The 57,671-nt window shown below is 72.0% G+C and carries 43 protein-coding genes and 1 pseudogene (1 of these 44 running past the window's edge); 16 read left to right on the plus strand and 28 right to left on the minus strand.

The genetic code is table 11. The features are described 5' to 3' along the window. The 7 genes from ACIQMU_RS27465 to ACIQMU_RS27495 all read right to left on the minus strand — a co-directional run. Positions 1-669 (minus strand): adenosylhomocysteinase (locus ACIQMU_RS27465; protein ID WP_352239831.1); only part of this gene is annotated, 669 nt, incomplete at its 3' end. A 380-nt stretch (positions 670-1,049) separates the two neighbouring features. Then, positions 1,050-2,093: a cation diffusion facilitator family transporter gene (locus ACIQMU_RS27470; RefSeq protein WP_402689921.1), complete on the minus strand. Its 1,044-nt coding sequence runs from the start codon at positions 2,091-2,093 to the stop codon at positions 1,050-1,052. 87 nt (positions 2,094-2,180) lie between these two features. Continuing rightward, a complete protein-coding gene (gene manA / locus ACIQMU_RS27475) occupies positions 2,181-3,356 on the minus strand; it encodes a mannose-6-phosphate isomerase, class I (protein ID WP_402689952.1) in 1,176 nt (391 codons plus the stop codon). Between the two features lie 438 nt (positions 3,357-3,794). Further along, positions 3,795-4,931 carry an SIS domain-containing protein gene (locus tag ACIQMU_RS27480; protein ID WP_352239833.1) on the minus strand — a complete coding sequence of 379 codons (1,137 nt, stop codon included), beginning with the start codon at positions 4,929-4,931 and terminating at the stop codon, positions 3,795-3,797. A 180-nt stretch (positions 4,932-5,111) separates the two neighbouring features. Further along, positions 5,112-5,294 (minus strand): Trm112 family protein, encoded by a 183-nt coding sequence (locus ACIQMU_RS27485; protein ID WP_352239834.1) that lies wholly within the window; start codon positions 5,292-5,294, stop codon positions 5,112-5,114. A 345-nt stretch (positions 5,295-5,639) separates the two neighbouring features. Next, positions 5,640-7,010: a phosphomannomutase/phosphoglucomutase gene (locus tag ACIQMU_RS27490; protein WP_402689922.1), complete on the minus strand. Its 1,371-nt coding sequence runs from the start codon at positions 7,008-7,010 to the stop codon at positions 5,640-5,642. Between the two features lie 311 nt (positions 7,011-7,321). Next, positions 7,322-7,699 carry a DUF3499 domain-containing protein gene (locus ACIQMU_RS27495; protein WP_352239836.1) on the minus strand — a complete coding sequence of 126 codons (378 nt, stop codon included), beginning with the start codon at positions 7,697-7,699 and terminating at the stop codon, positions 7,322-7,324. A 437-nt stretch (positions 7,700-8,136) separates the two neighbouring features. Between ACIQMU_RS27495 and ACIQMU_RS27500 the strand changes: the two genes are divergently transcribed. Next, positions 8,137-8,565 (plus strand): metallopeptidase family protein, encoded by a 429-nt coding sequence (locus tag ACIQMU_RS27500; RefSeq protein ID WP_352239837.1) that lies wholly within the window; start codon positions 8,137-8,139, stop codon positions 8,563-8,565. A 232-nt stretch (positions 8,566-8,797) separates the two neighbouring features. On the opposite strand, the gene ACIQMU_RS27505 is transcribed toward ACIQMU_RS27500, so the two are convergent. From ACIQMU_RS27505 to ACIQMU_RS27515, 3 genes are all read right to left on the minus strand, one after another. Continuing rightward, complete coding sequence (locus ACIQMU_RS27505) at positions 8,798-10,327, minus strand: DUF5719 family protein (protein WP_402689923.1); 1,530 nt, start codon at positions 10,325-10,327, stop codon at positions 8,798-8,800. Further along, on the minus strand, positions 10,324-14,295 hold the full coding sequence (locus ACIQMU_RS27510) for a glycosyltransferase (RefSeq protein ID WP_402689924.1): 3,972 nt from the start codon (positions 14,293-14,295) through the stop codon (positions 10,324-10,326). The genes ACIQMU_RS27505 and ACIQMU_RS27510 overlap by 4 nt, the downstream gene beginning before the upstream one ends. Before the next feature lie 740 nt (positions 14,296-15,035). Continuing rightward, complete coding sequence (locus ACIQMU_RS27515) at positions 15,036-15,299, minus strand: WhiB family transcriptional regulator (RefSeq protein ID WP_003968728.1); 264 nt, start codon at positions 15,297-15,299, stop codon at positions 15,036-15,038. 710 nt (positions 15,300-16,009) lie between these two features. Here ACIQMU_RS27515 and ACIQMU_RS27520 point away from each other — a divergent pair. The 3 genes from ACIQMU_RS27520 to ACIQMU_RS27530 all read left to right on the plus strand — a co-directional run bounded on the left by ACIQMU_RS27520 (position 16,010) and on the right by ACIQMU_RS27530 (position 18,976). Then, entirely contained in the window at positions 16,010-16,510 is a 501-nt protein-coding gene (locus tag ACIQMU_RS27520; protein ID WP_352239840.1) for a cysteine dioxygenase family protein, read from the plus strand. A gap of 13 nt (positions 16,511-16,523) precedes the next feature. Further along, complete coding sequence (gene cofD / locus ACIQMU_RS27525; protein ID WP_352239841.1) at positions 16,524-17,480, plus strand: 2-phospho-L-lactate transferase; 957 nt, start codon at positions 16,524-16,526, stop codon at positions 17,478-17,480. A 182-nt stretch (positions 17,481-17,662) separates the two neighbouring features. Then, on the plus strand, positions 17,663-18,976 hold the full coding sequence (locus tag ACIQMU_RS27530; RefSeq protein ID WP_402689953.1) for a coenzyme F420-0:L-glutamate ligase: 1,314 nt from the start codon (positions 17,663-17,665) through the stop codon (positions 18,974-18,976). A 317-nt stretch (positions 18,977-19,293) separates the two neighbouring features. On the opposite strand, the gene ACIQMU_RS27535 is transcribed toward ACIQMU_RS27530, so the two are convergent. The 3 genes from ACIQMU_RS27535 to ACIQMU_RS27545 form a co-directional block, all read right to left on the minus strand. Further along, on the minus strand, positions 19,294-20,298 hold the full coding sequence (locus ACIQMU_RS27535; protein WP_352239842.1) for a DNA-3-methyladenine glycosylase 2 family protein: 1,005 nt from the start codon (positions 20,296-20,298) through the stop codon (positions 19,294-19,296). Positions 20,299-20,569: 271 nt separating this feature from the next. Continuing rightward, entirely contained in the window at positions 20,570-21,661 is a 1,092-nt protein-coding gene (locus tag ACIQMU_RS27540; RefSeq protein WP_352239843.1) for an NDP-sugar synthase, read from the minus strand. A gap of 79 nt (positions 21,662-21,740) precedes the next feature. Beyond that, positions 21,741-23,216, minus strand: coding sequence for an N-acetylmuramoyl-L-alanine amidase (locus tag ACIQMU_RS27545; RefSeq protein WP_352239844.1), 1,476 nt, complete (start codon positions 23,214-23,216; stop codon positions 21,741-21,743). 138 nt (positions 23,217-23,354) lie between these two features. On the opposite strand from ACIQMU_RS27545, the gene ACIQMU_RS27550 reads away from it, so the two are divergent. The 4 genes from ACIQMU_RS27550 to ACIQMU_RS27565 all read left to right on the plus strand — a co-directional run bounded on the left by ACIQMU_RS27550 (position 23,355) and on the right by ACIQMU_RS27565 (position 29,751). Next, the gene (locus ACIQMU_RS27550; protein WP_402689925.1) at positions 23,355-24,107 is read left to right on the plus strand and encodes a TIGR03089 family protein; all 753 of its coding nucleotides are present in this window, start codon (positions 23,355-23,357) and stop codon (positions 24,105-24,107) included. 178 nt (positions 24,108-24,285) lie between these two features. Further along, positions 24,286-25,950: an LCP family protein gene (locus ACIQMU_RS27555; RefSeq protein ID WP_402689926.1), complete on the plus strand. Its 1,665-nt coding sequence runs from the start codon at positions 24,286-24,288 to the stop codon at positions 25,948-25,950. A 224-nt stretch (positions 25,951-26,174) separates the two neighbouring features. Beyond that, positions 26,175-27,953 carry an LCP family protein gene (locus tag ACIQMU_RS27560; RefSeq protein ID WP_352239848.1) on the plus strand — a complete coding sequence of 593 codons (1,779 nt, stop codon included), beginning with the start codon at positions 26,175-26,177 and terminating at the stop codon, positions 27,951-27,953. 49 nt (positions 27,954-28,002) lie between these two features. Continuing rightward, positions 28,003-29,751 carry an LCP family protein gene (locus tag ACIQMU_RS27565; protein WP_352239849.1) on the plus strand — a complete coding sequence of 583 codons (1,749 nt, stop codon included), beginning with the start codon at positions 28,003-28,005 and terminating at the stop codon, positions 29,749-29,751. Between the two features lie 122 nt (positions 29,752-29,873). Here ACIQMU_RS27565 and ACIQMU_RS27570 read toward each other — a convergent pair whose 3' ends face one another. Continuing rightward, positions 29,874-30,902, minus strand: a complete 1,029-nt coding sequence (locus ACIQMU_RS27570) for a glycosyltransferase family 2 protein (protein ID WP_352239850.1) — start codon at positions 30,900-30,902, stop codon at positions 29,874-29,876. A gap of 317 nt (positions 30,903-31,219) precedes the next feature. Here ACIQMU_RS27570 and ACIQMU_RS27575 point away from each other — a divergent pair, with 317 nt between their 5' ends. Continuing rightward, on the plus strand, positions 31,220-32,602 hold the full coding sequence (locus tag ACIQMU_RS27575) for an LCP family protein (RefSeq protein ID WP_402689954.1): 1,383 nt from the start codon (positions 31,220-31,222) through the stop codon (positions 32,600-32,602). A gap of 132 nt (positions 32,603-32,734) precedes the next feature. On the opposite strand, the gene ACIQMU_RS27580 is transcribed toward ACIQMU_RS27575, so the two are convergent. Beyond that, positions 32,735-33,283: an acyl-CoA thioesterase gene (locus ACIQMU_RS27580; protein ID WP_352239851.1), complete on the minus strand. Its 549-nt coding sequence runs from the start codon at positions 33,281-33,283 to the stop codon at positions 32,735-32,737. Positions 33,284-33,400: 117 nt separating this feature from the next. Here ACIQMU_RS27580 and ACIQMU_RS27585 point away from each other — a divergent pair, with 117 nt between their 5' ends. Together ACIQMU_RS27585 and ACIQMU_RS27590 are read left to right on the plus strand one after the other, a co-directional pair. Next, positions 33,401-34,711 carry an LCP family protein gene (locus ACIQMU_RS27585; protein ID WP_402689927.1) on the plus strand — a complete coding sequence of 437 codons (1,311 nt, stop codon included), beginning with the start codon at positions 33,401-33,403 and terminating at the stop codon, positions 34,709-34,711. Positions 34,712-35,208: 497 nt separating this feature from the next. After that, on the plus strand, positions 35,209-36,267 hold the full coding sequence (locus ACIQMU_RS27590) for a hypothetical protein (protein ID WP_352239854.1): 1,059 nt from the start codon (positions 35,209-35,211) through the stop codon (positions 36,265-36,267). A 108-nt stretch (positions 36,268-36,375) separates the two neighbouring features. Here ACIQMU_RS27590 and ACIQMU_RS27595 read toward each other — a convergent pair whose 3' ends face one another. Both ACIQMU_RS27595 and ACIQMU_RS27600 read right to left on the minus strand, forming a co-directional pair. Then, positions 36,376-36,738, minus strand: coding sequence for a hypothetical protein (locus ACIQMU_RS27595; RefSeq protein ID WP_402689928.1), 363 nt, complete (start codon positions 36,736-36,738; stop codon positions 36,376-36,378). 668 nt (positions 36,739-37,406) lie between these two features. Continuing rightward, the gene (locus ACIQMU_RS27600; protein WP_352239856.1) at positions 37,407-37,874 is read right to left on the minus strand and encodes a hypothetical protein; all 468 of its coding nucleotides are present in this window, start codon (positions 37,872-37,874) and stop codon (positions 37,407-37,409) included. 157 nt (positions 37,875-38,031) lie between these two features. Here ACIQMU_RS27600 and ACIQMU_RS27605 point away from each other — a divergent pair, with 157 nt between their 5' ends. Then, positions 38,032-38,604 (plus strand): dihydrofolate reductase family protein, encoded by a 573-nt coding sequence (locus ACIQMU_RS27605; RefSeq protein WP_402689929.1) that lies wholly within the window; start codon positions 38,032-38,034, stop codon positions 38,602-38,604. 505 nt (positions 38,605-39,109) lie between these two features. Here ACIQMU_RS27605 and ACIQMU_RS27610 read toward each other — a convergent pair. Next, positions 39,110-40,780 (minus strand): glycoside hydrolase family 6 protein, encoded by a 1,671-nt coding sequence (locus ACIQMU_RS27610; RefSeq protein ID WP_352240181.1) that lies wholly within the window; start codon positions 40,778-40,780, stop codon positions 39,110-39,112. A 1,139-nt stretch (positions 40,781-41,919) separates the two neighbouring features. Beyond that, positions 41,920-43,077: an acyl-CoA dehydrogenase gene (locus tag ACIQMU_RS27615; protein ID WP_352240183.1), complete on the minus strand. Its 1,158-nt coding sequence runs from the start codon at positions 43,075-43,077 to the stop codon at positions 41,920-41,922. Between the two features lie 208 nt (positions 43,078-43,285). Here ACIQMU_RS27615 and ACIQMU_RS27620 point away from each other — a divergent pair, with 208 nt between their 5' ends. After that, positions 43,286-44,629 (plus strand): UDP-glucose/GDP-mannose dehydrogenase family protein, encoded by a 1,344-nt coding sequence (locus tag ACIQMU_RS27620; RefSeq protein WP_352239858.1) that lies wholly within the window; start codon positions 43,286-43,288, stop codon positions 44,627-44,629. Positions 44,630-44,874: 245 nt separating this feature from the next. Next, complete coding sequence (locus ACIQMU_RS27625) at positions 44,875-46,053, plus strand: GDSL-type esterase/lipase family protein (protein ID WP_352239859.1); 1,179 nt, start codon at positions 44,875-44,877, stop codon at positions 46,051-46,053. A gap of 18 nt (positions 46,054-46,071) precedes the next feature. Here ACIQMU_RS27625 and ACIQMU_RS27630 read toward each other — a convergent pair whose 3' ends face one another. Genes ACIQMU_RS27630 through ACIQMU_RS27640 form a run of 3 tightly spaced genes read right to left on the minus strand, consistent with a single transcriptional unit; the run spans position 46,072 to position 48,974 of the window. Continuing rightward, positions 46,072-47,265 carry a dipeptidase gene (locus ACIQMU_RS27630; RefSeq protein WP_356731460.1) on the minus strand — a complete coding sequence of 398 codons (1,194 nt, stop codon included), beginning with the start codon at positions 47,263-47,265 and terminating at the stop codon, positions 46,072-46,074. Positions 47,266-47,280: 15 nt separating this feature from the next. After that, a complete protein-coding gene (gene purE / locus ACIQMU_RS27635) occupies positions 47,281-47,826 on the minus strand; it encodes a 5-(carboxyamino)imidazole ribonucleotide mutase (protein WP_352239861.1) in 546 nt (181 codons plus the stop codon). Beyond that, a complete protein-coding gene (locus tag ACIQMU_RS27640; protein WP_352239862.1) occupies positions 47,823-48,974 on the minus strand; it encodes a 5-(carboxyamino)imidazole ribonucleotide synthase in 1,152 nt (383 codons plus the stop codon). Before ACIQMU_RS27640 ends, purE begins: the two co-directional genes overlap by 4 nt. A 162-nt stretch (positions 48,975-49,136) precedes the next feature. Here ACIQMU_RS27640 and ACIQMU_RS27645 point away from each other — a divergent pair, with 162 nt between their 5' ends. Further along, positions 49,137-49,658 (plus strand): GtrA family protein, encoded by a 522-nt coding sequence (locus ACIQMU_RS27645; protein WP_352239863.1) that lies wholly within the window; start codon positions 49,137-49,139, stop codon positions 49,656-49,658. 89 nt (positions 49,659-49,747) lie between these two features. Here the strand turns inward: ACIQMU_RS27645 and ACIQMU_RS27650 are convergent, their stop codons facing one another. Together ACIQMU_RS27650 and ACIQMU_RS27655 are read right to left on the minus strand one after the other, a co-directional pair. Continuing rightward, positions 49,748-51,013, minus strand: a complete 1,266-nt coding sequence (locus tag ACIQMU_RS27650; RefSeq protein WP_402689930.1) for an ATP-binding protein — start codon at positions 51,011-51,013, stop codon at positions 49,748-49,750. A gap of 166 nt (positions 51,014-51,179) precedes the next feature. Continuing rightward, entirely contained in the window at positions 51,180-51,857 is a 678-nt protein-coding gene (locus ACIQMU_RS27655; RefSeq protein ID WP_352239865.1) for a response regulator transcription factor, read from the minus strand. Positions 51,858-52,347: 490 nt separating this feature from the next. On the opposite strand from ACIQMU_RS27655, the gene ACIQMU_RS27660 reads away from it, so the two are divergent. Then, positions 52,348-53,832: an oligopeptide:H+ symporter gene (locus tag ACIQMU_RS27660; protein ID WP_352239866.1), complete on the plus strand. Its 1,485-nt coding sequence runs from the start codon at positions 52,348-52,350 to the stop codon at positions 53,830-53,832. 242 nt (positions 53,833-54,074) lie between these two features. Here the strand turns inward: ACIQMU_RS27660 and ACIQMU_RS27665 are convergent. From ACIQMU_RS27665 to ACIQMU_RS27680, 4 genes and pseudogenes are all read right to left on the minus strand, one after another. Continuing rightward, positions 54,075-55,332: pseudogene (locus tag ACIQMU_RS27665) on the minus strand (hypothetical protein). 14 nt (positions 55,333-55,346) lie between these two features. Continuing rightward, a complete protein-coding gene (locus ACIQMU_RS27670) occupies positions 55,347-56,384 on the minus strand; it encodes a hypothetical protein (protein ID WP_402689931.1) in 1,038 nt (345 codons plus the stop codon). Between the two features lie 147 nt (positions 56,385-56,531). After that, on the minus strand, positions 56,532-57,266 hold the full coding sequence (locus tag ACIQMU_RS27675) for a peptidase (RefSeq protein ID WP_402689932.1): 735 nt from the start codon (positions 57,264-57,266) through the stop codon (positions 56,532-56,534). A 318-nt stretch (positions 57,267-57,584) separates the two neighbouring features. Beyond that, positions 57,585-57,671 carry the end of an ATP-binding protein gene (locus tag ACIQMU_RS27680; RefSeq protein ID WP_352239868.1) on the minus strand. It continues 405 nt past the right edge of the window, so only the last 87 of its 492 coding nucleotides appear in the window; the start codon falls outside the window, past its right edge; it ends in the stop codon at positions 57,585-57,587.

Here is a 57,671-nt window from a genome sequence, read left to right on the forward strand (position 1 = left end):
ACCGTCACGGTGCATCTCGTACAACCGGTGCACACCCGTCGTCGTCTCCTCCGTGACACCACGGATCTCCGACGCCAGCTGGGTCCACTTCTGCGGAGCCTCACCGAGGGTGCGGTTCAGCAGCCTGAGGATGTGGGCGTACTCCTCACTGTCCGCGGTCGACGGGTCCGGGGCGGCACCGGCCTTCTCGAACTCGACGCCCTTGTGGACCAGGAGGGTGGCGTCGCCACCGTCGTCCAGGATCATGTTCGGACCGCCGGTCGGAGTGTTCGGCCAGGTCAGCGCCTGCTCCGTGCACCACCAGTACTCCTCCAGCGTCTCGCCCTTCCAGGCGAAGACCGGGACGCCCGCAGGGGCCTCCGGAGTGCCCTGCGGGCCGACCGCGATGGCCGCCGCCGCGTGGTCCTGGGTCGAGTAGATGTTGCACGAGGCCCAGCGGACCTCGGCGCCCAGGGCGACCAGGGTCTCGATGAGCACCGCGGTCTGCACCGTCATGTGCAGCGAACCGGTGATACGCGCACCGGCCAGCGGCCGAGCGGCGGCGAACTCCCGGCGGATCGACATCAGACCGGGCATCTCGTGCTCGGCCAGCGTGATCTCCTTACGCCCGAAAGCGGCGAGGGAGAGGTCGGCGACCTTGAAGTCCTGGCTGTTGGTGACCGTCGTCATAACGGGCTGCTCCTCGTGATGGGTCGAGGGTGGGCTGGCTGGGCTGACTCTGCGGCGCGGCGGGCACACGAATGCCCGGGCGTTCGCAGGGCAGTCCGTCGGAGGCCCTCTGTCCCTCGCCCGGCTCGCTCCCGCCAGCCGGTCGACCGCCATCAGCAGCGACGTCTGTTATCCGTATCCGAATCTACACCGAACGGCCCAGTGAGCCCCAGCCCGTCCCGGAAGAGGGATGTGTGTGAGGGGTCACCCGGGCGATCGGGGCTGAGGAAGGGTGGGTCAGTGGCCGGATCTTTTCGAGGCCGGGCCCCGGCCCGTTTCCGGACTGGGCGTGGGCTCGGACCCGTGACGAGCCCGAGCCCACGCCCGTGTCCGGAGTCGCGTCAGTGGCCGGGGCCGGTTCCGGGGGCGGGGTCGGTTCCGGGGGCGGGGTCGGTTCCGGGGGCTTTGGAGGTGGTGGTGTCGGCGGCCGGGGGCCCGGACGCCCTGCCGGGGTTGACGCCGGTCGCCGCGGAGTCCGCGTTGTAGATGTCGGGCTCCAGATAGATGACCCGGGCGATCGGGACCGCTTCGCGGATGCGGTTCTCGGCGGCGTTGATGGCATCGGCGACCTCGGCCGCTGTTTCGTCGTGTCGGACCGCGATCTTGGCGGCGACCAGCAGCTCCTCGGGGCCGAGGTGAAGGGTGCGCATGTGGATGATGCGGGTGACGGTGTCGCCGTCCACCACGGCCGCCCCGATCTTCTCGACGTCCTCGATGCCGGCGGACTCTCCGAGCAGGAGGGACTTGGTCTCGACGGCCAGGATGATCGCGATGAGGATCAGCAGGATGCCGATGCAGAGGGTGCCGATGCCGTCCCAGACGCCGTTTCCGGTGCCGAGGGCGAGGCCGACGCCCGCGAGCGCCAGAATCAGGCCGACGAGCGCGCCGAGGTCCTCCAGGAGAACGACCGGGAGCTCGGGTGCCTTGGAGTGGCGGACGAACTCGGTCCAGGAGCGGTCGCCACGGGTCTGGTTGGACTCACGGATCGCCGTACGGAAGGAGAAGATCTCGGCGATGATCGCGAAGACCAGGACCCCGACGGGCCAGTACCACGCCTCGATCTCGTGCGGGTGCTTGATCTTCTCGTAGCCCTCGTACACCGCGAACATGCCACCGACCGAGAAGAGGACGATGGAGACGAGGAACGCGTAGATGTAACGCTCGCGCCCGTAGCCGAAGGGGTGCTGGGGGGTGGCCTCGCGCCGCGCCTTCTTGCCGCCGAGCAACAGCAGCCCCTGGTTGCCCGAGTCGGCGAGCGAGTGGACGCTCTCCGCGAGCATCGACGAGGAACCACTGAAGAGGAACGCTACGAATTTGGCCACGGCGATCGACAGGTTGGCGACGAGTGCCGCCACGATCGCCTTGGTTCCGCCGGACGCGCTCATGAGTGCGTGGTGTCCCTTCGTCGGTGCGCGGCAGATGCCGTCGCGGTGAGGCGGCACATTGTTGCAGCCGACGGGGCGGCTCGTGGGTCAGGCCGCCACGGTGGCCCGGAAGAGTGCTCCCGCGCCCGCGGCCTCCACCGTCTCGCCGGCCGGAACGTAGGCGGACTCCCCCGGCGCGAGCGCGAGTTCGCCGACCGTGACCGCGCCCGCCGTGCAGAGCAGGATCTGCGGGGCCGGGGCGGTCAGTTCGGTGGGGGACGCCCCCGACACGAGGGTGTAGCGGGACAGGGCGAACTCGTCGACCGGGGTCTCGTACAGTTCCTCGCCCGACGGGGCGGCCTCCGGGCGCAGGACGCCGGGCTCGGTGGCCTCGAACCGGACGATCCGCAGGAGTTCGGGGACGTCGATGTGCTTGGGGGTCAGTCCACAGCGCAGCACGTTGTCCGAGTTGGCCATGATCTCGACGCCGAGGCCGTCGAGATAGGCGTGCGGAACGCCGGCGCCGAGGAACAGGGCTTCCCCCGGCTGGAGTTCTACGTGGTTCAGCAGCATCGCGGCCAGCACTCCGGGGTCGCCGGGGAAGTGGTGGGCGATGCGGGCGTACGGGGCGTGGGCGCCGCCGAGGCGGGTCGCGGCGTCCGCCGCCTCCGCCACGGTCTCGGCCATCTCCGCCCGGTCCGCGCCGAGGATCGCCGTGAGCACCTCGCGGAGGGCGGCCTCTTCGGGGTGGGCGCGGAGGAGGTCCACGTACGGCTTGAGGGAGTCGACTCCCAGCGCCTCCATCGCGTCCGCCGCCTCGGTGGGCCGGCGGAACCCGCACAGCCCCTCGAACGGAGTAAGGGCGCAGATCAGTTCGGGCTTGTGGTTCGCGTCCTTGTACGTGCGGTGCGGTGCGTCGATCGGGACGCCACGGGCCTCCTCGTCGGCGTATCCCTCGCGGGCCTGGTCCAGATTCGGGTGGACCTGGACGGAGAGGGGCGCGCCGGCGGCGAGGAGCTTCAGCAGGAAGGGGAGGCGGGGACCGAACCGGGCGACCACGGGCGCACCGAGCTCCCCCTCCGGGTCGGCGTCGATGGCCTGGGTGAGGGGCAGTTCCCTCTCACCGGCCTCGGTGGCGCGGGTGATGCGCGAGGGCGCTCCGGGGTGGGCGCCCATCCACATCTCGGCCTGCGGTTCGCCGGTGGGCGCGACGCCGAGCAGGGCGGGAATGGCCGTGGTGGAACCCCAGGCGTAGGGGCGCACGGTGTTGGACAGCCGGTCCATGAAGTCGTCCTCGGGTGGGGCGGGGTGGATGGGTGGGTGAGCCACCAGGGATATCAGGGTTACGTGAGGTCCTGGCGTCGCGGGGGTGGCTGGGGGGTGTGGGGATGGGGACGGAGATGGGAGTGGAGGCGGAGGCGGGAGAGGAGTGGGGGTGGAGGCGGAGGCGGGAGATGTCTGTGGGGTTGGGGCGGCCGGTGGTCGGGCGTCGGGTCGAGGGGCGGTGGCCCGGAAGGGCTTCTCCGGAGGGGGGTCCCTGCGGGGTCGCTTCCCGGGGCTCCCCTGCGGGGTCGCTTCCGGTGCTGGGCGCTCGCGGCGGAGTTCGCTTCCCCGGCGGAGGTGCTCCGGTCGGCTTCCTCGGGGCGCCCGCGCGGGGTGCGCTCTCGGCGGGCGTTCACCGAGAGGTTCGTCTGCCGCGCACGGCGTCCGCGCGGGCCGGGGTCAGGGCTGGGGGGCCGAGGCCAGCGACAGGTAGACCGCCGCGAAGTCGGTGATCGCGAGCAGTTCGGCCACGGCCTCCAGTTCGCTGCCCTCGTCCGGTTCCAGTTCGCTGACAGGCGTGTCGTGGCCGAGCGCCAGTTCGCGGGCCGCCGGGTAGGCGCTGAGGCCGCCCGTCGGTCGGTCCCGGAGCAGGACGACCCGGGCCCTCAGCGTCTCTCCCTCGTCCACCCGGTCCCGGAAGAAGTCGTCGGGGTCCGCGCCGGCCGCGAAGTCTCCGGCGAGGAGCGTGCCGTGCGAGGGCAGGGCCTCGGGCAGTTCCGCGGCAAGGGCGGGGCGGCCGGCGAGCTCGGCCAGCACGGCGGCGAAGCGACGCCCCACCGGGCCTGCGGCCTCCCCCTCCGTCCACAGCAGGGGCAGGCTGTCGGCCAGTTCGGCGGCGAGCGTCTTGGCGGGGTTGCTGTACATGGCGATGGCCGGGCCGCAGCGTTCCGCTGTGCGGTCCAGGCGGTCCGCCACCTTCTGCAGCTCTTCGGGGGGCGCGGTCACCAGGCCGACCCGGTCCAGCAGCGCAAGAAGGGGGGTGAGCAGGGCCCACAGCGTGCCGGGGCCCGCTGCCGAGGTCTCCGCGTCGTACTCGCCGTGCGGGGCGGCCGCCATCGGGACGACCAGCCCGTGCACCCCGTCGACCGCCTCACGCAGCGGCGAGCGGGTGGGGGCGACGGCGACGACGGTGCAGCCGCGGCGGTACGCCTGTTCGGCGAGCAGGGCGAGGCCCGGTTCGGAACCGTCGGCGGTCGCGATGAGGAGAAGGTCCACGGATCCGGCCCAGCCGGGCAGGGCCCAGCGGAGGGCGCCGGGGGCGGCGGCGACGCCCCCGGGCTGGATGCGTGCGACCGGGGCGGCCGCGCCCGCCAGCGCGCCGATCAGGTCGGCGACCCCGGAGGCGGCGGTGCCGGGGCCCGCGACCAGGACGGCCCGGGGCCTGCCCTCCGGGGTCAGGCCGCCGATGCCGGCGTCGGCGGCGTGCCGGGCGGCGGTGCGGACTCGCGCGCCTGCCTCGGCGGCGCCGCGCAGCAGTTCGCGGCGGTCAGCTCGGGCCAGGGCTTCCGGGGCGTCGAGCAAGGACTCGTCGAGCATGGCGGTGGGCCTCCGATCACCGGGTGGGTGCGGGCTGCGGGTACAGGTGCGGTGGCGTGGCCGCCGGGCGGGCGGGCCGGGTGCCGGACGGTGTGCCCGTCTGCGGTCGTGCCCGGCTGCCTGCGCTGCCGTGGGCCGTGCTGTCCTGTGCCGTCTGTGCCGTACGTATGTCGCTCGCGGTCAGGCGGGGCGGCGGGCCTCGTCGACGAGAAGGACCGGGATGTCGTCCCGGACCGGGTAGGCCAGGCCGCAGTCGTCGCCCGTGCAGACCAGTTCGGGGTTGTCGGCCGTCGTACGGTCGTCGAGCGGGGAGTGGCAGGCCGGGCAGGCCAGGATCTCCAGGAGGCCGGCTTCGAGCGCCATGGGGTGAGTCCCTTCGAGCATGCGAATTGCGATCCGCGTGGATCAGCCGCCGTCAGCCTACCGCCGGGGTGGAGGGGACGCGGCCTGGCCTGGGGGATGAAACGCACGATGGGTCGGGACCCGGGTGGGCGGCCCCGGCGGGCTTCTCCCCTCTCCCGGCCGGGATCGGCCGCGCCGAGCCGCGACGCGCCGAGCCGGGCCGAGCCGCCGGTGAGGTCAGCCGGGCCGAGCCGCGCCGCCGGCGAGGTCAGGCGGGCCGGGCAGGCGTCAGCAGGTCAGACCGGTCCGGCCTTCACCGGCCAGGCAGGCCAGGCCGGTCAGGGCGTGCGGATCAGGGCAAGCGGGTCAGGGCGTGCGGATCAGGGCGAGGACCTCGTCGCGCACCGCTGTCATCGTCTCTTCGTCCCTCGCCTCGACGTTCAGGCGCAGCAGAGGCTCCGTGTTCGAGGCGCGGAGATTGAACCACCAGTCGGCGGCCGTGACCGTGAGGCCGTCCAGGTCGTCGAAGGTGATGCCGTCGCGGGTGCCGTAGACCGTCCTGACCGTGGTCAGACTGGCGGTCTGGTCGGCGACGGTGAAGTTGATCTCGCCGGAGCCGGTGTACCGGTCGTACTCCGCGACCAGCTCGGAGAGCGGCTTCTGCTGGCCACCGAGCGCGGCGAGTACGTGGAGGGCGGCGAGCATGCCCGTATCGGCGTTCCAGAAGTCGCGGAAGTAGTAGTGCGCCGAGTGTTCGCCTCCGAAGATCGCACCGTGCTCCGCCATCTCCGTCTTGATGAAGGAGTGGCCGACGCGGGTACGGACGGGGGTGCCGCCATGCTCGCGGACCACCTCGGGGACGGACCAGGAGGTGATCAGGTTGTGAATGACGATGCCCTCGCCGCCGTTGCGGGCCAGCTCACGGGCGGCGACCAGGGCCGTGATCGCGGAGGGGGAGACGCCCTCGCCCCGCTCGTCGACCACGAAGCAGCGGTCGGCGTCACCGTCGAAGGCGAGGCCGAGGTCGGCGCCCTCGGCGAGGACGCGGGCCTGGAGGTCGACGATGTTCTTCGGGTCGAGGGGGTTGGCCTCGTGGTTGGGGAAGGTGCCGTCCAGCTCGAAGTACAGGGGCACCAGGTCGAGCGGGAGGCCCCCGAAGACCGTGGGGACCGTGTGGCCGCCCATGCCGTTGCCCGCGTCGACGACGACCTTGAGGGGGCGGATCGCCTTGAGGTCGACGAGGCCCAGGAGGTGGGCCGCGTAGTCGGTGAGGGTGTCGCGTTCGACGATCGTGCCGGGGGTGGCGGAGGCCGCGGGCCGCGGGGCGCCTTCCGACCACTGCTCGACCAGGGTGCGGATCTCGGCGAGGCCGGTGTCCTGGCCGACCGGGGCGGCGCCCGCACGGCACATTTTGATGCCGTTGTACTGCGCGGGGTTGTGCGAGGCCGTGAACATCGCTCCGGGGAGGCCGAGGGCCCCCGACGCGTAGTACAGCTGGTCCGTCGAGCAGAGACCGATGAGCGTGACGTCCGCCCCCCGGTCCGCCGCGCCCCGGGCGAAGGCGCCGGCGAGGCTCGGCGAGGTGGGGCGCATGTCGTGGCCGATCACGATCGCGTCGGCGGCCGTGACCTCGACGAACGCGGCTCCGAAGAGTTCGGCCAGCGACTCGTCCCACTGGTCGGGCACCACTCCGCGCACGTCGTACGCCTTCACGAGCTGCGACAGATCAGCAACCACGGCCGGTCCTCCTGGGGGTCTTTACGGACCGCCCAAACTACCCGGCCCGGTGATGCCTCAGGAGACGCCCCGGGCAGTCGGCTTCTGAAGCCGGGCCCAGAGGCTCGGCCCCGGGGGCGTGGCCGGTCTCCATGTCGGCCCCGGAGGGTTCGGAGGCCGGTCTCTCGGACGTTCGGCGGCGGCGAGTTCGGTGGTCGGCCCCGGAGGGTTCGGAGGCCGGTCTCGGGCGTTCGCAGACCGGCCGGAGCAGTTCCGTCTCGCCGGAGCGTTTCCTCTCCCGGAGCAGTTCCGTCTCTCGGAGCGCTTCCGTCTCAGGAGTCGGGCGAGCGCAGCACCCGCAGGTGGCCCCGGCGGGCCACTTCCACCGGGTCGGCGGACCTCGGCCCCCGGCCCCCGCCGTCCCGGGCCCGCTCCTGCGGGCGTGCCGCTTCGCGGACCGCGTTGGCCAGTGCTTCGAGGTCGTCGCCGCTGGGGTGCGCCGGCGCGGAGCCGTCGGAGAGCCGCACCACTTCCCAGCCCCGTGGCGCGGTAAGCCGCTCACTGTGTTCGGCGCAGAGGTCGTAACAGTGGGGCTCGGCGTAGGTGGCGAGCGGGCCGAGGACCGCAGTCGAATCGGCATAGACGTACGTCAGTGTCGCGACGGCAGGGCGGCCGCACGCGGTGCGCGAACAGCGACGTACAGGGCTCACGATGTTGGACGGTACCGCACTCCTGAGCGGGCTGCGACGACTCCCCCTCCGACCACCCCACCGTGTCGCCCTGTGACCTGCGGCACAGCGGGGTACTCGGCGGCCATCCTGACCTGCGCCGGGGCGGGGCCCGGCGATCCCCCGACGGTCGGGCCGGCCGCAGCCGGGGGCGGATCGCCACGTCCGGAGCCGTGCCCATGATCTGATTACGGGCCTGAAAAGGGCTCAACCTTGGCCGAAATGTTCAACTGCGGACATCCGGAAGCGGGAAGGCCCTCTCCGCCACCGGGGCCCGAGCGTCCGCCATCGGGGGGCCGGGCCGGGGCGGTCGTCACCGGGGGTCCGGGGCGGTCGTCGCCGCCGTGTCGGCGCCTGCTCGGCCGGCCGTGTCGGCTCCCCGGTCGTCCCGGTCTCCGGAGCGTTACGCTGCGTCGGTGATGGACAGCTCCGTACCTCCCCTTCCGTTCGAGCCGCGGCCCCGGCGCCGTGACCGTCATGGCCGCGGTATGCGTGGGCCGCTCGCGCCACCGCAGGTACCGCTGTCGGCCAGCCGGGGCGAGAGCTTCCGCGATCTGGTCCAGGACTCGGTGGAGCGGCTGGAGCGGCGCTGGCCCCAACTGGCCGAGGTCGACTTCGTCGTCCTCGATGTGCCCGCCACCCCGGAGGAGGTCGTTCCGCTCGGCGGCGCGACGTCCGCGGGCAAGGGGCGGCCCGCGCAGATCGTCGTCTACCGGCGGCCGGTGGAGATCCGCACCAAGAGCCGTGACGAGCGGGCCCTGCTCGTGCACGAGGTCGTCGTCGAGCAGGTCGCCGAGCTACTGGGGCTGGCGCCCGAGTCGGTCGATCCCCGGTACGGGCAGGACTAGGGTCTTTCGTCTGGATCAGGTCGGACCAGTGTCCCTGCGGAGCATGGGCGACTGACGACAACGCGGCAGGCGTGCGTGCCGGGCCCCCGCGAGCCCGACATGGTCCAGACGCCAGGCCCCAGGGCGTGTCCGGAGCGGTCCCCGTACCGGCCGGCTCGGGTCGCTCCCCGTACCGGCGGACCAAAACGATCCCCTGTTCCGGCCCGGCCGGGGAGGCCCCGGGAGGGCGCCGTCAGTCGTCCAGGACCGAGAGATCCTGGCGGGCGGACGGGACCTTGACCGTGCCCCGGTCGTCGGGGAGCGTCTGCACGGTGAACATCTGGACGCCGCCCTCCGCGCGCGCCAGGGACCGCGACGCGTGGACCGGGCCGCCCGAGGTCGTCTCCACGGTCAGCGCGTAGGTGCCCTTGAGTCCGTCCGGGGCCTGCGGGGTGACGGCGAGGGTCGTTCCGGCCTTGACCGTGTACGTCTCCACGGCCGGTTCGCCGCCGTCACTGCCCGCCGACGCGGTGACCTTCACCTTGGCCGTGGCGCCCGGCGCAGTCAGGGACAGCGTCGAGTCCTCGGCCTGGTTGTCGGGGACGCTCGCCCGCGCGCCGACCGGTCCGGTGGCCGGGATGTAGGCGACCTCCTGCTTGTCGCCCTTGCCGCGGACCACGCGTAGCGCGGCCACGATCGGCGTCGCCCGGTCCTTCTGGACGGGGGTCAGGCGCAGGGAGCCGGGTTCGCCGCGGGTGACGTCCTTCAGGTCGGCGAACGCCGTCATCGAGGACTTGATGTGCAGGGTGGCGTTCCCTGCCGGGGAGAAGGCCGTGTTCTTGCCGAGGAGCTCCACCTTCACGTCCGCGTCGTCCTCGCCCGGCGCGAACGCCACCAGCTGCACGGAGGTGGCGTCGGCCGGGATGCCGGGCAGCACGAGCGTGCCGGAGGGGTCCTCCGACGCGGTGATCCAGTCGCTGCCCGCGCCGTCGTCGGCGCTCAGGACGACCGCCCCGATCCGCCCCGAGCGGGTGGTGACGTGTGCGGTCAGCTGGTCGACGGCCTCGGTGGTGAAGGTGGACAGCAGCAGGGCGACGCTGGAGCGGGCCGGCACGGTGATGCCGTCTCCGACGTCGGACTTGAGCGCGCCCTCGGGGCCGTACAGCTCGATGTCGGCGACGGTGCCCGTGTCGTCGGGGTTGGTGAGGTGGATGTAGTCCTGCCGGGACTTCGCGGTGCTCGCGCCCGGGAACCAGAAGTCCGTGCCGGGGGCGGTGCAGGTGACCCCGAGGAGGCCCCGGGCGCCGCCCGCGGTGACCTCGGTGGTCTGCTGGGCCGCCCACCCCGGCGCCAGTCGGCCGGTGGCGGTGCCGGCGAGCGCCGGGGCGTCCGCGCCGTCCGCTTCGGCGACGACCGGTTTTCCGGGCTCCTGCACGGCGAGGACGGGCTTGTCGGCCTTCGCCTTCGCCTTCTTCGCCGCTTCCTCGGCCTTCTTCGGGTCGCTCTCGTCCTCGTCGTCCACGACCGGCAGGGCCGGCTTCAGCTCGGCGGTGCCCTTGGCGTCGCCGCCCTCGCCCGCCGGAGTGAACGAGGTGTACCGCGTCTCCGCGAGCTCGGAGGTGCTGGGCGCCGGGCAGACGAGGCTGGAGCGCTCGACCGGGAGCAGCGCGGCGGATTTCGCGCCAGTCTCAGCCGGGGCGCCGGGCGCGGTGACCGTGGCGAATCCGGTGATGGCGGCCAGGACGGCGGCGCCCGCGATCAGGGACAGGTGGGTGGACTTCACTCGGACTCGCCTCGCGATGCGTTACCGGTCTGCCACGGGGCCTGGCCCGGGGCCGGGGGGTCGGTGTGTTCGCCGTTCTCGGTGGGGGGCTGGTCGGGCAGGGGCTGCTGGGCGGGGTCGGCGTAGGAGTGCTGCTGGTACTGCCCGCCGATGTACTGGCCGTACGCGTCGTACGCGCCCTGTTCGTTGTACGCACCCTGTTCGTTGTAGGCGTTTTGCTCGTTGTACGTGCCCTGCTCGCCGTACTGCTGCGGGTAGAGGTCCTGGGCACCGTAGCCGCCGCTCCGGTCGCCGTAGTCCTGGTAGCCGGTGTTCTGCTGCTGGTGTTGCTGGTCCTGTTGCTGTTGCTGTTGCTGTTGCTGGGCGTACGGGTCCGGCTGGTACGCCGCGTAGTAGTCGGCGCCCTGCTGCTGTCCGTCCCACTGCGCGTACTCGCCGTACTGCTGCTGCGGAACCGCCGCGTAGCCGCCGGTGGCCTCCTGCGGGTCGTGCGCCGGGGGGACCGCGGCGTACGGGTCGGCGGACTGCTGCGTGGGGATGTACTCACCGAGGTCGGAGACTCGGGAGCGGTCGCGGTCGCGGTCGTGGTCCTGCTTCTCGGCGGGTCCGGCGTCCGGTGGGCCGGCCGGGCCGTCCGTGCCGTGGCTCTCGGGCCGGTGGGCGTCGCCCGCGGCCTCCTCGGCGGCGGCCGCCTCGGCCTGGGCCGCGGCGCGCAGCCTGCGGGCGCGGCGGCCCTCGCCGTCGACCGGCTCGGCGGCGACGGCGAGGGCCTCTTCGGGCAGGTCGTCGTCGATCTCCCGGCGGCGGCCCGGCAGGGCCATGACCACCAGGACCACGAGGAGTCCGGCCTGCGCCCAGATCCATGCGGTGTGCGTGATCGGAGCGTCGTGGGTCAGGTCCAGGCGGCCGCCGTTCGCGGGCAGTTCGAAGCCCTGGGCCCAGCCGTCGACGGTCTTGCGGGCCAGCGGCTTCCCGTCCAGCGTCGCCGTCCAGCCCGGGTCGGCGGCATCCGCGATCCGCAGGACGCGGCCCGCCTCGCCGGACGGGATCTCGGAGTGGGCCTCGACGGCGGCCGAGCCGACCGGCAGGTGCTCGCCCTCGCCGGACGCCGGGGTGATCATGACGCGGGCGACCTGGCGGTCCACCCGCCACAGGGCGCTGCCGTCGAGCTGGCTGAGGCGGCTGATGCCAGGGGTCGCGTCGAGGACGCGGCTCATCTGGCGCGGGGCTCCGTCCCGGACGAGGACGTAGCGGATCGCGAAGCCGCTGAGCTGACCGCCCTGGTCGGCGCCGGAACCGGCGACGAGGTTGGCGACGACCTTGTCCAGGTGGCTGTTGCTGCCGCCGGCCTCGGTCAGTTCGCCGTCACCGAGGCGGGCGCCCGAACCGCGGACCAGGCTGTACGCCACGGAGTCCGGCGAGGTGCCGCCGAGGACGAGAGTGCGGGGCTGGTCGCTGGTGGTGCTCTCCTCGGCCACGAAGGCGGGCACCTGGACGGGGTCGCGTCGCTCCAGGGGGCCGTCCGCGCCGCCGATCATCCAGCCGAACGCGGCCAGGACCGGGGCCAGCCCGGCGGCCAGCGCGATCAGCACGGCGACGGGTTGACGCCAGCCGAAGCTCTGTTCGGCGACCCGGATGCGCGCCCCGTCCGCGCCCACCAGGGCGGCGGCGATCAGGGCGGTGCCGTAGACGAGGGTGGCGGGGCCGGCCCAGGTGGACCCGTTGGCGACGGCGGCGAGGAGGAAGCCGGCGAGGGCGACCACCCAGGCGGTGCGGACGGCGAACTGCCGCTCCCCGCGCAGCAGGGCGGCAAGCGCCGCCAGCACGATGCCGAGGAGCAGGATGCCGCCCGCCGCTCCGGGGCCGCCGGGGCTGATGCCCAGCAGGTCGAGGCCCGAGGCCGTGCCCGTACCGAGGTCCAGGCCGGCTTCGGTCAGGAGCGCGGACGGGTCGGTCAGGAGGGCGAGCGACCAGGGGGCGAGGACCAGCAGGGGGGTGCCGACGGCGGCGGCGAAGCGGAGTCCGTACGCGGTGATGTCACGGCGCCGCAGCACCAGCACGCCGAGGCCGAGGATCACGGCCAGCGGCCAGACGATCGGGGTGAACGCCATGGTGACGGTCAGCAGCAGCGTGTACGTCCAGGTGGCGCGCCAGCTGCCGCGCTCCCCGGCCGCGTTGTCCGCACGCAGCCCGTGGGCGGCGACGCCCGCGCGGGCGATCAGGGGGAGCAGGACGAGGAGGACGGCGGTGCCGAGGCGGCCGGTGGCCAGGGCGCCGGTCGCGGCGGGCAGGAAGGCGTACGCGACGCTCGCCCAGGCCCGCAGCAGCCGGGAGGGGAGCAGCGGGCGGGACGCGAAGTAGGCGGTGAGGCCGGCCAGCGGGATCGAGCAGACCAGCAGCACGCTGACGGCGAGGCCGGTCGAGCCGAGGAAGAGGGCCGACAGGGCGGCGAGCAGGGCGAGGTAGGGCGGGGCGGTCTGGGTGCCGCCGGTGCCGACGGCGTGCCAGGCGTCCGCGTACTGCCCCCAGAGCGTGCCCGCCTCGGCGGGGGCGGGCAGCAGTGCGCCGCCCGCCAGGGCGCCGCCGCTGAGAAGGTTGCGGCAGGCGACGAGGGAGACGATCAGGAGCAGTGCGAAGAGGACGGGTCCTGGTTTCCGGCCGATGCGCTTGAGGCGGGCGAACTGGTCGACTTCGAGGAAGTCGGCGTCGTCGCCGCCGGGCCCGGATTCGACGGCTCCGTGCCGCGAACCGCCCGAGTCGGCCTCCGTACGGCCGCCGAAGTTGCCCGCCACCTGGTCGACGGTGGCCCGGACGGTCGCTCCGGGCGGCGGGAACAGCGCGCGCAGTTCGGCGGCGTCGACGGCGCCCTTTCCGCGGTGGCGGCGGGCGGCGAGGATGCGGCCGGGGCGCAGCAGGGTGCCGAGCAGGCCGGTGACCTCGTCGAGGGCCTGTCCCGGCGCCTTGCCGACGAGGTAGGCGAGGGTACGGAGCAGGGTGCCGACGACGAGCCGGAGCAGGACCCAGGGCAGGACCTTGCCGCGGGCGTTGACGAGCATCGTGTAGACCGCGCCCGCCTTGTCGACGCGGTGCGGGCTGGTGACCGAGCGGCCCGCGCAGTCGATGGGGCGGCGTTCGCGGGCGGATGCCTCGGCGTGCCGCAGGACGGCGTCCGGGGCGACGAGGACCCGGTGGCCGGCGAGGTGGGCGCGCCAGCACAGGTCCACGTCGTCGCGCATCAGGGGGAGCCCGCGGTCGAAGCCGCCCAGCTCCTCGTAGACGTCGCGACGGATGAGCATGCCGGCGGAGGAGACGGACAGGACGGTGCGGACCTGGTCGTGCTGGCCCTGGTCCTGTTCGCGGCGGTCCAGGCCCGTCCAGCGGCGCCCGCTGTTGGCGATGGAGACGCCGACTTCGAGGAGCTGCTTGCGGTCGTACCAGCCGCGCAGCTTGGGTCCGACGATCGTGGCGTGCTGGTCGGTGTCGACGACGCGCAGCATCTCGGCGAGCGCGTCCGGCTCGGGCGCGCAGTCGTCGTGCAGCAGCCAGAGCCACTGGACCGGTTCGCCGTGCGGCAGCTCGGGGAGGTCGTAGTTCTCGTCGACCCAGGTCCGGCCGGCCGGGTCCCAACCGCTGGGGCGCTTGAGGTACGGCAGGTCGTCCGGGGTCAGGACGCCGGCCGTGCGGGCCGCCTCGTCGACGGCCGTGCCGAAGCTCGTACGGCGTGCGAGGTGCAGGACGCGGTCGGCGCCGAGCGCCTCCGTGACCAGCCGGGCCGAGTCGTCGGCGCTGCCGGTGTCGGCGGCGACGGCGTTCTGTACGGGGCGTTCCTGCCCGAGCAGCCCGGCCAGCACGTCGGGGAGCCAGCGGGCGCCGTCGTGGGAGACGAGCACGGCGGTGACGACGTGCCGGGGGAACTCTGGGGCGGCGGCGGCCGCGTTCGGCGCCGCCGAGTGGCTGTGCACGGACATCGAGGTACGGGCCCTCCGGCCGGGTCCGGGGGGGCGTATTCCCCCGGGGGCTGCATCGGTGTACACGCGCGCCCCGGCGGGGCGTTGGCGCATCTCGGACGGGGCCCCACACTAACGGTACGGACAGCTGGCGGAGTCCGAGCGGGTGAAGCGGCCGGGCCCGGACCTGGCGACGGCCTGTCCACCGCGCTCCCGGGGAGGGGCGGTGGGCAGGCCGTCGTGGTCATGGCCGTGGGCGCGGGCGATGGCCCGGGCACCGCGGGGAGTGGGGCGGCGGGGAAAGCGGGGGAAGTTGGAGAAATGGGGGAAAAGGGAGGGAAAGGGGAGGGAGGGGGAAAGGGGGAAGCGAGTCGGTGGCCGCTTGAGAGGGCCGCCTCGGCCGGAAGCGCCGAGGCTGGAGAGCGGGCCGTTCCACGGCCCGTGGTTCGTGCGGCCCGTGACGGTCCGGGGCCGCACCCCGTCCGGCCGGAAGCGCTCCGGTCGGGACCGGAGGTCGGCCGACAGTGCTCCGGGCAGGGCCGGGGGCCGGTCGGGATGCGGCGGTCGCCGGCCGACGCGCATCCGGTGGCGGAGCCCGGCCGACGCGTCCACTGGATGGGGCCGGTGGATGGGGCCGGTGGATGAGGCGGATGGATGAAACCGGTGGGTGGGGTCTGCGGCGTATCCGGTGGCGAAGGCCGGCGAGGGCCCTGATGGAGAGCCCTGGTGGAGGCGGTGGTGGAGAGCGGTGGTGCGGACGTTCAGATGGCGGCCTTCTTGAGGCGCCGCCGCTCCCGCTCGGAGAGCCCGCCCCAGATTCCGAAGCGCTCGTCGTTGGAAAGGGCGTACTCAAGGCACTCCGAACGCACCTCACAGGCGAGGCAGACCTTCTTGGCCTCGCGGGTGGATCCGCCCTTTTCGGGAAAGAAGGACTCCGGATCGGTCTGGGCGCACAGTGCGCGCTCCTGCCAGCCGAGTTCCTCGTCCGCATCCTCGACCAGCAGTTGCTGGAACAGCTCGGTCATGTGCGCCCCTCGTCTGTCTCTTGCGTCCCGTGATGCAACCGTTTGCGGCTGAACGACACGAGTGAAATTACAAGTGTGTAGCTCCGGGCCAGTCAAGCGAGGATCTGCTATTGGCCCAGGGATTCACTCTGCGGAACCAAGCGTATGCAGAAAGTGTTCAAATCAGCAAAAACCTGACATATGCCACCGGCCCCGCTCCTCCGCACCCTCTCCCGGGTGAGACGAGTAAGAGTGCCCGCATGTTTCGATTCGATCACCGAAGCGACCAAGATCACAATCAGGTCACGGAGCGTCAGCCACGTTTGGGAGCGCGGATGGTGCGCCACATGTCCCCGCCCCCGGGCGCATAAACCTTTCTCCAAACCCGACGACCGGAAGGGGTGAAACATTGCCCTCATATCGGGCATCGGGTTGACAGTCGACGGCTGAGCCGGTCTCCTTGATTCCATGCCAGCGACCTCAGCGATGCGCGTCACCCACGTCCGTGGGTTCCGGAGCGCTGTCCAGGCCCGCTGTTGCTGTTCCAGCTGTCACAGCTGTTGATGCCGTAGCGCTCCAGCTCTGATCCAGCCACTTCCGCTCCGGTCGAGCGATCTTCCTTCCTCGCTCCTCCCGTAGCGCCCGCACTCCCGGCGGCTCCTCCCGAGCTGCTGACGCTCAACGCGACTCCCCCGCACGCGCACCTCTCATGCCGAGGAACCACCGCACCCATGAACAGCGACAGCGACCTCCAGATCGCCGGCGACATCCTTGAGGTCCAGCACCTCCTGCGACCCGCCCGCGAGCACCCCTCCACCGTCTCCGAGTTCGTCGGCCTCGCCCGCTCCGTCGCGGCCGACCGCGCGCAGTGGGCCGGACTCGTCCGGTACGACTCCGCCTCCCGCTGGTACCACCGCCTGCGCCAGGGCCCCGGCTATGAGGTGTGGCTGCTCAGCTGGGTGCCCGGGCAGGGGAGCGGGCGTCACGACCACGGCCTCTCCGCCGGTGTGCTGACAGTCCTGCAAGGCGAGTTGACCGAGCACACCGGGAGCGGGACGCGCGTTCTCGGCCCGGGGTCACAGCGGGCCTTCGCCCCGGGGTACGTCCACGAAGTGGTCAACGACTCGCTCGAACCGGCCGTCAGTCTGCACATCTACTACCCGGGTCTGACCGAGATGCCGATGCACGCCACGCAAAGCGCCCCGACGGCCGTTGACGCACTGTCGGCCTGACAAACTGCTGTGCATGCGCATTGTTGTTCTGGCCGGTGGTATCGGCGGTGCCCGCTTTCTGCGCGGCCTCAAGAAGGCCGCGCCCGACGCGGACATCACGGTGATCGGCAACACGGGTGATGACATCCATCTGTTCGGGCTGAAGGTCTGTCCCGACCTCGACACCGTGATGTACACCCTCGGCGGTGGCATCAACGAGGAGCAGGGCTGGGGCCGGACCGACGAGACGTTCCACGTCAAGGAGGAGCTCGCGGCGTACGGAGTGGGCCCCGAGTGGTTCGGGCTCGGCGACCGCGACTTCGCGACCCACATCGTCCGTACGCAGATGCTGGGCGCGGGCTATCCGCTGAGCGCGGTCACGGAGGCGCTCTGCGCCCGCTGGCAGCCCGGCGTGCGGCTGCTCCCCATGTCCGACGACCGGGTCGAGACGCATGTCGCCGTGGAGACGGACGGCGAGAGCAAGGCGATCCACTTCCAGGAGTACTGGGTGAAGCTGCGGGCCTCCGTCGCGGCGCAGGCGATCGTGCCGGTCGGGGCGGAGCAGGCCAAGCCGGCTCCCGGGGTGCTGGAGGCCATCGGTTCCGCCGACGTCATCGTCTTCCCGCCGTCGAACCCGGTGGTGTCCATCGGCACGATCCTCGCCGTACCGGGAATCCGGGAGGCCATCGCCGAGGCGGGGGTGCCGGTCGTCGGCCTCTCCCCCATCGTCGGGGACGTGCCCGTGCGCGGGATGGCGGACAAGGTGCTCGCCGCGGTGGGCGTCGAGTCGACCGCCGCGGCGGTGGCCCAGCACTACGGTTCGGGGCTGCTGGACGGCTGGCTGGTGGACACGGTGGACGCGGGTGCGGTGGGCGAGGTCGAGGCGGCGGGAATCCGCTGCCGGGCGGTGCCGCTGATGATGACGGACGTGGACGCGACCGCCGAGATGGCCCGGCAGGCGCTGGAGCTGGCCGAGGAGGTCGGGGCGTGAGCGGCTCTCCTGGTGACGGGGGCCTGAGCCTTCCCGAGGGCGGCGGTTCCGGGGCGTCCGGCTCCGAGGCATTCGGCTCCTCCGGCTCCGGCTCCGGCTCCGGCTCCGGCTCCGGCTCCGGCTCCGGCTCCGGCTCCGGCTCCGGCTCCGGCTCCGGCTCCGGCTCCGGGGCGTCCGATGGGCTGCCCTCCTACCGTGTGTGGGCGCTGGGCGGGATTCCCGAGGTGCGGGCCGGCGACGATCTCGCCAAGCTGATCGCCGCGGCCGAACCCGGGTTGGTCGACGGTGACGTGCTGCTCGTCACCTCCAAGATCGTCTCCAAGGCGGAGGGCCGGATCGTCGAGGCCGCCGACCGGGAGGCCGCGATCGACGCCGAGACCGTGCGGGTCGTGGCGCGGCGCGGGGCGCTGCGGATCGTGGAGAACCGGCAGGGTCTGGTCATGGCCGCCGCCGGGGTCGACGCCTCGAACACGCCGTCCGGAACCGTTCTGCTGCTGCCCGAGGACCCCGACGCCTCCGCGCGCGCGATCCGCGAGGGGCTACGGGACGCCCTCGGCGTGGAGATCGGCGTCGTCGTCACGGACACCTTCGGCCGGCCCTGGCGCAGCGGGCTGACCGATGTCGCCATCGGCGCTGCCGGAGTGCGTGTGCTGGACGATCTGCGCGGCGGGACGGACGCGTACGGCAATCCGCTCAGCGCCACGGTCGTGGCCACGGCGGACGAGCTGGCCGCGGCCGGGGACCTGGTGAAGGGCAAGGCGGCGGGGCTGCCGGTCGCCGTGGTGCGGGGGCTGCCGCACGTGGTGTCCCCGTACCCCTCTCCGGCCGGCGAGGACGATCCCGGTGCGCGCGCGCTCGTGCGGGGCGCCGCCGACGACATGTTCCGGCTCGGGACGTCGGAGGCGGTCCGGGAGGCCGTGACCCTGCGGCGTACGGTGCGCGAGTTCACCGACGATCCGGTGGATCCGGGGGCGGTACGGCGGGCCGTGGCCGCCGCCGTGACGGCTCCGGCACCTCATCACACGACGCCCTGGCGGTTCGTGCTGCTGGAGTCGGCGGAGGCGCGGACCCGGTTGCTCGACGCGATGCGGGACGCGTGGACCGAGGATTTGCGGCGCGACGGCAAGAGCGAGGAATCGATCGCCAAGCGGGTCCGGCGCGGCGATGTGCTGCGCAACGCGCCGTATCTGGTGGTGCCGTGCCTGGTGATGGACGGCTCGCACACGTACGGGGACGAGCGCCGCGACACGGCGGAGCGCGAGATGTTCGTGGTCGCCGCGGGCGCGGGCGTGCAGAACTTCCTGGTCGCGCTGGCGGGTGAGCGGCTGGGGTCGGCGTGGGTGTCCTCGACGATGTTCTGCCGGCCCGTCGTACGGGAGGTGTTGGCGCTGCCGTCGTCCTGGGATCCGTTGGGGGCGGTGGCCGTGGGGCGCGCGGCGGGGGCGCCCCGGGAGCGGGCGGCCCGGGACGTGGAGGCGTTTCTCACCGTGCGATGAGGGAGGGCCCCGGGGCGCTGCCCGGGTGGCGGGCGCCGCGTGCCCGGGTGTTGTCGGGCGCATGCCCGGGTGGCGGGCGCATGCCCGGGTGGCGGGCGCATGCCCGGGTGGCGGGCGCTGCGTGCCCGGGTGTTGTCGGGTGCGTGCCGCTGCTCGGAGTCGTTCCCCCTACCCGCCCTTTCCCGAGACCGGGGCTCCGCCCCGGGTGCCTTCTGTCCTCAACCGCACGGGCTGAAGGGGTATGGCCCCCGAGCCGGGTGGGCGGGAGACGCCCTCCGGGGGCCGGGGGCCAAGCGTCGGGGAGGCGCCGAGAACGGCTACAGGTGGGTGATGTCGCCCGGGGTCATCCTCGGGGCCCGGCGTTTCGGGATGTGGCCCGAGAGCAGGATCAGGCGGGTCGCCCGGTGGCGCTGGCCCTCGTACGGGGCCAGCAGGGACAGCATCTCCTCGTCGTCCGCGTCGCGGTTGTCGGCGAGTGCGTGGCCCACGATGCCCGGCAGGTGCAGGTCGCCGACCGTGACCGCGTCCGCCGCGCCGTTCGAGCGCTGGAGGGTCTCGGCCGAGGTCCAGGGGCCGATGCCGGGGATCAGTTCCAGGCGGGTCCGGGCCTCGGGGAGCTTCATCGTCGCCGCCTCCTCCAGCCGGCGGGCCACGCGTACCGCGCGCAGGATCGTCGACGAGCGCTTGGCGTCGACGTTCGCCCGGTGCCATTCCCACGACGGAATCATCGCCCAGCCGCGCGGGTCCGGCATGACGTGCAGGCCCAGCTCCGCGGTGGGGCCGGGGGCCGGGGTGCCGAAACGGCGCACCAGGTGGCGCCACGCGCGGTACGCCTCGTCCGTGGTGACCTTCTGCTCCAGGACCGACGGGATCAGCGACTCCAGCACCAGGCCGGTGCGCAGCAGCCGCAGCCCGGGGCGGCGGTGCCGCGTCAGGGCGAGGAGGCGGTGGCGGGGGACGAACGCGTCCGGGTCGTCGTCCGCGCCCAGAAGTGCGGGCAGACCCGCCAGCAGCCAGTCCGCGCCGGGGCCCCAGGCCGCCGCCACGATCCGGTCGCCGCGTGACGCGACGCGCAGGGTGCCGGGGCCTTCGGGCGTGCGGGTGGCCCGCCAGAAGGTTCCGTCCGCGACCATCCGGAACGTCGGGTCCGCCGGTCCCCGGCGCAGCGGTCCCAGGACCAGGCGGAGGTCCAGCGGGCCCGGCGGGGCCCACTCCCGGGTCAGCGGCGGCCCCTCGTGCGGGGGAGGCGTCGTCCGGGGCGCCGGGGCAGCCTGCCGCGGCAGCGCCGCTCGCGCGGTGCGGGGGGCGAATCGTCCTGCCACGGGTGGGCCTCGGTCGTCACGTCGGGGGATGGAACACGGGTCCCTTAGAGCGTACGGGCTCCGGCGGGTACACCCTCGACCGCGCGGACGGGCGGGCCCTGGCTCGGCCGGGTCCGGCAGGGGATGCCGCTTGAGGCCCTACCGCGCGGACGGACGGGCACTCGCTCATCCCCAGCTCCGGCAGGAGAACCCGCTTGAGGCCCGACCGCGCGGACGGGGCCGTGGGGCATCCGGCTCCGCGCGGCCCGCTCGTCGGCCCGCCGGGGCGGGCCTACTGGTCCGAGGAGAAGCGGACCGAGGCGGCGGGCAGGACCGCGCCGCACCAGATCCTGACACCGTCGCGCAGTTCGTTGTCCGCGCCCACCTGCGCCCCGTCGCCGATCACCGCGCCCGCCAGCACCGTACGGTCGCCGATCCTGGCGCCCGCCCCGACCAGGGAGTCGGTGATGACCGCGCCGGCCTCGACGACCGCGCCGGCCAGGATCGTCGAGCCGTCTATTCTCGCGCCCGCGCCGATCACCGCGTCGGCGCCGACCACCGTGCCGCCGGTGAGCTTGGCGTCCGGGGCCACGGAGGCGGTCGGCAGGACCAGCCGGTCTCCGCAGCGGCCGGGGACCGCCGGCGAGGGGGCACGGCCGAGGACGAGGTCGGCGGAGCCGCGGACGAAGGCCCCCGGGGTGCCGAGGTCCAGCCAGTACGTGGAGTCGACCATGCCCTGGAGGTGCGCGCCGGACGCGAGCAGTCCGGGGAAGGTCTCGCGCTCGACGGAGACCGGGCGGCCCGCCGGAATGGAGTCGATGACCGAGCGCCGGAAGATGTACGCCCCGGCGTTGATCTGGTCGGTGACGATCTCTTCCGGCGTCTGCGGCTTCTCCAGGAAGGCTGTGACCCGGCCCGTCGCGTCGGTCGGCACGAGTCCGAAGGCGCGCGGGTCCTCGACCCGGGTCAGATGGAGGGAGACATCCGCCCCGGAGTCGGTGTGCGAGGTGACCAGGGCCCGGATGTCGAGCCCGGTCAGGATGTCGCCGTTGAAGATGAGGACCGGCTCGTCCGGCCCCGAGGACAGCTTCGGCGCGACGTTGCGGATGGCCCCGCCGGTGCCGAGCGGCTCCTGCTCGGTGACGTACTCGATGTGCAGACCGAGCGAGGACCCGTCGCCGAAGTACGGCTCGAAGACCTCCGCCAGGTAGGACGTGGCGAGCACGATGTGCTCCACCCCGGCCGCTCTGGCCCGCGCCAGCTGGTGGGTGAGGAAGGGGACCCCCGCCGCCGGAACCATCGGCTTCGGGGTGTGCACCGTGAGCGGGCGCAGCCGGGTGCCTTTGCCACCGACCAGGAGAATCGCTTCTTTTGCCTCTGTCACAGCACCGTCTCTGCTTCCTGCTGGGGCCTGGCCTGGTTGTGGCTGGCCAGTCTAAGCAGACCGGTCGGATACGCCCCGGTCAGCGGCCCTGCAGTTTGGCGGAGGTGGTCCGGGCCTTGCCGAGCTTCTTGTAGAGACGCGCTCCGGGGCATTCGGTTGCGAAGGCGTTCCGATGGCCCGAGATGACGTTCATCTTGACCTTCTTGCCCTTCGCGTGCTTGCCGCTGCCGCCGGAGACGAGGGTGACCTTGCCCTTGGGGTTGGCCCCGAACAGCCCCAGCTTCCAGGCCGTGAGCTTGGAGACGGCGGTCACCGCGGCGGCGGGCGGGTTGGTGGAGGAGTAGGTGCCGAGCACCGCGATCCCCATGGTGTTGCTGTTGAAGCCGAGTGTGTGGGCGCCCAGCACGGCCTTGGCCACGCCTCCGGCCCGGCCCTCGTAGATGTTTCCGCACTTGTCGACGGCGAAGTTGTAGCCGATGTCACGCCAGCCCATGCTCCTGACGTGGTAGCGGTAGATGCTGCGGAGCACCGCGGGGGCCTGCTTGCAGGTGTAGTTGTTCCCGGTCGCGCTGTGGTGCACGAAGGCCGCCTTGACGGACCTGGTGTACGCGAAGTTGCGCTCGCGGAGCCTCTCGTTCGCGCCCCAGCCCCTGCGGGTGACGATCCCCGGCCGGGGGCCGATGTACGGCCTGGCCCCCGGCGCGACGACCGCCGCCGCCTCCGTCTGCGCCTTGGTCAGCGCGGGGATGACGGCCGCGCCGAGCGGCGCGAGTTCCGCGTTGACGGCCGAGGTGGCGGCGGATTCGGCGGTGAGCACCTCCGGCACGATCGCCGTGGTCGTCGGCGGCACCGGGCGGCCCGAGAACATCGCCGGGGTGGCCCGGCCCGCGGAGGCGTTCCCGGGGGGCTCCGGTGCGGGGCCCTCGCCGGGGTCGACGAGTTCGAGGCGCAGCCCTTCGGGGAGCGGTGCGGCGGCGGACCGGTGCTTTGGATCGGCCGGTTCCGGGCGTACGCGTACCTCGACGCCGTCCGACGCGCCGACCCAGAGCGGAGCGGTCGCACCGCGCACGGCGCCCGACGCGCGCTCGTCGCTGCCGAGGTCGGCGGCGTGCTCGGCGTTGTGGGTCTCGACGTCCTGCCAGCCCGACCAGCTCGTACCGCCGGCCGCCCGGGTGCGGATCTGGACGGTGCCGTGCAGTTGGGCATCGGGGTCGTCCCAGACGACGCCCACCAGGGAGAACGGCCGGGCCGTCCGCCGGTCCAGGCCCTGGCCGGGCGCCGCCGGGCCCGTGGCCCGGTCGGACGGAGCGGCGAGGGGCTCCAGGGGCAGGGACTGCGTCGACCCCGCGGCATCGGCCGCGCGGGTCTCACCGGTCCGCGCCGACGGCGGACCGGACCCCGGTGACTCGGGGGCGGGGGAAGGAGGGCGGGCCGAGGCGGAGTGCGGGACCGGGGCCGGGGCCGGGGCCGGGGCGGACAGGGCGGGGGCGGCGAGTGGCAGAGTGAGGGCCGCCGCGCAGGTGACGCTGACTGAGGTGACCAATAGTGCACGCATACGCATGATCCTGGCCATACAGTCACAACTCCGGCGACCCCGGACCGCGGCCCCGACATGACGCCCCGTCTGCCGAACCGGTGCACGTGACACCCGTTCAGCCCGCCCCGCGCGGCGCCCCCGCGTACGCTTGCGCGGATGAACTCCAGCGACCGCACCCCCGCCGACCTGCTGCGATCCGCGCTCGCCGCGGACCCGGCCCGCCCCTTGGTCACCTTCTACGACGACGCCACCGGAGAACGCGTCGAACTGTCGGTGGCCACCTTCGCCAATTGGGTGGCCAAGACCGCCAACCTGCTCCAGGGCGACCTCGCCGCGGAGCCCGGCGACCGGCTCGCCCTGCTGCTCCCCGCACACTGGCAGTCCGCGGTGTGGCTGCTCGCCTGCTCCTCCGTCGGGGTCGTCGCCGACGTCCAGGGCGATCCGGCCACCGCCGACCTCGTGGTGAGCGGCCCGGACACCCTGGAGCGGGCGCGGGCCTGCCGGGGCGAGCGCGTCGCCCTCGCCCTGCGTCCGCTGGGCGGCCGGTTCCCGCAGCCGCCCGAGGGGTTCTCCGACTACGCGGTGGAGGTGCCGAGCCAGGGCGACCGCTTCGCGCCGTTCGCCCCGGTGGACCCGGAGGGGCCCGCGCTGGCCGTCGGCGGGACCGAGCTGACGGGTGCGCGGCTCGTCGCCCGGGCCCGCGAGGACGCCGGCGCCCTCGGGCTCGTATCGGGGTCCCGGCTGCTCAGCGGGCGTACGTACGACACGTGGGAGGGGCTGAGCGCCGGGCTTTTCGCGCCGCTGGCGGCCGGCGGGTCCGTGGTGCTGTGCCGCCACCTCGACCAGCTCGGCGCGGACGGGCTGGCCCAGCGGACCGAGAGCGAGCGGGTCACCGACACCGCGGTATGACAAGCACCCTGAGGTCCACTCTTCCGGCCCACAGCGGGCCGAGTCCTCGGCACTCAGCACCGGAGCGGGTAGATGATCGGGCGGTACAGACCACTCTCCTCGCCGTGCACAACCAAGCGTGAGTTTCAGCCGTCTACTCCTGCGACCGGCGGCCCCCTCGCGCCGCCGAACGTGAAGGATGGACGCAGACGTGACCGACAGTGCTGGCCCGCCGTCCGACCCGGGCCACCCGGCCCGGGACAACTCGCAGGGCAGGTCGCAGGAAGAGTCCGCCCCCGAGGGTGCGCCCCCCGGGGGCGGGACCCCGCAGGGCGGCCCCGCGCGGGACGATGCCCGGCCGGACGGCCCCCCGGCGGCCGGGGGGAACCAGGAGCCTCCCGAGCCCGCGCACACCCGGCAGGCCCCGGAGGGCGCGCAGCCCCCTGAAACCCCGCGGACCCGTCAGGCCCCGGCGACCGAGGAGGCGGCCCCGGCAGCCGCCGCGCCCGGAACGGCTGCCGGCGCCGGGAGCACGGGGACCACCGCAAGCTCCGAAGGCTCCGAAGGCTCCGAAGGCTCCGAAGGCTCCGAAGGCTCCGAAGGCTCCGAGAAGGGTGACCGGGACGCCGAGGCCGGGAGCGGCCCCGGCGGCTCGGACGAGAGCTCGGGCGGGAGCGGCTCGGGTGCGCAGACCTGGGCCGAACGGCCCGAGGACGGCGGCGTCGCCGTGCTCAAGCGCCGCTGGCTGCGCTGGACCGCGCTCGCCGCCTCGTTCCTCGTGCTGATCGCCGCGGGCGCGGGCTGGTGGCTCTACAAGAAACTCGACGGGAACATCACCACCGACACGAGCGCCGCGGCCGAGCTCAAGGCGTACGAGGAGGAACGGCCGACCCCGGTCGTCATGGACGCCCAGAACATCCTGCTCATCGGCTCCGACAGCCGGGCCGGGGACAACAGCGAGTACGGCCGGGACGACGGCGGCAGCCAGCGCTCCGACACCACGATCCTGCTGCACCTCGCGGCGGACCGGAAGAGCGCGACGGCCGTGTCCCTCCCCCGCGACCTGATGGTGGAGATCCCCCGCTGCCGTACCGCGGACGACAAGGAGACACGGGAGCGGTTCACCCAGTTCAACGCGGCGTTCGAGCTCGGCGGCACCGCCTGCACGGTCCGCACCGTGGAGCGGATGACCGGCATCCGCATCGATCACCACATGGTCGTCGACTTCAACGGCTTCAAGGACATGGTCGACGCCGTGGACGGGGTCGAGGTCTGCCTCAAGGAGCCGGTCGACGACGAGGACGCGCACCTGGAGCTGCCGGCCGGCCGGCAGACGCTGAACGGCGAGGAGGCCCTCGGCTATGTCCGGGCGCGCAAGTCCCTCGGCAACGGCAGCGACACCGAACGCATGGAGCGCCAGCAGCAGTTCCTGGGCGCCCTGGTGAACAAGATGCAGAGCAACGGCGTCCTGCTCAACCCGACGCGGCTCTACCCGGTGCTGGACGCGGCGACCAAGTCGCTGACCACGGACCCGGGTCTTGACTCGCTGCGCGACCTGTACGACCTGGTGCGCGGGATGCGCAACGTGCCGACCGAGCAGGTGCAGTTCCTGACCGTGCCCCGGCAGCCGTACCGCAACAACCGGAACCGGGACGAACTCGTCGAACCGGACGCGAGCGAACTGTTCAGGCAACTCCGTGAGGACCGGCCCGTCGCCGTGGTCCCGGCCGACGAACTCCAGGAAGCGCAACAGGAGCAGGAGGAGGGGCGGGACGGGAAACCGGACGACACCGGGACCGAAAGTCCCACGCCCACACCCACCTATTCGGGGTCGAGCGCGGCGGATGACCTGTGCAAGCAGTAAAGCAATTGCCAAGACACACAACACAATCGACGCATAATGGGAAGAATGCCCGGTTGTAAGGAGGGTGGAATGTGTCACGCACGTCGCTCGACGCGGAATCGGCCGGATAGTGTGACGCGATCCGGTGCTTCCGGCCGTCAGGTCGCGCACTGCCGGAGCGAAGGAACGAGCGCCTTGCCGGGGGAGGGCGCCTCGCGTGGCACCGACGGAGGACGCAGGCAACCGTGGACGCGCACAGTCGTGGACGGGCGGACGATATCGACCCCGCCGACCAGTGGGTACTCAACCCGCACACCGGTAATTACGAATTGCGACTGGATCACTCCGCTGGGGAGTCGGGCAGCCCTTCGCGTACGGCCACGGCCGAGGAAACCGGTCGCCGCGGTGAATCCCGGACCGGTCTCTCCGGTGAGGGTCCGGGACGCCGCAGGACCGGTTCGCGCGGGAGCGCCGCGGACGCGCCCCGCCGGGAGGTACCCGGCCAGCGCAGCCGCCGCAGCGCCCAGGGGACACGAGCGGCCGCGGAGCCGCCCGCTTCCGGCCGCCGGAAGCGCAAGCCCAGGAAGTCGCGCAAGAAGAAGGCACTGCTGTGGACGGGCGGGGTCATGGCGTTCGTCGTGGTCGCCGGCTCGGCCGGCGCGTACGCCTTGTACCAGCGGTTGAACGGCAACATCGACACCGTCGACGTGGGGAACATCGGCAGCAAGAGCGTCGTGAGCGACGGACCGATGAACATCCTGATCATCGGCACCGACAAGCGCACCGGCAAGGGCAACGAGGGGTACGGCGACAAGGGCAGTACCGGCCACGCCGACACCAACATCCTGTTCCACGTCTCCGAGGACCGCACCAACGCGACGGCGATGAGCATCCCGCGCGACCTGATGACGAGCATCCCGGACTGCGAGACGAAGCAGCCGGACGGGTCGACGAAGGTGATCCCGGGCGCCGTGAAGGCCCGTTTCAACACCAGCCTCGGCCAGGAGGGCCGCGACCCCGGCTGCACGATGCGGACCGTCGAGGAGATCACCGGGATCAAGCCCGACCACTTCATGATGGTCGACTTCAACGCGGTCAAGGAGCTCACGGCGGCGGTCGGCGGCGTCAAGGTCTGCATGGCGAAGCCGATCGACGACCCGAAGTCCCATCTGAAGCTGCCCCAGGGCGAGTCGAAGGTGCAGGGCGAGAAGGCGCTGGCCCTGCTGCGCACCCGGGACAGCTTCGGAAACCGGAGCGACCTCGACCGGATCAAGGTGCAGCAGCAGTTCCTCGGCTCCATGATCCGGGAGATGAAGTCGAGCGACACGCTCACCAACCCGAAGAAGCTCTTCAAACTCGCCGACGCGGCCACCAACGCGCTGACCGTCGACACGGGCATCGGCGACGCGAAGAAGCTGATGACGCTCGCCCAGGAGATCAGCAAGGTCAACACGGAGAACATCACCTTCGTCACGATGCCGGTCATAGACAACCCGGACGAGCCGAAGCCCGTCACCGTGGTCGTGCACCCGCAGCAGGGCGACCCGCTCTTCGCGATGATGCGCTCCGACACCTCCCTGACCGAGGTGAAGCAGAAGGAGAAGGCGGCCAAGAGCAAGCAGGCCGCCCTGCTGAAGGGCCCGAAGGCCGAGGCCGCCGACATACGCGTGGACGTCCTCAACGGCGGTGCGCTCAGCGGTGCGGCGAGTGCGACCGTCACCTGGCTGCAGAACGAGCAGGGGGTGCTGAAGTCGGCCAACAAGGCCAACGCACCCGAGAAGATCAAGAAGACGACGCTGGAGTACGCGCCCAACCAGGCCGATCAGGCCCGGGCGCTCGCCGCGATGATGGGGCTGCCCGCAGCGGCCATGAAGCAGGGCACCACCGACGCCGAGGGGCTGGAGGCGATGGTGCTCACGCTGGGGGCGGACTTCAAGGGCGCGGGCCAGCTCATCACCGGACCGGCGAAGGCTCCGGAAGGGGTCGAGCAGGCAAGCGCCGACAAGGCGGTATGCGCCAAGTGACACCGGGTCACCGCGCCACAGCGGAAATCTGAACAGCATGGGGGGTCCGGTGGGACGGAGCAGCACGCCTGGGGAGGGGACGCGGCCACGCGTCCGCCGCGCCGATCGGCACGGCCGGGACGAGCACCTGTACGAGGGTGACGGCGCCGGTCCGAAGTCGGGCGAGGGGAGCCCCGCCGGCCGGGCCGCGGGCCGTTCCGGGTCGCGCGGCAGCCGCTCGAAGGAGCCCGTCCGCGAGGGCGGCCGACGGGCGGCGAAGGGCCGGCGCGGCAACGCCGGCGGCGCCCAGGGGCGCAGCAGCCGCCGCGCGCCCAAGAGCGCCAAGCGCCGGGTGCTGCGCTGGAGCGCCTCCGTACTCTCCGTGCTCATACTCGGCACCGGCGGCGCCGGTTACCTCTACTACGAGTACCTCAACGGCAACATCAAGAAAGAGGATCTGACCCTCGGCGACAAGCAGATGGCCGATCACAAGGCCAACGCCGCCGGGCAGACCCCGCTCAACATCCTGCTCATCGGTTCCGACGCCCGGGACTCCAAGGCGAATCAGAAGCTGGGCGGGGCGAAGGACACCTTCGGCGCAGCGCCGCTGGCCGATGTGCAGATGCTGCTCCACATCTCGGCGGACCGCAGCAACCTCTCCGTGATCAGCATGCCGCGCGACACCATGCTGAAGATGCCCAAGTGCACGGCCCCGGACGGCGAGGTCTTCCCGGCCAGCACCGCGGACGTGCAGACCAACGAGAGCCTGGGCCGCGGTGGTCCCGGGTGCACGGTGGCCACCTGGTACGAGCTGACCGGCATCCGGATCGACCACTTCATGATGATCGACTTCGCCGGTGTGGTCTCGATGGCCGACGCGATCGGCGGCGTCCCGGTCTGCGTCGACGCCAACATCCACTCACGCGGCCGGGACGGCAAGGGTTCCGGGCTGAAGCTGGAGAAGGGCACCACGTACGTCAAGGGCGAGCAGGCCCTCGCGTGGCTGCGCACCCGGTACGGCTTCGAGGACAACACCGACCTGGGACGGGCGAAGGCCCAGCACCAGTACATGAACGCGATGGTCCGCGAGCTGCGCAAAGGCACCAAGCTCACCGACCCGGCGAAGCTGATGAACCTCGCCGAGGCGGCCACCGACGCGCTGACGGTCGACAAGGGCATCGACACGGTCAAGAAGCTCTACGACCTGGCCGAGGAGTTCAAGAAGGTCCCCACGAAGCGGATCACCATGTCGACCATGCCCAACGTGTACGGCACCGGCGTGAACAAGGGCCGGGTCTACCCGAAGGCGGGTGACGCGGAGCAGCTGTTCCGGATGGTCCGCGAAGACGTGCCGCTGGACGGCAAGACCTCCAAGCGGAAGAAGCCGCCGGTCACCAAGGACCCGTCGGCGCCGGTCGGCGAGATCGCCGTCGCCGTGCGGAACGGTACGGCCACCGAGGCGCTGGGTCCGGCCTCCGGGCGCGCGGGAGAGGTGTCGGACCAGCTCAAGGAAGCGGGCTTCGCGAAGACCACCGTCGACCCGGGCGACGTGACCGGGACGGCACGGACAGCGGTGCTGTATCCGAGCGCGGATCTGGAGGGCGACGCGCAGGCGGTCGCCAAGGCGCTGGGGATTCCGCTGTCGCAGGTGAAGAAGTCCACCGACGTCTCGGGGATCTCGCTCGCCGTGGGCGCGGACTGGCGTGAGGACGGCGTCTATCCGGTGTCCAAGGGCACGGAGAAGACGCCGGAGTCGGCGGGCGCCCTCAACGGCGAGGAAGAGGCGTGCATGAAGGTCAACCCGAACTACACCTGGTGACGCCGTAGCGGGAGCGAGCACGGCAGAAGGGCCCCGCCACCGCCTTGCGGCGGCTTTCGGGGGCCCTTTTCCCGTACGCGTCGGGCGTCCTCCGCGGCGGTGCGTCTCCGGCGTGCCGCGCGTCAGACCGTCTCGCTGCTGCCGGTCAGCGCCGGCCGACGGCTGGCGATGACCCGCTTGGCCAGGGACCGGGGGCTGGTGAGGAAGCCGAAGCCCCAGCACATGTGCATCGTCGCCAGCGCCACCGGGATCTGTGCGCGGGCCCTCAGCGAGAGGCCCTTGCCCGCGGGCAGCGACCCGGCGACGATCGCGGCGACGTAGCCGCCGGGGACGAGCAGGGCCCACGGGGTGAGCACCGCGCCCAGGACCAGGCCCGCCGCGATGGCGCAGACGGCGGTCGGCGGGGCCAGGTAGCGGAGGTTGATCGAGCCGGAGTGGTAGCGGGCGACGACGTGGCGCCAACGGCCGTAGTCCTTGTACTGCTTGGCGAGCGCCTTCACCGTGGGGCGGGGGCGGTACTGCACCTTCAGCTCGGGCGAGAACCAGATCAGCCCGCCGGCCTCGCGGATGCGGAAGTTCAGCTCCCAGTCCTGGGCGCGGATGAACTCGACGTTGTAGCCGCCGGCCCGCTCCAGCGCCTCTCGGCGGAAGACGCCCAGGTAGACGGTCTCGGCCGGGCCCGCCTGGCCGCCGGTGTGGAAGGCCGCGTTGCCGACGCCGATCTTCGACGTCATCGCGGCGGCGACGGCGTCCTCCCAGGCGTTCTCGCCCTCGGCGTGCATGATGCCGCCGACGTTCTGCGCGCCGGTCTCCTCCAGCAGGCGGACGGCGGTCGCGATGTAGTTCGGCGAGAGCATGCCGTGGCCGTCGACCCGTACGACGACGGGGTGGCTGGACGCCTTGATCGCCGCGTTGAGGGCGGCGGGGGTGCGGCCGGTGGGGTTGGGCACCGTGTGGACCCGGGGGTCCTCGGCGACCAGTTCGGCTGCGATCTCGTCCGTCCGGTCGGCGGAGGGGCCGAGCGCGATGACGACCTCCATCTCACCGGCGTACTCCTGCTCCAGGATGTGCCGGACCGAGTTCCTGAGATGGCGTTCCTCGTTGAGCACCGGCATGATCACGGAGACGGCGGGGTACTGCGCGGCAGACATGTGGTCCTCGGGTGGGTCCTCGGGGCGCCGGGGGGTTCGCACCCCGGGAGGCGGCGTTATTCGGCCGCCACGTTACCGCGAATGGGGGACACCGGTGCGCGCCGCCGGGTCGTGGGCCGGGGCGGAGATCGTATGGGCCTACCGTGCGATGGTCCCCTTGCACCGCAGAGGTGTCTCCCTTGCGCCCCGGAGGTGTCTCCCCCGTGCCCACGCCGCAGCGCCCGCCGCACCCCCGCACCGCTCCCCCGCGACGCCGTCCGCCCGAGGGCACGCGGCCGGTCCGCAGCCGCAGGCAGGACGAGCGGCCGCGCTGGGGCATGCGGGTGGCCACCGGCCTGTCGGTGCTGGTGCTGGGGGCGGGCGGGATCGGTCACGCCGTGGTGAGCAGTCTGGAGGGCGGGATCGGCCGGGTCGATCCGTTCAAGGACATGAAGAACCGCCCGGAGGGGGGCCACGGCACGAATCTGCTGCTCGTGGGCACCGACGGCCGGGACACGATCACCAAGGCGGAGAGGGAGAAGTACCGGCTCGGCGGCGCGCCCTGCCACTGCACCGACACGATCATGCTGGTCCATCTGTCGGCCGACCGGCAGCGGGCCAGCGTGGTCAGCCTCCCCCGTGACAGCTACGCCGAGATGCCCGCCCACACCGACCGCACCACGGGCGAGCACCACGAGAGCCATCCGGTGAAGCTGAACGCCGCGTACGCGGAGGGCGGGCCCGCGCTGACCGTGCGGACCGTCGAGCACATGACCGGGGTCAAGGTCGACCACTATCTGGAGGTCGACTTCACCAGCTTCATGAAGACGGTGGACGCGGTGGGCGGGGTGAAGATCTGCACGGCACGGCCGATGAAGGACTCGCACACCGGGCTGGACCTGCCGGCCGGCACCCATGAGCTGGACGGCGGCCAGGCGCTCCAGTACGTGCGTTCGCGCCATGTGGACGTGGCCTCCGACCTGGGCCGGATGGAACGCCAGCAGAAGTTCGTGGCGGCGTTGATCAAGCAGGTGACGAGCAGCGGGGTGCTGCTGAACCCGGTGAAGTTCCAGCAGGTCGCCGCCTCGGCGCTGGGTTCGGTCCGGGCCGACAAGGGCTTCGGCACGCAGCAGATGCTGGCGCTCGGCAAGGCGATGAAGGACTTCGGGCCCGCCTCGTCGGAGTTCGCCTCCGTCCCCGTCGGCAACCCGAGCTTCCCGGTCAAGGGCATCGGCTCGACGGTGCAGTGGGACGCGAAGAAGGCCGAGGAGATGTTCCGGGCCCTGCGCGAGGACCGGCCGCTGGCCCCGGCGAAGCCGAAACCCGCGGCCGGCCCGGAGCGGCCCGCGGCCACGCTCGTGGACGTGGCGCCGAAGGAGATCCGGGTGCAGGTCTACAACGGGACCCCGGAGGCCGGTCTCGGCCGGACGGTGGACGAGGCACTGCGCGCCACCGGCTTCGCCGCCACCGGGACCCCGCTCAACGCGGAGACCCGGGAGCTGGAGCGGACGCTCGTGGAGTACGACCCGCGCTGGGACCGCTCGGCGAAGTCCCTGGCCGCCGCCCTGCCCGACAGCGAGCTGAAGGCGGTGAAGGACCAGGGCCCGCAGATGAGGGTGACGGTGGGCTCGGACTTCACGAAGGTGCAGGGGGTGCAGGCGGAGAGCCGGCAGGCGGGCGGCTTCTCCCCCGTGAGGGGCGATGAGGTGGTGTGCCCGTGACCCCGTGACCCCGTGGCCGGGGGCGTGCGTACGGCGCGGGGGCTGGGCGGGCGAGCTCGGCGGGCGGCGTGGGCCGTGGGCGCCGTGGGCCGTGGGCGCCGTGCGGGTGCCTCAGTCGTCGTGCGGGGTGCCTCAGTCGTCGATTCCGTCGGCGACGCGCTTCTCGCGCAGTTCCTTGATGGCGCGGCGGCGGGCGAGCCGGTGGGTGCGCCGGATCTGCGCTTCCTGGTAGCGCCGGTTGTCGCGCTCGGTCTCGGGGATCACCGGCGGAACGCGGCGCGGCTTGCCGTCACCGTCGACGGCGGCGAAGACCAGATAGGCGCTGCCGACCTGCTGGGCGGGGGTCGACTCGTTCCAGCGTTCGGCCATCACCCGGACGCCGACCTCCATCGAGGAGCGGCCGGTCCAGTTCACCTGGGCGCGTACGTGGACGAGGTCGCCGACGCGGACGGGCTCCAGGAAGACCATCTCGTCCATGGACGCCGTCACCGCGGGCCCGCCGGAGTGCCGGCCGGCCACGGCGCCCGCGGCGTCGTCGACCAGTTTCATGATCACGCCGCCGTGCACCGTGCCCAGGAGGTTGGTGTCGCTGCCGGTCATGATGTGGCTGAGGGTGGTCCGGGACGCCGCGGTCGGCTTGCCCGGAATCTCGCCCTCCGAGCGGGTGGCCTGATCTGTCATACAGTCCACCTTATGCGGGGGCCGGGATCCCGCAGAATGCATCAGCTTCGCAACAGCCCTGGTGCGATTTTCCCTACACCCTGTAATAGCTGCGGGCCGGGACGGCACACTGTTCGGATGAACGATTGGCCCGATCGACGGACCGGCGACCGCAGCGAGCGCTATGGGCGGGGCAGCGCCGCCTCCCAGCCCGAGAGTGCGCGGGCGATGCCGCACATCCAGCGCCGCCCGTCTCCGCCGCAGCGGCCGCAGGCCCCGCCGCCGCGGCCCCAGGTGCCGCCGCAGAGCCAGGGGTACGACGACCGGTACCAGGACGGCGGCTACGGCAACAGCCCCGGGTACGACAGCGGCTACAACACGGGCCAGGTCTACGGCTCCGGCGGCGGGTCCGACGGCCGGGGCGGCGGCCGGGGCGGCGGTGACGGGGGTTACGTCCAGGGCCGCCCGGCCCCGAACTGGCGGCGCCGGATCAAGCTCGGCGCGCTGGCCCTGGTGGTCGTGGTGCTCGCGGTCTCCGTCTCGACGTACTTCTGGGCCGACTCGAAGCTGAAGCGCGAGGTCGACCTCGCCAAGGTCATCGAGCGGCCGGAGTCCGGCGACGGCACGAACTACCTGATCGTCGGGTCCGACAGCCGCGAGGGCATGTCGGACGAGGACAAGAAGCGGCTGCGCACCGGCTCCGCCGAGGGCAAGCGCACCGACTCGATGATGATCCTGCACGACGGTTCCAGCGGACCGACGCTGATCTCGCTGCCGCGCGACTCCAACGTCGAGATCCCGTCCTTCAAGGGGTCCGAGTCCGGCAAGATGTTCCCGGGTCGGGGCCGACAGGTGAAGCTCAACGCCGCCTATGCCGAGGACGGCCCCGAACTGCTGGTGCGCACCGTGGAGTTCAACACCGGTCTGCGCATCGACCACTACGTCGAGATCGGCTTCGGCGGCTTCGCGAAGATCGTGGACGCGATCGGCGGGGTCGAGCTGGACATCCCGAAGGCGTTCAAGGACAAGAAGTCGGGGGCCGACTTCCAGGCGGGGAAGCAGACGCTGAACGGCGAGCAGTCCCTGGCCTTCGTCCGTACCCGCTACGCGTTCGCGGGCAGCGACCTCGACCGTACGAAGAACCAGCAGAAGTTCCTCGCGGCGTTGGCCAGTCAGACGGCGACCCCGTCGACGATCATCAACCCGTTCAAGCTGTACCCGACGATGGGCGCGGGCCTGGACACGCTGATCGTGGACAAGGACATGTCGCTCTGGGCGCTGGGGAACATGTTCTTCGCGATGAAGGGCGTCACGGGCGGCGAGGGCACGTCGATGAACATGCCGATCTCGGGCACCACGGGCAGCAACCTGGTCTGGGACAAGGCCAAGGTGAAGCGGCTGGTGGAGCAGCTGAACAACGACGAGAAGGTCACGGTCACCGAGAACTGACAGCCGGTTCGAAGGCAGTCGACGCGATCCGGGCCGGGGCCCGTCGGGCGGAACATCGTCCGACGGGCCCCGGCCGCTGTGCGTCGTAGGTGATGACGCCGCACTCGTCCATGGTGGGGTGCGTCTCGGCGGGGCCGTGGTCGTCCATCCGCGCCCGCTTCTGAAATCCACCCGAAATCGCTGCTCACACCGAGTCGTGGGGCGTCTCGATCCGGTGAGGGCCCACCGAGTCGTGTCCGACCGCGACCCGGTGGACCGCGACATCAAGTACTCAAAGAACCAAGAAAATCACCCAACCCCACCCCACCCGATCCCGGTGGTCAGCTGCGAGAGGGGCTGGTCACCCAGACGGGTGAGCTTTGCCAAGTGGGCTGGATCTCGGGCGGGTTGGCAGGCATATGCTCACGCTGACCACAACCCCAGACATGAGACGGCCCCCGGCCGGGACGGCAATCCCGATCCGAGGACCTGACCACCAAGGAAGAGAACGCTTCCCGATGGATACCCAGCACGATATCGCCCTCGCCCATGCCCTGACCGGGATTCCCGGGCCTCTCCCGTCCGCCGGCGTGATCCACGTGGCGATCCCGCACACGAGCCGGTTCACGGTCGTCGGCAACCACCTCGCGCAGCACACCGAGCTCTCCCTCACCGCGATCGGGATCGGCGTACACATCCAGTCGCTGCCCGTCGGATCCAAGGTCGGCATCAAGGCGCTCACGGCCCGCTTCACCGAGGGCGAGACGAGGATCGCCTCCGCCCTGCGCGAGCTGGAGACCCATGGCTACCTGTACCGGACCCGCGTGAGGCCGGTGCACGGTCGCGTGGTCACCCGTACGGTGTTCTGCAACCAGCCGGGGGCGTTGCTGCGGGGCGGGGCGACGGTGCCGCCGACGCCGGTGGTGGCTGCCTCGTTGCCGGTGGCGGCGGCGCGGACGCCGGTGGTGGAGCGGACGCCGGTGGCGGCCCCGTTGCCGGTGGCGGTGCCGGTGGAGCCGTTGCCGGGGGTAGTGACCCCGATGCCGGTTCCGGTGGGGACGCGTGGGGTCCCCGTGGTGGCGGCTGCGGCGCCCGAATCCGCACCCGTACCGGAAGATGCGCACCCGCCGGTCCGCGTACCGTCGCGCACCACGCCCAAGCCGCCGCGCCCGTCACTCCCCCAGCCCCGCGACCTCACCCCGGAGCTGCGGCAGACCTCCGCCACGCTCCTCGCCGACCTGCGGCGGCACGCGAAGGAGCTGGTGCTCTCCGAGAAGGACGTCGACGAGCTGATCCCCGGCGTGGCCGCCTGGCTGGAGCGCGACGCGCACCCCGAGGCCATCCGTCATGCGCTGACGACCGAGCTCCCGCAGCCGCCCAAGTACCCGGCGAAGATCGTCAGGCACCGCCTCACCGCGCTCCTGCCACCACCGCTCCCCGGCACCGAGGACCTCGCGCCTCGCCGCAGAGCCACGGCCACCCCGTTCCAGACCTGCGAAGGCTGCGACCGGGCCTTCCGCTCCCACCACCCGGGCCACTGCCGCGACTGCCGGGCCCAGTACGGGGAGGCGGCCTAGCAGGAAGGGGACGACCCTCATCCCTGGGCACGATCGAGGAGCGCGCACTAGCTACCGCACGGTATTCGGCGCACAAGGCGGCGGGTGGATGGACTGGTCGGACGACGGTCAATCCGCGCAGTCGTACCGCTTGGCAAGCCTGGTGGCCACTTCCCGCATCACGGTCGCGTTGATGCGCAACGCGATATCCGCGTCGACAGGCCGCTTCTCTTCCAGCCTGGCCAGGTTCTCCTCATCCTGCGAGGGCACGTCGAGCCGCACCTTGATGTACGGAGCCGTCGAGCCCATACCGGCGGCGCAGCCGGCAGGCAACGTGACCTCGGCCAGGTCCGGGCGCGCCCAGCCGGTGAACCCGGGGCCGAGGGGGACGGAGCCCTTCTTGTTGTACGGGCCGCTCCGGGTATCCGCGATGACCAGTTTGTAGACCCCGCGAGGGTTGTCGTTGTCGTCGTGCGGGTTGGCGCGCAGCACTCGGCACCCCCTGAACACCGCGTAGTCGGTGGTCTTGCCCTTGCTCTCCCACTCGTCCGTGCTGATCTCGCCCCCCCCTGGCCGTCGTCGATCAGCTCCGCCGTCTCCCGGCTGAGCGCACCATGACACAGGCTCTGCGGCAGCGGCGGCTTCTCCACGTTGTCGGGCCAGACACTCGCCCTCACCACGGCCACCCCGGCAGCACCGAGCGTGATAGTCAACGGCAGCCACTTCTTGTCCATCAGTTACTCACCCGACAACTTGTCAGCCCCGGCCAGGCCGTTGCGGTACCACTTCTTGGCCATGGCCTGAAGATGGTCCTCGCACGCGCCGGGCACAACATGCCGTCCATCTGCTTCTGGCCCTGGGGCGTGATCATGTTGTTGCGGGTCTTGGTGTCACCCGGCGTCCTCATCGTTCAGGCACCCGTTCAACCGAAGTCCGCTGAGCGATAGATCATGTCGCCGGCGGCCGGGACGAGGGTCAGCAGCCCGCCGAACACACCGTAGTTGAGCACTCTCCTGTAGGCGTTGGCCTTCCTCTCACCCGGCCCGGGTCATGCATGCCGTCACCGCGCAGCAGCCGATCTCCGACCACCCATGAGGCCGCCTCGGCACGGTCGAACGGCGTCGAAGGACATGCCGCTATCGCCTTCGGGGACGTGGCCATCACACGGCTCCCTTCGGTTCGAGTTCCGCGAAGTCCTCGTGGAGGGAGTCGAGATGGCGGCCCGTGGGTTCGCCGGACGGGTCCAGTTCGGCCAGCCGCCAGCCGGGCAACTGCTCCTCGACGTCGGCCGGGAGCGAGCCGTCCGCCGGGTCCGCCAGGGCGCACAGCACCCCGAACGCGGTCTCCCGCGCGATGTCCCGGGCCAGCGCGCCGAGGTCCTCGGGGGTGAGCCCGGCCGCGAGGGCCCGGCCGACGGCGTCGGCCGCCGCCCCGTCGGTGCGGTAGGCGTCCACCCACTGCCCGGCGGCCGTGGCCCAGGCGTCGACGTCCTGCCACACCGTCCGCAGGAGGCGGTAGCGGGCGAGCTGCGGCAGCCCTTCCTCCACTGCGGACTCGGCCCAGTCCCGGGCGTCGGCATCCGCCCCCAGGGCGCTGAAGAGGGCGGTCAGTCTGTCGAGTTCGGTCATGGGGAGGGAGGCTACCGGCCGTGGCGGGATCGTGGTCCGGGGCGGTGGGCCGTGCGGGACCGATGAGTTTCCGCGGGGCGCGCGGTCAGTACATCCGTAAGAGTGAGAGGCGACACCGGGCACCGACCGGGCCCGCACGACACAGCCAGGAGATCTGATGCGCACCCTGATCAGCACCGCCTTCATTTCGCTCGACGGCGTCATGGAGGCTCCGGGTGGCGAGCCCGGCTACCGGAACTCGGGGTGGACGTTCAAGGACGTGGAGTTCCTGCCGGAGGCGTACGAGCTCAAGGGCCGGGAGCAGGAGGAGGCCACGGCCCTGCTCATGGGCCGGGCCAGCTACGAGGCGTTCAGCCCGGTGTGGCCGGGCATGGAGGAGTTCACCGGGTACAAGGCGATGCCGAAGTACGTCGTCTCGACCAGGCTGACCGACGGCGACCTGGTGTCCGACTGGGGCGAGACCACGATCCTGCGGTCGCTCGACGAGGTCGCCGCCCTGAAGGAGACCGAGGGCGGCCCGATCATCGTCCACGGCAGCACCGAGCTGAACCGGAACCTCGCGGACGCCGACCTGATCGACCGGTACCACCTGCTCGTCTTCCCGCTTCTGCTCGGCGCGGGGAAGCGCCTGTTCAGCACGACGGACAAGGACGCCCAGAAGCTGAAGCTGGTCGAGCACGAGGCGTACGCGAACGGCATCCAGAAGAACGTCTTCGAGGCCGTCCGCTAGGGCGTGTCCGGCGGACCCGGTCAAGATCCGCCGGACACGCCCTGGGGCGTGTCCGGCCCGAAGAAGGCCGAGGAGCGGATCGGTTTCGGCTACGCCCGCGGACGTGGCGCGCCCCCCGGCCCCCCGGACCGGAGCGCGTCTCACCACGCGGGGGCGACCCCCGCGGTGCCGGTGCGGTCGCCGCCCGCGCGGTGCCGCAAACGCCGGAAGCCCGTTACCCCTTGCCCTGGTCGCCCGTTCTTCTCTCTCCGCCCCGCGTCTGCAGACCCGTGTCTGCGCCGAGCGCCTCTCCCCCTGCGTCTGCACCGAGCGCCCCATCTCCGTGATCGACAGCCTGGGGTTCCTGGATACAGGAGGAGCCGAGAGGCGCGGCTGGGGCCGGGCCCCGAGGCCAGAGCTCGGCGTGTGAGCAGGCAGTACGGCCGGTCGGCTCCTCCTCCCCGGTGGGCACACCGGGGAGGAGGAGCCGACGTCGTATCCGTACCCGCTACGTCCTAGCCCCTCGTCACAGCGCGGGGTGGGCGTTCTTCAGCAGCTCCTGGAACTGGGCGGAGAACCAGGCGCCGGAGATCGGCGCGTCGGGCAGCGCCCCGGACATGCTGTTCCCGTTGCGCGGGTTGCCGGTGTACGTCGGGTCGCACATCCGGTCGAAGCCCTTGCCGTCCGGGTTCGGGATGAACTTGCTGGAGCCGTCGGACTCACCCGGCGGCTTGACCCAGACGTACGCGTCGATCCCGGCGGCGGGAGCGGTCGTCGGGCGCTCGCCGAGACCCGCCCCGGCCTGGTTGCACCAGTTGCCGAGGTGGATGCGGCGGTCGTAGCGCCCGCCGTCGACGTACGCGTCGACACTCGTCCGCGGGCCGGGCCCGGCCGGCCGCGCCGAACCGCCCCAGCCGTTGCGGGAGGTGTCGATCAGCATGCCGAGGCCGGAGTCGAAGCCGATCCTGACCAGCTCGGCCCGCATGGCCTGCGCGTAGGTCAGCTCGTCGGTGTAGCGGTTCCAGTCCACCCACTTCGACTGGCGTACGGAGGTGCCGTTGACGCTGTCGCCGATGGCGAAGTTGTCTTCCTTGAGGGCGCTGTAGTTGGCGGTGTTGACGATGAAGCCGTGTACGTCGGCAAGGGTCGCGCCCTCGGTGGTGGCGGCCTCCTTGAAGATCTGGGCGGAAGCGCCGAAGTTGTCGTCCCAGCCGAGCCAGCCGTGGTGGCCGGCGTCGACGTAGTTGTAGACGTTGGCGATGTCGCCCAGCTTGTTGAGCGCGTACCCGACGCCCTTTTGGTAGTTGCCGTTCGCCTTCATCACGTCACAGTTGGGTGTGGCGGTGGGGCGGGGGGTGACATTGGTGACGAGGTTGGGCAGCGAGTCGATCTCCACCGTCGTGACGATCCGCAGGCCCGCGTACTTGGGGTCGGCGATGATCTCGGTGATCGGGTCGATGTACTCGTTCTTGTACCGGCCGATCTCGGTCGGGCCGAGCTCACCGTTGGAGGCGAGCGCCGCGCAGTCGCGGCCCGGAAGGTTGTAGATCACCAGCTGGACGGCGAGCTCGCCCGTGCCCTTCTGCTTGAGGGCCTCGTCCAGGTGGGCCCGGAGGCCCATGCTGGTGCTGCTGCCCTCGATGGCGGCGATGCGGTCCAGCCAGACGGCGGTCGGCTGCTGGGAGATGGCCGCCCCGCCCGGCTCCGCCTCGGCCTTGGCGGACCACTCCGGGTTCACATAGGTCTTCGCGCCCACGTACGGGTTGTCCACCCGGTCGCCGGGCGGGTCCGTCGGGTCAGGGTCCGGGTCGGGCCCGGGGCCCGGGCCCGTGCCGCCGTCGCAGGTGACGCCGTTGAGCTTGAAGGCCGCCGGCACGGCGTTCTCGCCGCTGTTACTGGCGTTGAAGCCGAAGGTGGCGGAACCGCCGGTGCCGAGGCTGCCGTTGTACGAGACGTTCTTGGCGGTGACGGCCGCGCCCGTCTGGCTGACGACGGCGTTCCAGCCCTGCGTGATCTTCTGGTCGCCGGCGTAGACCCACTCCAGGGTCCAGCCGTTCACCGGGTCACCGGTGTTGGTGACGGTCACGTTCGCACCGAAACCGCCGTTCCACTGACCCTGCACCTTGTAGTCGACGGTGCAGCCCGCGGCGGCGGCGCCGGCGGTGCCGGTCGCCGCGGCGGTGACGCCCGCGGCCATGAACAGGGCACAGGCCGCTGCCAGGCCCGTACGGCCGCGGGAGGAGATGAGCGAAGACCGCAGTCCTCTTCGGGAAGCCGTGGGGGACGTGGGGGAAGGGGTGGCGTTGGAATGCACGGGGTGATGCATGAGCGACTCCTGACGACTGAGGTGCTCCTGACAGAACACCTAGCGAGGGGGACCGCTCCCACTGGTGAGGCAGACCGTAGCGCCAAGCGGCGACAAGTAACAGACGTGTTGCAAATTTTCTCTGTCGAATAACTTCGACTCTTCACCCTTCTTGACCACACGCCCGGGGTCACATCACAGTGGGAGCGCTCCCACTGGTGCAAGGCTTGAACGTACGATCCGTGCGGTTCGGGACGCCCGACCCTGGGCGTCCCGAACCGGCACAAGGGCGATACCGCAACGCCCTCCTGCTTTACCAGCAGTTCTTTCAGCCCCCGCACGCGTTTTTCGGCCTGGCTCCGGCTCCGCCGGGACAGGCGCCCGTACGAGCAACACCCGCACAGAAGAGCCCCGTTCGCCATGGGCCTTCGGTGCGCCGACGCCCGTGCCCGGAGTCCGCGGACCAAGGGCCGCGGCGCAGCCGGGTCGGGTGCGCGGACGCCCAGCGTCCGCGCGACGCCCCCGCCGGCAGCGGCTCGGCCCCGCGGCCGGGCACGGGCGGAAGGCCACCGTCGGGTTCAGGCGGGGGTGAACCGCTCCCTGCCCGGGCGGCGATGCCCTCGCACTGATCGATCTGGGCCCGTACCTCGTCGGCGGAGTCCGCGGAGGCACGTCTACGGCGGTGCGCACCACCGTCGACGCGGAGGCGCGGCTACGCGGGCGATGCCCGGAACGCGCCGAGCGACTCGGACGTGCGGCCCTCGTCACGGCTGGGCCGGCCCCGGCGCGGACGGCCCCGCCGAGCGGGCCGTGGTCCCCTGGCCCAGCCCATACGAAAGGCCCCCGGCGATGCCGGGAGCCTTGTCGTTCATGCGGGTCAGCGGCCGCGCCCGGCCCAGGGCGCGGCCAGGATCTCCCCAGCATGACGCCCGAGGAGGGCCGGAGAGGAGTGCCGGAGCGGACCCGAACGGCCCGGAAGCCGACCGGGGCTCCCGGACCGGCCGAGTGGAGCACCGACCCGCGAAACCCTGTTACGGCAGGTTGCGCGCCATCACGATGCGCTGGACCTGGTTGGTGCCCTCGTAGATCTGCGTGATCTTGGCGTCGCGCATCATGCGCTCGACCGGGTAGTCCCGCGTGTAGCCGTAGCCGCCGAGCAGCTGGACGGCGTCCGTGGTGACCTCCATGGCGACGTCCGAGGCGAAGCACTTGGCGGCCGCGCCGAAGAACGTGAGATCGCCGTCGACACGCTGGGACTTGGCGGCGGCCGAGTAGGTGAGCTGGCGGGCCGCCTCCAGCTTCATCGCCATGTCGGCGAGCATGAACTGGATGCCCTGGAAGTCCGCGATCGGCTTGCCGAACTGCTTGCGCTCCTGGACGTACCCCTTGGCGTAGTCCAGGGCGCCCTGGGCGATGCCGAGGGCCTGGGCGGCGATGGTGATGCGGGTGTGGTCCAGGGTCTTCATCGCCGTGGCGAAGCCGGTGCCCTCCTCGCCGATCATCCGGTCGGCGGGGATGCGCACGTTGTCGAGGTAGACCTCGCGCGTCGGGGAGCCCTTGATGCCGAGCTTCTTCTCCGGGGCGCCGAAGGAGACGCCCTCGTCGGACTTCTCGACGACGAACGCGGAGATCCCCTTGGAGCGCTTGGCCGGGTCGGTGACGGCCATGACCGTGTAGTACTCGGAGACGCCCGCGTTGGTGATCCAGCGCTTCACCCCGTTGAGGACCCAGAAGTCGCCGTCGCGCACGGCCTTCGTCTTCATGCCCGCCGCGTCCGAGCCGGCGTCCGGCTCGGAGAGGGCGTACGAGAACATCGCGTCGCCCTTGGCGAGCGGGCCCAGGTACTTCCGCTTCAGCTCCTCGGAGCCGGAGAGGATCACCGGGAGCGAGCCGAGCTTGTTGACGGCCGGGATCAGGGAGGAGGAGGCGCAGGCGCGGGCCACCTCCTCGATCACGATGACCGTGGCGAGCGCGTCGGCGCCGGCGCCGCCGTACTCCTCCGGGACGTGGACGGCGTGCAGGTCCGAGGCGACCAGGGCGTCCAGCGCCTCCTGCGGGAAGCGGCTCTCCTCGTCGACCGCGGCGGCGAAGGGGGCGATCTTCGTCTCGGCGAGCGCGCGGATGGTCTCCCGGAGCATGTCGTGCTCCTCGGCCGGACGGTACAGGTCGAAATCGGTCGAACCCGCCAAGACGCTCACTCCCCAAGATGCTAACTACTGTTAAGTAACTCAATTTTAGTGTGCCGACCGCCCGGCGGCATACGCGAACAGCACGTGAGCTTGCCGACAGGGGTGGGGCATAGCGGATGCGGCGGGCGGATGCAGCGGCGAATTCCGGCCTCCCGGACCCCGACTATGCTCGGTCCGCACGTCCGTCCGCATCTCCCAGGAGCACTCCATGGCCCTCAGGATCACTGTGATCGGCACCGGCTACCTCGGCGCCACCCATGCCGCGGCCATGGCCGAGCTGGGCTTCGAGGTCCTGGGGCTCGACGTGGTGCCGGAGAAGATCGAGCTGCTCTCCACCGGCCGGGTGCCGATGTACGAGCCGGGGCTCGAAGAGATCCTGCAGAAGCACGTCGCCGGGATCGAGGGCTCCACCGGGCGGCTGCGCTTCACCACCTCCTGGGAGGAGGTCGGGGAGTTCGGGGACGTCCACTTCGTCTGTGTGAACACCCCGCAGAAGCACGGCGAGTACGCGTGCGACATGAGTTACGTCGACAGCGCCTTCGAATCGCTGGCCCCGCACCTGACCCGGCCCGCCCTGGTCGTCGGCAAGTCGACGGTCCCCGTGGGCTCCGCCGCCCGCCTCGCGGCCCGCCTCGCCGAGCTGGCTCCGGCGGGGGCCGATGCCGAGCTGGCCTGGAATCCGGAGTTCCTCCGCGAGGGCTTCGCCATGCAGGACACCCTGCACCCCGACCGGATCGTGGTGGGCGTCACCAGCGAAACGGCCGAGAAACTGCTGCGCGAGGTGTACGCCGTGCCGGTCGCGGAGGGTTCGCCGTTCGTGGTGACCGATTTCCCGACCGCCGAGCTGGTGAAGACCTCCGCCAACTCCTTCCTGGCCACCAAGATCTCCTTCATCAACGCGATGGCCGAGGTGTGCGAGGCCGCCGACGGGGACGTCGCGAAGCTGGCGGAGGCCATCGGGCACGACGAGCGCATCGGGAAGAAGTTCCTGCGCGCCGGGATCGGCTTCGGCGGCGGCTGCCTGCCCAAGGACATCCGCGCCTTCATGGCGCGCGCCGGCGAGCTGGGCGCGGACCAGGCCCTCACCTTCCTCCGCGAGGTCGACTCCATCAACATGCGCCGCCGCGGGCACATGGTGGAGCTGGCCCGGGAGGCGGTGGGCGGCGACTCGTTCCTCGGCAAGCGGGTGGCGGTGCTGGGGGCCGCGTTCAAGCCCGACTCCGACGACGTACGCGACTCCCCCGCGCTCAACGTAGCCGGTCAGATCCACCTCCAGGGCGGTCAGGTGACCGTGTTCGACCCGAAGGCGATGGACAACGCCCGGCGGCTGTTCCCGACACTCGGTTACGCGGACTCCGCGCTGGAGGCGGTGCGCGGCGCGGACGTCGTGCTGCACCTGACGGAGTGGCGCGCATTCCGTGAGCTGGACCCGGCGGAGCTGGGCGCGGTGGCCGCCCGCCGCATCATCCTGGACGGCCGCAACGCCCTGGACAGCGCCGTCTGGCGCGAGGCCGGCTGGACCTACCGGGCGATGGGCCGCCCGAGGGCGTAACGGGGCCCCCGGAGCGACCGGCTGCGCGTACGGGGCCGCCGGCCACGCGGACGGGCCGCCCGTTTCCGCGTACCGGTCCGCCCGGTGTCCCCCGCGGACCGGGCCCGCGGGGCCGCGATCGTCCCGCTTCGCACGCCGGTCCGGTGGGCGGGCCGAGGAGCGTCCGGCTTCACGCCCCGGCCCGGTGGACGGGCCCGGGGGGCGTGTCCGGCTTCGCGCCCCGGTCCGGTGGACAGGCTGAGGGCATGGACGACGCGCGTGGCTGGATCAGCTCTCCCCTCACCGACGATCTGCTGCGCGGTGCGCTCGAACTGGAGCGCACCCCGCGCGGCGGCCTCCTGCCCCACCGGCTGCCCGCCCGGGCCCGCGCCCAGGCCGGCGGTGACGAGCAGGTGGCACTGGCGGAGTCGCAGCCCTCGGGCGTCCGCGTGGTGTTCCGGACCCGGGCCACCGCCGTGGAGCTGGACGTCCTGCGCACGGTGCTGCGCCACCGGGACCTCCCGCCCCCTCCGGACGGCGCGTACGACCTCTGCCTCGACGGGGAGCCGGCCGGCCGGGCCACGGCGAGCGGCGGCCAGGTGCTCATGGTCGACCTGGCCGACGGGTCACGGGAGCTGCTCCCGGGACGCGTCGGGACGGTCCGCTTCTCCGGGCTGCCCGACCGGGTCAAGGATGTGGAGATCTGGCTGCCGTACACCGAGACCACCGAGCTGACCGGGCTGCGCACCGACGCGCCCGTGGAGGCCCCGGCGCCGGACGGGCGGCGGATCTGGCTGCACCACGGCAGCTCCATCAGCCAGGGTTCCTCGGCCGACAGCTCCGCCACCGCCTGGCCGGCCCTGGCCGCCGCGGCGGGCGGTGTGGAGCTGGTCAACGTCTCCCTGGCGGGCGGCGCGCTCCTCGACCCGTTCACCGCGCGCACCCTGCGGGACACTCCGGCGGACCTGGTCAGCGTCAAGATCGGCATCAACCTGGTCGGCGCCGACGTGATGCGGCTGCGGGCGTTCGGTCCCGCCGTGCACGGCTTTCTGGACACCGTGCGCGAAGGGCACCCCACCGCGCCGCTGCTGGTGATCTCGCCGCTTTTCTGCCCTGCACACGAGGACACCCCAGGTCCCGGCGCGCCGGACGTCGAGGGCGGGACGGTGGAGTTCACGGCGCTGGGCGACCCGGCGGAGACCGCGTTCGGCAAGCTGACTCTGCGCGTCGTCCGCGAGGAGCTGGCCCGGATCGTGGCGGAGCGGGCGGCACAGGACCCGTACCTCTTCCAGCTGGACGGGCGCGCGCTGTACGGCGAGGCGGACCACGCCGAGCTGCCGCTGCCCGACCGCCTCCATCCGGACGCCGCCGCCCACCGCCGCATGGGCGAGCGCTTCGGGGCGCTCGCCTTCGGTCCGGGCGGACCGTTCGCGGCGGTGGGCTGAGACCGTGCGGGCGCGGCGTCAGCCGAGCGGGCCGTCCAGCTCCGTGATCGTGGCGTGCGAGGGGCCGCGCCCGCTTTGCTCGTCGCGTGCGACGGCTTCCGCGTCGCGCAGCACCCGTACGGAGTTCTGCCAGGTCAGCTTGGCGAGGTCGCCCTCGGACCAGCCGCGCCGCAGCAGTTCGGCGATGAGGTTCGGATAGCCGGAGACGTCCTCCAGGCCGCGCGGGGTGAACGCCGTGCCGTCGTAGTCGCCGCCGATGCCGATGTGGTCGACGCCCGCGACCGCGCGCATGTGGTCGAGGTGGTCCGCGATGGTCGAGGCGGTGGCCTCCGGGCGCGGGTGGGCCGCCTCGAAGTCCTCGTGGACGCGCATCGCGACCGGGGTGGTGTCGAGGTGGTGCAGGCCGTGCTCGCGCATGTTGCGGTCGGCGGCCAGGGTCCAGGCGACGGCCTCGGGCAGCACGAACTTCGGGACGAAGGTCGCCATCGCGACGCCGCCGTTGGCGGGGAGGGCAGCGAGCACGTCGTCGGGGATGTTGCGCGGGTGGTCGCAGACGGCACGGGCCGAGGAGTGCGAGAAGATCACCGGTGCGGTGCTGGTGGCGAGCGCGTCGCGCATGACGCCGTCGGCGACGTGCGAGAGGTCGACCAGCATGCCGACGCGGTTCATCTCGCGGACGACCTCGTGGCCGAAGGCGGAGAGGCCGCCGAGGCGCGGCAGGTCGGTCGCGCTGTCGGCCCAGTCGATGTTGTCGTTGTGGGTGAGCGTCATGTACCGGACGCCCAGGTCGTACAGGGCGCGCAGGGTACCCAGCGAGTTGTTGATGGAGTGGCCGCCCTCGGCGCCCATCAGGGAGGCGATACGGCCCTCGGCGCGGGCCTTCTCCAGGTCGTCGGCGGTGAGCGCCCGCCGCAGCCGCGTCGGGTAGCGGGCGATCAGCTCGCCGACGACGTCGATCTGTTCCAGGGTGGCGCTGACGGCCGCGTCGCCGGTCAGGTCGGTGCGGACGTACACCGACCAGAACTGGCCGCCGACCCCGCCGGCCCGCAGCCGGTTCAGGTCGGTGTGGAGCAGGCCGCGCTGGTCGGCGGCGATGTCCCGGGCGTCGAGGTCGTAGCCGACCTGTTCGCGCAGGGCCCAGGGGAGGTCGTTGTGGCCGTCGACGACGGGGTGGGCGGCGAGGAGCTCACGGGCCCGCTGCAGGTAGTCCATGGTGGTGTGCCGCCCCTACTTTCCGAAGCCGAAGGAGTCGCCGCCCTGGACCTTGGCGCGCAGGCGCTTGCCCTTCTCGGTGGCCTGGTCGTTCAGCTCCTGCTGGAACTCCCGCATCCGGTCCTGGAGCGCGGGGTCGTGCGCGGCGAGGATGCGGGCGGCGAGCAGGCCCGCGTTGCGCGCGCCGCCGACCGAGACGGTGGCGACGGGGACCCCGGCGGGCATCTGGACGATGGAGAGCAGGCTGTCCATGCCGTCCAGGTACTTCAGCGGCACCGGAACGCCGATGACCGGCAGCGGGGTGACGGAGGCCAGCATCCCGGGCAGGTGGGCGGCGCCGCCCGCACCGGCGATGATCGCCTTCAGGCCGCGGCCCGCCGCGTGCTCGCCGTACGCGATCATCTCGTGCGGCATGCGGTGGGCGGAGACGACGTCGACCTCGTACGGGATCTCGAACTCGTCGAGCGCCTTGGCCGCGGCCTCCATGACGGGCCAGTCGGAGTCGGAGCCCATGACGATGCCGACGACGGGGGCGGTGGAACCGGTGCCGGGGGAAGTCATTCGGTGATCGTTCCTCGCAGGTAGTCGGCCGCGTGCCGGGCGCGCTCCCGCACGTCCGCCAGGTCGTCGCCGTAGGTGTTGACGTGTCCGACCTTGCGGCCGGGCTTCACGTCCTTGCCGTACATGTGGATCTTGAGCTGCGGGTCGCGGGCCATGCAGTGCAGATACGCCTGGTACATGTCCGGGAAGTCGCCGCCCAGGACGTTGCACATGACCGTCCAGGGTGCGCGCGGGCGCGGGTCGCCGAGGGGGAGGTCGAGGACCGCCCGTACGTGGTTGGCGAACTGGGAGGTGATCGCGCCGTCCATGGTCCAGTGGCCCGAGTTGTGCGGGCGCATCGCCAGCTCGTTGACCAGGATGCCGGGGGTCCCGTCGGGTGCGCGGGTCTCGAACAGCTCCACCGCGAGGTGCCCGACGACGCCCAGCTCGGCGGCGATGCGCAGCGCGAGCTGCTGGGCCTCGCCGGCCAGCGCCTCGTCCAGCTCCGGGGCGGGGGCGATCACCGTGTCGCAGACGCCGTCGACCTGGATGGACTCGACGACCGGGTAGGCGACGGCCTGGCCGTGCGGCGAGCGGACGATGTCGGCCGCCAGCTCCCGTACGAAGTCGACCTTCTCCTCCGCGAGGACCGGGACCCCGGCGCGGAACGGGTCCGCGGCGTCCGCCTCGGAGCGGACCACCCATACGCCCTTGCCGTCGTAGCCGCCGCGCACGGTCTTGAGGATGACGGGGAAGCCCCCGACCTCCTCGGCGAACGCCGCGGCGTCGGCCGGGTCGCTCACGATGCGGTGGCGGGGGCACGGGGCGCCGATCTCCAGGAGCTTGGCGCGCATCACCCCCTTGTCCTGGGCGTGCACCAGGGCATCGGGGCCGGGGCGCACGGGGATGCCGTCCGCCTCCAGGGCCCGCAGATGCTCGGTCGGCACGTGCTCGTGATCGAAGGTGATCACGTCACAGCCCCGCGCGAAGGCGCGCAGCGTTTCCAGGTCGCGATAGTCGCCGACGACGACCTCGCTGACCACCTGGGCCGCCGAGTCCTGGGGAGTGTCACTGAGGAGCTTGAATTTCAGGCCGAGGGGGATACCCGCCTCGTGGGTCATACGGGCGAGCTGACCGCCGCCGACCATGCCGACTACCGGGAACGTCACGCTCCCAGGGTATCCGCCGCTCCGGTGGTTCCCGGACGCCGTACGGCCACCGTCCCGCGGACTCCGGAGCGTCGCACGGGAGTGCTGGTTAGCATGGCGGAGTTGACGTGGTTGCGTCGACGTCAGCGAGACGCCTTCCAACGGACGGGGCCAGCGATCACCATGAGCGAACCGGGCGCACTGCGGACCCGGCTTGAGCTGCTGGCCCGGGAGGTCGCCAAGTTCGGCGCGGTCGGCGCTTTCGGCCTGCTGGTCAACATCGCGGTCTTCAACCTGCTGCGGCACACGACGGACCTCCAGGTGGTCCGGGCGAGCGTGCTGGCGACGTTCGTCGCGATCCTCTTCAACTACGTGGGCTTCCGCTACTGGACCTACCGCGACCGTGACAAGACCGGCCGGACCCGTGAGCTGGCCCTCTTCCTGCTGTTCAGCGCGGCGGGCGCGGTGATCGAGACGGGCGTGCTGTACCTGGCGACGTACGGCTTCGGCTGGAACACCCCGGTCCAGAGCAATGTCTTCAAGGTCGTCGGCATCGGGATCGCCACCCTGTTCCGCTTCTGGTCCTACCGGACCTGGGTCTTCAAGACCCTGCCCGCCAAGGAGGCCGTGCTGAAGGCGGAACGGTTTCTGGAACAGCGCGGACCGTCCGAAGGGCCCGTAGCGCCCGGCCCCGTGCGGAACTGACCCCCCGCGCGTCGTGGCCCGGCGCACGGGGGGTCAGGGGCGGCCCCGGCGTTCAGCGCACCGGGCGGGGCGCTCAGGGGCGTCGCTGTTCAGCGCACCGGGCGATCAGGGGTCTTGCGGTCGGCCGGGCCCCGGCTGAGGAAGAGCGCGAAGACCGCCGGGTGCTGCTGGAGCAGCTCCAGCCGTCCGCCGTCCGCCTCCGCGAGGTCGCGGGCGACAGCCAGGCCGATGCCGGTGGAGTTGCGGCCGCTGATGGTCCGCTCGAAGATCCGCGCCCCCAGTTCGGCGGGGACGCCGGGGCCCTCGTCGGTGACCTCGATGACCGCCTGGTTGCCGGTGACCCGGGTGCGCAGGGCGACGGTGCCGCCGCCGTGCATGAGGGAGTTCTCGATCAGCGCGGCCAGGACCTGGGCGACCGCTCCCGGGGTTCCGACGGCCCGCATCCCGTGCTTGCCGGAGCAGACCAGCGCCCGGCCCGCGCTGCGGTAGGCCGGGCGCCACTCCTCGATCTGCTGCTTGACGATCTCGTCGAGGTCGAAGACGACCGCGGAGCCGGTGCGCGGGTCGCGGGAGTTCGTCAGGAGCCGTTCGACGACGTCGGTGAGGCGCTCGACCTGCGTGAGGGCGATGTTCGCCTCCTCCTTGACCGTGTCCAGGTCGTCGGTGACGGAGATCTCCTCGATCCGCATGGAGAGCGCGGTCAGCGGCGTACGCAGCTGGTGCGAGGCGTCCGCGGCCAGCCGGCGTTCGGCGGTCAGCATCCGGGCGATCCGCTCGGCCGATGAGTCCAGGACGTCGGCGACCCGGTCCAGCTCGGGCACCCCGTACCGCTTGTGGCGGGGGCGGGGGTCCCCGGAGCCGAGGCGTTCGGCGGTCTCGGCCAGGTCGGTGAGCGGGGAGGTCAGCCGGTTGGCCTGGCGTACGGCGAGCAGCACGGCCGAGACGATCGCCAGCAGCGCCACCGCGCCGATGATCAGGAGGGTGCGCCCCACCTCGCGGGTGACGGCGGAGCGGGACTCCTCGACCGTGACCGTCTCGCCCCGCTCCCCGGTCTCGGTGGCGCGCAGGACGCTGCCGACAGGGCGTTCGCCCACGGAGATGGGCTCGCGGCCGGGAATCTCGACCAGGGCGTAGCGCTTGGGGTCGATCTGCTCGGCCAGCACCCCGGGGTTGATCCGCTCCGCGCCCAGCAGCCGGCTGTCGACCACGCTGATCAGCCGGAGCGCCTCGGACTCGACGCTCTCCTGGGCGCTGGCGCTGATGGTGCGGGTCTCCACGATCACCAGGGAGACGCCGAAGACGGCGATGACGACGAGCACCACGGCGAGCGTGGAGTTGATCAGCCGGCGACGCATACCCGCCTCATCAGGTCCTCGGGGCACACGTCGGTACGCGTGCCGGTACGCACGCCGGGGCGGCCCCCGGTGCGGTCTTCGGGGCAGCTCCCGGAGCGGTCCCCGGGGCGGCCTCCGGGACGGGGGCCTCCGGCACGGTCGTCAGGACACATGGGAGCTTCGTACGTCAGCTCTTCTCGAACCGGAAGCCGACGCCCCGGACGGTCGCGATGTAGCGCGGATTGGCGGCGTCGTCGCCGAGCTTCTTGCGCAGCCAGGAGATATGCATGTCGAGGGTCTTGGTGGAGGACCACCAGGTGGTGTCCCAGACCTCACGCATCAGCTGGTCGCGGGTGACGACCCGGCCGGCGTCCCTGACCAGGACCCGCAGCAGGTCGAACTCCTTGGCGGTGAGCTGGAGTTCCTCCTCGCCCATCCAGGCCCGGTGCGACTCCACGTCGATCCTGACCCCGTGGGTCGCGGGCTGCGGGACGGGCTCGGCGGCCCCGCGGCGCAGCAGGGCACGGACCCGGGCGAGCAGCTCGGCGAGCCGGAACGGCTTGGTGACGTAGTCGTCGGCGCCCGCGTCCAGGCCGACGACCGTGTCGACCTCGTCCGCGCGGGCCGTCAGCACCAGGATCGGAAGGGCGTGGCCGCCGGCCCGGAGCCTGCGGGCGACTTCCAGACCGTCCATCCCGGGCAGCCCCAGATCCAGGACGACCAGGTCGATCCCGCCCTGGAGCCCGGCGTCGAGCGCGGTCGGACCGTCCTGGCGGACCTCGACCTCGTAACCCTCCCGACGCAGTGCGCGGGCCAGGGGCTCCGAGATGGATGCGTCGTCCTCGGCGAGCAGTACACGGGTCATGGACTGATGGTAGTCCGGACGGGGGGTCCGAAGTGAGGCCCACGACGTCACCTGCGGGTCAGCTCCACAAAGGGGACAGCGGCCTTTGAATATGGGAGCGTGGTTCCATCAGGACCTGTGATCCATGTCTCAAGTCCTTCCATATCCCGCTGTGTCGTGTCGTATGGTGTCCCGACGCCTGTTGCACTACTCAAGGACCTTTGGGCAGCCATGAGCGCCAAGGGTCCCTTTTGTGTGCGGGGCCGGTACCCGCCGGCCCTTCTGAGTGAATGACCTGTGAGCCGGGCCCGGAGCGCGAGCAACGCGCGACGGGCGTGGATCCCGACGCGGTTCTTCCCCGCTCCGCCGCCGCACCTCCGCCAGGAGTCCGGCCGCACGGAGCACGTCCCCCTCAGGCGTGGGGGCGGGGTACGCCACGCCGGTGCCGGCTGCCCCCCACCGGGCGCGTACCGCTCATAAGGCGTCGCGTCCCGACCAGCAAGGATCGACCATGGCGTCCAGCCTGACGAAGGACTCGCCCAGTTCCGGCGAGAAGTCCTTCTTCGGCCACCCCCGCGGCCTGGCCACTCTCTTCATGACCGAGATGTGGGAGCGTTTCAGCTACTACGGCATGCGGGCACTGCTCCCGCTCTACCTGATCGCGCCCGGCGGCCTCGACATGAAGCCCGCCACGGCGACCGCGATCTACTCGGTCTACCTGTCGCTGGTGTACCTGCTCGCCATGCCCGGCGGCTGGTTCGGCGACCGGGTCTGGGGTCCGCGCAAGACCGTCGCCATCGCCGGCGGAATCATCATGCTCGGCCACCTGACCCTGGCTCTGCCCTCCGAGGGCACGTTCTTCGCCGGTCTGGGCCTCGTGGCCATCGGCTCCGGGCTGCTGAAGTCCAACATCTCGACGATGGTCGGCCACCTCTACGACGGCCCGGACGACCCGCGCCGCGACGGTGGCTTCACCATCTTCTACATGGGCATCAACATGGGTGCCTTCGCGGCGCCGCTGATCATCGGCACCGTCGGCGAGAACGTCAACTGGCACCTCGGCTTCGCCCTCGCCGCCCTCGGCATGGGCCTCGGCGTGCTCCAGTTCCTGCTCGGCACCCGCCACCTGAACGAGCGCAGCCTCGTCGTCCCGAAGCCGCTCTCCAAGGACGAGCGCGCCGCCACGCTCCGCAAGTCGATGATCTGGCTCGGCATCGCGGCCGTCTTCTACATCGGTACGGTCGTCACCGGCGTCTACACGCTGAACTGGCTGCTGGTCCCGATCACCCTCGCGGGTCTGGTCATCCCGGTGATGGTCCTGGTGCGCATCAAGCGCGACAAGGAGCTCAGCGACGCCGAGCAGTCGAAGATGTCCGGCTACATCTGGTTCTTCGTGGCCGCCGCCATATTCTGGATGATCTACGACCAGGGCGGCTCGACTCTCGCGATCTTCGCCGAGGGCTCGGCCGAGAACAGCGTCTTCGGCTGGGACTTCCCGGTCTCGTGGTACCAGTCGGTCAACCCGGTCCTGATCATGGCGCTCGCCCCGGTCTTCGCCGCCTTCTGGCTGGCGCTGAACCGGCGCGGCAAGGAACCGAGCACGATCGTCAAGTTCAGCTCCGGCCTCGTTCTGATCGGCGCCTCGTTCTTCGTCTTCCTGATGCCGCTGACGATCGCGGGTGACGGCCACAAGGCCGCCGCGATGTGGCTGGTCGCGATCTACTTCATCCAGACCGTCGCCGAGCTGACGCTCTCGCCGGTCGGCCTCTCCGTCACGACGAAGATGGCCCCGGCGAAGTACGCGAGCCAGATGATGGGTGTCTGGTTCCTCGCCGTCACCGCCGGCGACTGCACCACCGGTCTGCTCTCGCTGGCCGGTGTGGAGCTCAACGGCACCGGGGTGGTCGCTCTGGAGGCGACGCTCGCCGTGGTGGCCGGTATCGCGATCTTCATGTACCGCGGGAAGGTCAAGCAGCTCATGGGCAGCGTCCGCTGACGGACGCCCCTCAGGGCAGCGCGACGTACGGCGAAGGGCCGCCGCACCGTATTCCGGTGCGGCGGCCCTTCGCCGTGCCGGGCTTGTGCCCGTACGCGTACCCCGCCGGCGCCGCGGGCCGGGGCGTCGCCGGATGAGCCTCCTCCGACCGGCGACGCCCTCTCGTGGCCCCGCTCGTCGCCCTGGGAATCCGGGGGCCGGGAAATCCGAGGGCCGGGCGTGCGGGCGTCGGAGCGTCCGGGTCAGCGGGCGCCGCGCAGCCTCCGCCACGGGGTGAACGTGAACACCGCGCCGCCCAGCAGGATCGCCGTACCGGCGACCAGCCCGAGCGCCCTCAGCGCACCGTCGCCCTCGGCCCCGGTGGCGGCCCGGCCGCCGCCGGAGTCCGTGCCGCCACCGGACGCCGCGGCGCCGCCGGAGCCCGCCGCGCCACCGCTCCCGCCGCCGGACGCACCGCCCGGCTGGGCCGAGGTGTCCAGCTTCAGGGAGACGGCCACGCCGGCGGGCGGGGTGCAGGTCGTCGTCGTGCCGGCGGCCATCACCGTCAGGACGCCGGGGCTGAGCGTGGACCTACCGCTCGCGCCGGGTCTGTACGTGCCGGTGAGGTCGGGGATCTCGATCGGGGCCCCGGTCCTGATGACCTCCTTGTTCAGCGGCCCCTCGACCTTGACCGTGCCCTTGTCCGCCCCGCCGAGCCCGACGTCCATGGAGGGCTTCACCTGGCCCGCCGGGGTGTCGATCGGGCTGTCCATCACGGACTTGCCGAACTCCACCGTCAGGTCGTACTCGCCGCCGTTCTTCCCGGCGCTGATCCGGACGGGCGAGGTGGCGTTCTTGTCCCCGATCGGCGTCTTGCAGGCGTAGGCGACGGACACCTCCTTGCCGGGGAAGTCGATCTCGCCGCCCCCGCCGCCGGTGCTGCCGCCGGACGAGGCGCCGCCGCTGTCCGAGCCGCCCGAGGTGGTGCCGCCGCCTTCGGTGACCTTGATCGTGGCACCCGGCCGCACTGCTTCCTTCGGAGCGCACTTGGTGTCCGTGGAGATCGGCTTGGACACGTTGATGGCGTACGCGCCCGGCGTCAGCGTGACCTCCCCCGGAAGCCTCCAGCTTCAGCGTGCCCTTCATGTCCGGCAGCGCCATGGGACTGTTCCTGGGAATGGGCGGGTTCTCCCGCGGGCCTTCCAGCTTCAGTTCGCCGCTCGCCGCACCGCCCAGGGTGACGGTTCCGGTCGGCTTGACCGTGTCCGCGCCCAGATCCAGAACGTCCGGATTCCTGGACGCGGCCTCGACCGTCTTCCAGACGACCTCGATCTCGTCCCCCACCTTCGCCTCGGCCGGGGCGGTCAGCTCCGCCTTCGTGGTGCCCCGCACAGCGGGCAGTCCCGAGATCGGCGGCGGGACGCACTCGGTCGCGTAACTGACCTCGGCGGCCCGGGCCGGGCTCGCGGCCATCAGGATGCCCGCGCCGCCGAGCATCAGCGCGACTCCGGCCGCGCTCATCCTCCGTTGCGTACTCACGCTTGTCCCTTCGTCGTGGGTCGGGGTCGGTTCTCTGACGGTGCGGAGTCGGGGGTGAACCACGGCAGCACGGCCGTGTTCGCGGTGGCATCACCGGTCCTGGTTCCGTCCATGCCGCCGGCCGCGGTCCTGTCGTGGCCCGGGACCGTGTTCCGGCGGCCGCTCGCGCCGCTGCGCCTGGGCGGCCTCGTCCATGTCCGCGTCCGCATCCGCGCGGCAGGAGTCCGCGTACGGTGCGGGTCGTTGGGCCGGGGCCGGACCTTGTCCACGACCGCCGTGCCGATACGGAAGACGGCCGCCGGAACGACCAGGCAGAGCAGAATCCAGAAGAGCGTGACGCCCCAGGGCCGGCCGACACCCCACGGCTGCTCGGCCAGCACCTTCTGTCCGTACCGCAGGAAGACCTGGTAGTCGCCGTGCGCGCCGGCCGAGAGTTCGACCGGCAGCTTGATCTCGGCCTTGCCGCCGGGCGCGATCGTGCCCCGCCACGGGGTTTCCTCCCACTGCGGCGCGTAGACGCCGTGCGCGGTGCCGATCTCGAAGACGGGGTCCTTGACCGGGGCGGAACCCAGATTGCCCACGGTGAGGACGAGCCGGCGGGCGGGCGGGGCCCCGAACCAGGTGAGCAGGGAGCTTTCTCCCTCCAGCCGGGGGGAGGCCAGCACGGCCGGCTTCCCGCCGCCGGTCTGCCGTGGCAGGTCCGCCGTGGGGTGTCCCGCCACCGTGAACTCCGCGTCGAAGAGCTCCGGTTCGCCCGTCACCGTGGCGACGTGGACCACGCAGGGGCACGGCTTCGGCGGTTCCGTGACCGGCAGCTTCTTGCTGAAGGCGCCCTTCTTGTCGGTCGTGACCGCGCGGCCGTCCGCGTTGGCGCAGGAGTTGGTGCCGCCGATCACCCCCCGTTCGGGCGTCGACCGACCGCAGACGCGCCGTCGCCCCGGAGGCGTACGGTCAGCGGGGCGCGGCCGGAATTGGTCACCGCGAGCCGGTCCTGGAGCGCTGTGCCGGGGGTGCCGTGATCGGTTGCCGTGCACGGTCTCTGGGGTGAGGAACCGTGACGGCTGCTGCGGATGACCTGCCGTGACGGCTGCCGTGGCGAGGTGCGCTGGACGGGCTGCCGTGGATGAGCTGCCGTGATGCGAGGAGCCGTGGTGAGGTGCCGTGGTGAGCCGCTCGCGTGATCAGCCTGTGGAGCGCTGCCCTCGCCGGGTCAGCCAGAGGACTCCGGCCGCCCCGGTCAGGAGCACGGTGCCGCCGAACGTGCCGAGCGCCGCCGCCGAGTCCAGCGGGCCGGTGCGGGGGAGCTCACCGCCTCCCGAAGTTCCGCCGGTCGAGCCTCCGGTGGAGCCGCCTCCGGTCGAACCTCCCTCCTTGGAGCCGCCGGTGGAACCGCCGTCCGACGCGCCACCGGCACCCCGGACATCGAGTTCGAGGGAGGGCCCGGGGTTGTTCTTGGGCGTGCACGTGGTCGTCGTACCGAGGGCCTTGATGGTGAGGACCCCGGCGGTGAAGGTGACCTCGCCACTCTTCTTCGGGGTGTACGTCCCCGACAAGTCGCTGATCCTGATGGGAGTGTTGGCCGGAATCGCCTCCTCGTTCGCCGGGCCGGAGACCTGGACCTTCCCCTCCTCCGCGCCTCCCAGCTCGATCACGGCGCTCGGGTTCATGGCCCCTTTGTCCAGCTCCACCGGGCTGGAGGAGACGCCCTTCTGGAAGGACATGGTGAGCTTGTAGCCGTCGCCGCTCCGGACGCCCTCGATATCGATGGGCGAGACCGCCCCTTTGGGCCCGATGGGCGTCACACACTGGTAGTTGACGTCCACGACCTCGGCGTGCGCGGCGGGCGCGCCCGCCACCACGATCGAGCCTGCCGGAGCAGCCGCCAGCGCGAGAGTGGTCCGCTTCTGGTTCGACATCTCGTGCTCCCTCATGCCGGACGTCGCCGCGCGCCACGACCCGTACGTGCGCACATTGCTGACGGGGCATCAGATTTGGGCCCAAGGTACGCCGGGGGCCTGATGGAGGGAAGACGAAGAGCGCGCCGATCCGGCGCGCTCTGTCGGTGCGGAGAGAGGTACGGCCCAGCCGTACGCGTGCGGGGCGGCGGCGAAGGCAGCACGCCCGGACGGAAGGCGGCTCGGCCAGGCGGGGCCGCGCGCCCGGACACGGCGGCGGCTCGGCCGGGCGGCTCGACCGAGCGGGGGCGGACCCGGTCAAGGTCCGCCGGGCACACCCTAAGCGGGGGCGGCGAGCTCCGCCCACACGGTCTTGCCCGGGGTGTCCGGCGTGCGCAGGACGCCCCAGTCGATACAGAGGCGTTG

Source organism: Streptomyces sp. NPDC091649, from assembly GCF_044756785.1.
Lineage (GTDB): Bacteria > Actinomycetota > Actinomycetes > Streptomycetales > Streptomycetaceae > Streptomyces.

Bases quoted from the DNA above. Each gene is read 5' to 3' on its own strand.
- ACIQMU_RS27470 (WP_402689921.1), bottom strand. From the start codon at position 2,093: ATGAGCGCGTCCGGCGGAACCAAGGCGATCGTGGCGGCACTCGTCGCC.
- manA (WP_402689952.1), bottom strand. From the start codon at position 3,356: ATGGACCGGCTGTCCAACACCGTGCGCCCCTACGCCTGGGGTTCCACC.
- ACIQMU_RS27480 (WP_352239833.1), bottom strand. From the start codon at position 4,931: ATGCTCGACGAGTCCTTGCTCGACGCCCCGGAAGCCCTGGCCCGAGCT.
- ACIQMU_RS27485 (WP_352239834.1), bottom strand. From the start codon at position 5,294: ATGGCGCTCGAAGCCGGCCTCCTGGAGATCCTGGCCTGCCCGGCCTGC.
- ACIQMU_RS27500 (WP_352239837.1), top strand. From the start codon at position 8,137: ATGGACAGCTCCGTACCTCCCCTTCCGTTCGAGCCGCGGCCCCGGCGC.
- ACIQMU_RS27510 (WP_402689924.1), bottom strand. From the start codon at position 14,295: ATGTCCGTGCACAGCCACTCGGCGGCGCCGAACGCGGCCGCCGCCGCC.
- ACIQMU_RS27515 (WP_003968728.1), bottom strand. From the start codon at position 15,299: ATGACCGAGCTGTTCCAGCAACTGCTGGTCGAGGATGCGGACGAGGAA.
- ACIQMU_RS27520 (WP_352239840.1), top strand. From the start codon at position 16,010: ATGAACAGCGACAGCGACCTCCAGATCGCCGGCGACATCCTTGAGGTC.
- cofD (WP_352239841.1), top strand. From the start codon at position 16,524: ATGCGCATTGTTGTTCTGGCCGGTGGTATCGGCGGTGCCCGCTTTCTG.
- ACIQMU_RS27545 (WP_352239844.1), bottom strand. From the start codon at position 23,216: ATGCGTGCACTATTGGTCACCTCAGTCAGCGTCACCTGCGCGGCGGCC.
- ACIQMU_RS27550 (WP_402689925.1), top strand. From the start codon at position 23,355: ATGAACTCCAGCGACCGCACCCCCGCCGACCTGCTGCGATCCGCGCTC.
- ACIQMU_RS27555 (WP_402689926.1), top strand. From the start codon at position 24,286: ATGGACGCAGACGTGACCGACAGTGCTGGCCCGCCGTCCGACCCGGGC.
- ACIQMU_RS27570 (WP_352239850.1), bottom strand. From the start codon at position 30,902: ATGTCTGCCGCGCAGTACCCCGCCGTCTCCGTGATCATGCCGGTGCTC.
- ACIQMU_RS27575 (WP_402689954.1), top strand. From the start codon at position 31,220: ATGCGGGTGGCCACCGGCCTGTCGGTGCTGGTGCTGGGGGCGGGCGGG.
- ACIQMU_RS27580 (WP_352239851.1), bottom strand. From the start codon at position 33,283: ATGACAGATCAGGCCACCCGCTCGGAGGGCGAGATTCCGGGCAAGCCG.
- ACIQMU_RS27585 (WP_402689927.1), top strand. From the start codon at position 33,401: ATGAACGATTGGCCCGATCGACGGACCGGCGACCGCAGCGAGCGCTAT.
- ACIQMU_RS27590 (WP_352239854.1), top strand. From the start codon at position 35,209: ATGGATACCCAGCACGATATCGCCCTCGCCCATGCCCTGACCGGGATT.
- ACIQMU_RS27600 (WP_352239856.1), bottom strand. From the start codon at position 37,874: ATGACCGAACTCGACAGACTGACCGCCCTCTTCAGCGCCCTGGGGGCG.
- ACIQMU_RS27605 (WP_402689929.1), top strand. From the start codon at position 38,032: ATGCGCACCCTGATCAGCACCGCCTTCATTTCGCTCGACGGCGTCATG.
- ACIQMU_RS27610 (WP_352240181.1), bottom strand. From the start codon at position 40,780: ATGGCCGCGGGCGTCACCGCCGCGGCGACCGGCACCGCCGGCGCCGCC.
- ACIQMU_RS27620 (WP_352239858.1), top strand. From the start codon at position 43,286: ATGGCCCTCAGGATCACTGTGATCGGCACCGGCTACCTCGGCGCCACC.
- ACIQMU_RS27625 (WP_352239859.1), top strand. From the start codon at position 44,875: ATGGACGACGCGCGTGGCTGGATCAGCTCTCCCCTCACCGACGATCTG.
- ACIQMU_RS27630 (WP_356731460.1), bottom strand. From the start codon at position 47,265: ATGGACTACCTGCAGCGGGCCCGTGAGCTCCTCGCCGCCCACCCCGTC.
- purE (WP_352239861.1), bottom strand. From the start codon at position 47,826: ATGACTTCCCCCGGCACCGGTTCCACCGCCCCCGTCGTCGGCATCGTC.
- ACIQMU_RS27645 (WP_352239863.1), top strand. From the start codon at position 49,137: ATGAGCGAACCGGGCGCACTGCGGACCCGGCTTGAGCTGCTGGCCCGG.
- ACIQMU_RS27650 (WP_402689930.1), bottom strand. From the start codon at position 51,013: ATGCGTCGCCGGCTGATCAACTCCACGCTCGCCGTGGTGCTCGTCGTC.
- ACIQMU_RS27655 (WP_352239865.1), bottom strand. From the start codon at position 51,857: ATGACCCGTGTACTGCTCGCCGAGGACGACGCATCCATCTCGGAGCCC.
- ACIQMU_RS27660 (WP_352239866.1), top strand. From the start codon at position 52,348: ATGGCGTCCAGCCTGACGAAGGACTCGCCCAGTTCCGGCGAGAAGTCC.
- ACIQMU_RS27675 (WP_402689932.1), bottom strand. From the start codon at position 57,266: ATGTCGAACCAGAAGCGGACCACTCTCGCGCTGGCGGCTGCTCCGGCA.